We start from the raw sequence: 57,671 nt of genomic DNA, 5'->3' as shown, positions 1-57,671 counted from the left end.
CGTCAGGAGTGGTAAGTGTTTATCCGAATAGACATGGGCATCACGATTCCCGAGATTCAACGTTCTCGGGTTTCTTCCCATTTAGCCTGATTTTTGGTTGTAAGCATCCGGTTACCAACAATTACTAGCCTGTTTTGACATTAAAAATTCACCATAAACTTGGTTCATACATGAAAAGTATGTTTTAATACTTGTATAGTTAATAGAAAATTTATGAGTAAAGGAGCATACCACTTTGAAAATATCCTCTTTTCTATTACCCAAAGATGAGGTCGCTTTTCTCACTTCCTCACTTCCATGCAGGAAGCGTTAGAACAATTGGAACATCACTATTACACCGCCCTTCCCATCGTCGATCAGGAAGGAAAATATGTCGGCACCTTGTCGGAAGGCGATTTATTATGGAAGCTGAAAAATACGCCGGACATCGATTTTAATCACTTGGAACATCTGCCGATTAGTGAAATCAAAAAGCATATTCGGAATGAGTCCGTTTGCATACATGCTCAGATGGAAGATATGCTTGCATTAGCAGCTGACCAAAATTTTGTACCCGTGGTTGATGAAAATGGTATTTTCATAGGGATCATTCGTCGGAAAGATATCATCGAATACTACATGAGAAACATTACCGATTAAGTAAATATTTGATTATCCAACGTGCAGTCTGCCCAAACGGGACATGACTGCACGTTTCTTTATCCACCCGATCCGACAGCCAGATCGTTAATTTTTTGCTTTCCAACTTGTTTTGTCCAATCATCTTATTGAATATTAAAATACAATAAACTATCCGATTACGGAGGGGAGGGATTGCATATGGGATATGAAGTAGGTGCCGCTGGATATGGCGGTACAAATACAGCAGCTGTTTTAGTTTTGTTTGTACTTTTGGTAATCGTCTCTCTTACATTTACTTGGTAATTTGATAGTCAGAAGTTTAGAATTAACAAAGAAAAAAACGACTTTTTTACAACTTTTAATTGTAGAAAAGTCGTCTTTTGTATTTATCTAGCCCATCGTTGAGGTTTAGCTGTAAGGGTTTCGCCCGATAAAATAGCCTGTTCGATCATGAGTCCAAGATAGTGGTCTTGAGAAGCTTCTTCAAGACTATAGAAACTAGGACCACCCATCGTGTAGTCAGCCATTTTTTGCAAACAGTTAGCAATCGCAATTTCATCATCGTACAGCCTTGCGGGAGCAAACGGATTTTCGTAAATCCACCGTTCGCCGCACATAATTCCCTTCAGAAAGTATCCTTCTGCATTTTCCAATTCTCCTTTATTGATTCTCTTAAGCTCCAATTGCAGCTGTTGACAATCCTCCTGTTGAATAAGGACGCGATTATCGAATATTTCACCGCGTTCTCCTCTAACGGACAGATGATTCGAGCGAATCCAAGAACGATGCTGATCCTTTGTAAAATCATAAATACCTAGTCGATCTCCAAAATCCAACCAAGCGATATCTCGGTTGGTAGGTATCAGCTTATCTTCTGTCGGAGGACCGCCGCGCGTTGGCCCATTCAACAACTGAGTCTCAAATCGCATCGCTCTTATCTTGACTTCTTCGAAAGTCACGCCAAGCATTTTTCGCATTAGACTAATTGCGTGGTAAAACTGAGAAATAGAAACTGTTGCCTCTGTAATTTTACCTAATCTCCCAGACTGAATAAGTGCTAGACGCGCTTCTTGCGCGGGATAAAGATGATATTGCTCTGCGATTTGAATACGTGCTCCGTTCATTGTCAGCTTCTCATGAAGAAGCTCAAGCCCATGTAGATCAGATGCAGGCGGAGTTTCACCCAATGCCGGAATGCCACGTTCAGCTAATTTCAACAAATATTCAAGACTATGTGCAACGTTGACGGATACGACAACAAAATCAGGCTCCTCATTTTCCAGAAGCTGTTCAAGCGTTCGATACGTAGCAACGCCCCATTTATTCTCCATCTCTTTACCTTTGTTCTCGTCCCTTACAACCATTCCGCTAACTTGAAAACGATCAGGTAATGCCTGGGCGATACGCAGGTAATATTGCGCCCGGAAACCTGCTCCACCGATAATGCTGAATTTGACTGCCATCATAGTTCCTCCTATAGACACTATTCGTTCGGGTAAACCATTACTTTTAACTGCCGCTTTTATTGTCAATAGCCCTAGCCTCCATGTTTCATTTCATGCGTTCGGTGGGATTACGATTTCAGTTCAGGCACAATATTTAAGGGTACTTGCCCCGTAACACCGGCTACGACATTACGTGCAGCCATCATGGCCATGTCAAACCGCGTTTTCGCGGTTGCTGAGCCGATGTGGGGAAGGGTAATTACGTTTTTCATGGTAAGCAACGGGTTGTTTGTATCTACCGGTTCCTGTTCGTATACATCCAGCGCTGCTGCATAAATGAGCCGTTCTTCAAGGGCCTCAATTAAAGCCTTCTCGTCCACCAATTGACCACGTGATGCATTAATGAAAATAGCTGTTTTTTTCATCAACGTGAAATGTTCTTTGCGAATCATATGATGCGTTTCGGCAGTCAACGGCGCCATGACTAGGACAAAATCAGATTCTCGAAGCAATTGCTCCTGAGTTCGAAATTGTGCCTCAAATTTCTCTTCGACTTCCGGCTTCCGATTTCGGTTCGTATAAAGTATATTCATATCGAACCCGAATCTCGCGCGTTTCGCAATCGCCTCACCGATTCGTCCCATCCCGATAACCCCAAGTGTGGCATGATGGACATCGATGCCAAACAACGATTCGTCCGACTTTTCCCATCCACCCTGTTTAACCAAGTTGTCCAGCTCGACGGTTCGGCGCGCAGCGGCCAGCATCAAGGCTAGAACGAGATCAGCCACTGTATCGTCAAGCACATCAGGCGTATGGGTGCCGATAACGCCATATTTTTTCATTGCAGTTGTATCTAAATTATTATAACCTACGGAGATATTGCTAACGATCTTCAAATGAGATGCATGCTTCAACAGCTCTTCATCAATACGTACACCGGATTGCAGCAGCCCCTCTGCATCGGCTATTAAAAGCTTTAACTGCTCAGGGCTATGTGTTTCAGCGTCAGAGTGATCCATGATTTCGCAATGCTCCGAAATGTAACATTCTACTTCTTTAGGCAGTTTTTTTAAAATGAGAACTTTAGGCTTTTTCATCTAAGATGCCCACCTTTCTGATCATGTCGGCTTTACAATAGCATTCTCATTATATCGCCGCCCCTTATTTAATAACATATACCGCCTTGACGGCCAACATTGCCTATGTTAATCTTGGTTCCGCCAATATCTAGCCCCAAAGGCATAATCAGAACTCTGTCTATGACGATTAAATAGATAAACACAAAAAATGAACATGTAAGAAAGATGGACAACCATCCTTCTCAAAGGAGACACTATGCTAGGATTTGCCATTTTATTAGGCTTTAATTTATTGGGTATCTGGCTTCAATTTAGTCTCCATGTTCCTCTACCTGGTAATGTGATCGGCCTTATTCTTTTTACGCTTGCCTTATTTGCCAAGATCATAAAGCTTGAATGGGTAGAAACGACGGCCAACTGGCTGACTGGGCATATGATGCTTTTCTTTATCCCTTTTGTCGTAGGTACGATGGCCTTTTTCCCTTTGATTGCGGCCAATTGGTTATCGATTGGTTTCGGGGTTGTCGGAAGTTCGATTGCCGTCCTTCTTGTAACAGGTTTCGTTACAAGTAAGCTTCAGCAGAAAACGCCTAAGGAGGGTTTAGAATGAATGAGCCCGCTTGGTTAACTCACCCACTATTTGGCATTACGCTAAGTATTATTGCTTATACCTGTGCTCAGCTTATTCATCAACGCTGGCGCTGGCTTCATCCACTATTTATATGCTCAGGGTTCATTATCATCATTTTGTTTAGCTTTCATATTCCTTATGAGGCTTACAAAATTGGTGGAGATGTCCTTACTATTTTATTGGGTCCAGCAACCGTAGCACTCGGTGTTCCGTTGTATAAAAATGCCCCACTTATTAAAAAACACTTTGTGGGGATTCTGATCGCGATTATCATCGGTTCTGTTACTGGTATCGTAAGTGCTGCGGTTCTTGTCGGTCTATTGGGAGGCAGTCGCGAAATCCTATTGAGTATGCTGCCGAAATCCGTCAGTTCGCCCATCGCGATCGACATATCTCGTCATTTAGGAGGCCTGCCCGAGCTTACTGCCGTCTTGACCGTACTAACAGGACTTTTTGGCAGCATGTTTGGCAAAAAATTATTATCATGGGTCGGCCTCAAAGACAGCATTTCGTTAGGTATTGCCATCGGCACAGCCGCTCATGGTATCGGTACAGCCAAGCTCCTGAAAGATTCTGATATTCAAGGGAGTATGAGCGGCTTCGCCATGGGGCTAGCAGGTATTGTTACCTCTTTGTTATTCATTCCGGTTTATATTTGGTTTAATTAAAAAATGGCCACTAGCCTTTTAATCGCTGTCTTAAAAGCAAAACGGCAAGGGGTTCTGAACCCCTTGCCTCGCCTTGACTAATCTGTGCGCTTCCTCTGGCACCGCTTAACGGTGGATTACTTAATACGGATTTTATAAGGTTGCTTTATATAAGCGGGATAGTCTATCAGAGTAAGAGTGAGCGGCTGTTTATAGGCTTCATTGTCGATATAATACATCCCATGCTGTTCTCCTGATTTCGAATTGTCGATATAACTGCTGATGATTTGATGGAGATCTGCCGTCTTATAACGCTTGCCTGCAGCATCTATAAACTCCTCATCAAACAAGTTGTACATCATTGTATCCGTTTGTTCCAAGCCATTAAGCGTAAAGTCTAGTTTGGTGTACTTTTCGCTTTGCGTTCCATTGTAGAGTTTTAGCTTTCCATCCGGTGCTTGAAGCACCCGCATACCCAATGTGTCAATCTGCACGGTTAGCTGATTTTTATCGAGTGCTCGGAACCAGCTACCTTCAATGGTTAATGATTTGGGCATATTGAAAAAAGGACTCTCAAAATGATAGACAGGATGGTCTTTCATCAGACTGGCTGAAGTATTTCTCCAAACATTGCCTTTGTCATCTACCAGCTTGATATCTCCTGCTCCAAAAATTTGTTTGCTATTGTCCTTTCCATAGTCCATATAGAGCGATATGCGTAAAGGCGAAACGATAGCCTTAGCAAAGGCAACGCTCTGTCCTTCTATATGGATCGTTTGATCCATGATGTATTCGTGCTGAAGTCCGGCAAACCTTGCGCGATCAATTGGAATCGTAAGGTTAAATTCTGTCCCTTTAACGTTTACGGCCCCCGACTGAGACTTTTCCCCAACATCCCGAATCATCTCGTTAATGGTTCTCGAATCACCAGCTAACTCAGGACTGTAGAGCTGCATGCGAAATACCACTTCATCCGGCCATGAAGTTCCCTGTGACAGTTGGAAATCTGCGGTTCCGCGCTGAATTCCCGTTTCCCCAATGTTAGACTTCTCTTCCTCTTGGTTACTAAAACTCACCGAGGCTGGCAATACATGGCCTGATCTGTCTATAAGCCTCGGTCCATCAAGTCGGATAGGCTTATCACTCTTGTTCCGTGAGCGTATATCATAAAATACGACCATTCGGGAATCATCCGCAATGATTCCTTGTACAGTGAAATTAATCCCCTCATGCTCGTCAGATACGTCTACTGCTTGAACGAATTCATTATCCAGAGCCAGTTTGATTCCTTTATCCGCCGTGTGTTGAATGAGATCGACGAACTTTTCTAAACCTGGGATATCTCTGACAATTGCAGCAAATACCGGAGATACTTTGATTGTTAACAGGGAAGCAAACAAAAGCATACATGCTGCAATCACGCCTCCTAATCTTCTTCGGACTTGTTTCCGCCGGAATTCAAGCTTCGCTGATCCAATTCGAATTCCCCCCCTTATTGCCACGTCCAACTTTTCGGCTAGTTCTGCTTCCATATGCTCATCATCTGGGTTAAACATACTCACCCTCCTTGCGGAATAAGTCCCTAAGTTGATTCAATGCTTTGTGCAGCCATGTTTTCACAGTACCCTCAGGCTTTTCCAGCAGGTTGGCAATTTCGCTGAGAGTCATATCCTCATAATATTTAAGGATAATAACGTGCCGAAGCTTGGGAGCAAGCTGATCTATCGCCATATCCAAATGAATTTTATCTACCAATTCAAGTTCAACGGCAAGCTGTTCTGTTAGTTGAAATAATGGCCGTGTAACCTTTTTTCTTTTCTGTTCATCGATGCATAGACGGATGAGAATTCGTATGAACCACGTTTGAAAATACCGAGGTTCCCGCAGCTTCGACAGCTTGATGTAGGCGCGGCATGTTGCTTCCTGAATAGCCTCTAGCGCATCCGATTCATTTTTTAAATACGCAAAGGCAATGGAGTAAAGCCTCTTCTTCTGGGCGCTGACCAATATGTAAAACGCTTCATGGTCGCCGCTCTGCGCGGCAAGTACCTGCTGCTCTGTCGTCAATTCACCACCTCGTTCCTTCTTCCATTAGACTGCCGAACCCGTTAAACGGTTTTAGGCATTTTCATATTTTTTGGAAAATCGATGTCAAAAAGGATTGTAACAAAAAAAAAGCATATTGGATCTATGAAGGAATTCACAGTCAAACATGCTTTGTCTGCTATTCACTCACGAGAAGAAATCTTATATTTCCTGGGAAATGCAGCTGAAAATAAGAAATTTCTTCTTCGAATTGTTCCTTAGTCAACTTGCCAGTCAGCCAATCACGCAAAATTCCTCACGCAGTGTTGAAGAATTATAAGCTAAATTATAATTCATCTATTGCATTTGCTTTTGTTTCAAACGGACCTTTTGCAGCATATCTAGGACTTTATCTACAACATGTCTAAGCTCCTGCTTTTGCACAGGTTTAAGCAAATAATCGCATTCATCGAGTCTTACCGCTTGCTGTGCATAGGCAAATTCATCATGACCTGATATCACGATGACCATACAATTCAGATTTTGAATACGCAATCGCTCAATTAATTCAAGCCCATTCATATAAAAAAAACAACCCCTCCTTACGAGGGATCGTTGCTTACATTCATTCCATTAACTTCACAAATACTTATTGCGATAATCAGTCGGAGTTAGTCCGAATTGCTTCTTAAAGCTTTCTCGGAAATGATCCTGGTCTGTATAGCCAATCTGATCGCATATCTCATAGATTTTGATAGCAGGATCTTTCAGCAGCCGAGCAGCCTCCTCCATGCGAAGACGAATGATGGCATGATTGATCGTCGTGCCCGTCACTTCTTTGAAAAGCAAGTTCAAATATTTATCGCTGAGGCCAACCGAATCGGCCACATCTGATAGCGATAACTCCCTGTGCGTATAGACTTCTTTTATATATTGAAGCGCCTGCTCAACCAGCCTTTTCTTCTTCAAGCTGCCGGACCATTCTGCGGGAGAAAGGGACTCCAGTAAATTAGGAAGCTTTTCCTTGACGCTTTGTACAGCGAAAGCAACCCCCTGACGTTCTTCCCGTTCTTTGCGCAGCTCTTCCGTAGCCCGTGAAAGCACGGCTTCAATCTCTACCGGATCAATCGGCTTCAGCACGTAATCCAGTACTTGTAGTTTAACCGCTTGCCTCGCATGCTCAAACTCATTCAGTCCGGATAATATAAGGCAACGAATTTCCGGATTACGCGCTTTAACCGCAGCGATCAATTCCAATCCATTCATCTTCGGCATCCCAATATCGGTCAACAGCAGATCCGGTTCCTCGCGATCCATCCAAGTTAGCGCTTCTTCCCCATTCTCCACAGCGCCCAGCAGCACAATGCCTAATCTTTCCCACGGAATGGAATGAACCAATGTATCGCGGACTGTTTTCACGTCTTCTGCAATGAGCAGTTTAAACATGCGAGATCACCTCCGTCTTGAGCAAACCCTTGTGGATAAGCGGCAGTACGACTTCAACGCACGTTCCCACATCGACTTCAACATACCGCAAACCAAACATCTCCCCGCCTTGCAGTTGAATTCTTCGATGAACATTCATCGTTCCATAGCCGCCTCCACTTTGGCTCAGCTTGCCAGGAGCATCGTACACTGGAGACTGATGTAGCATAAGATTCATGCTGGTTGCATCGCTGCCTATCCCGTTATCTTCAACCCGCAGCACAAGTGTTTCCCCCACAGTTCTTGCTGATATCATGATCCGGCAATCGGACGTTCGGTTGGCAAAACCATGGATAATCGCATTCTCAGCCAGCGGCTGCAGCGTGAGATGGACGATAGTTGCGGATAAGAGATTATCCGGCACCTGTATATCCACATGCAAATCATTCATCATCATTCTTTGAATTTGAAGATACGCTTCTACCTGTTTAAGCTCACCCTCTAAGGTGATCCAGGCCTGCCCCTGATTAAGTCCATACCGGAATACATTGGCGAGAGAACGGACAATCTGGCTTGTTTCCCGATCTCCGGCCATAATGGCCCGACAGTTAATTAAATCTAACGTATTGTATAAAAAATGAGGATTGATCTGGGCATGCAACAGCTCAAGTTGAAGACGCTGCCGTTCAATTTCCTCGATGAATGACTTCTCGATTAGGCTATGCAGCGCGACAAGAATAGAAGCGAACTGTTGATTCAGCTCATCAACTTCATATATTCCTGTGTGCTGATAGGGAAGCGGTTCTTTGAATTCCACAACTTCCGGACGCTGGATAGCATTGACCAGTTTGGTGATGGGAACCGTGACCCGTACAACAATTCTTCTCAGCCAGTAACCTGCAACCAAAAGAGCAATGGCCGCTGTGGCCGCACCGATGGCCGATATTGCGAATGTATATCGGCTGAAATGGCTCTCAGGGACTACCGCCAGCAGCTTCCAGCCATTACCCAGTGTATCAAACATGACACGATGACTTTCTCCGTCTATTTTCGTTACGACCGAGCCTTTGGAGCCGGTCAAAGCACGCACATAGGGAAGCTCGCCCACTGCGTCCAGAAAAGGATGCTTCTCACTGTAAATGACCCGATTGCTTTGATCCAGCAATAGATAATATCCCTTATCGAGCGGAGCATTGTCGAATACACCCTTCATGCTGCCGATATCCGCACCGACGAGAACCGTACCTATACTTCTGCCGTCCTTGATGCTGGTCTTTTTTCTTGCTGAATAAATCATCCCATCGTTCGAGGTCTCGGTCATTTGGCCCCACCACTCCGTTTGTCGTTCTCCGCGGAGCAGATTTTGATACCAGTTTTGAAGGTAGAGATCGTCATTCTTATAAATGCCCGTCATCGTATAAAAATGATCAGCGGCCATTGCATAGAGTCCGCTCTGCGGCTCCAATGCGACCGACACCACATAGGATCTTTGACCAACTGTACCGGAGCTGAAATCGTTCAAGAGGGAAACGAGAGATAAATTTTGCAGGTTCGTCTGGAGCGTAAAGTAATCACCGACAGCTTCGTAGGTTTCTTTATACGTGCTTTCCAGCAAGTTTTCTATCGATTGATTGCTTAATATAAAAGCGGCCACATTATTCATGGTATCGAGCTGATACCCGACATTACGGTAGACGAATTTCATCGACGTTTCCGACATTTTGACCGTATGATCGTTCTGCACCCGTATCAGGATGTAACTGGCCGCCGTTGCAAAAATGGCAATAACGATAACAATCAGAGCAAAAATCGGAAAACTTAATCTGGCTAGTAGTCTTGAGCTGTCGCTCCGCTTTCGTTGACGTATCGCTATCGCCATTTGCTTTTCCCCTTCTTTCTTGGTTCGATGTTATGTCAAAAATACCGCCATTTGCAATTCCTTCAATAGGATCTCCGCTTGTTCACTAGCATTTCAACGAGTTGCTTCTCGCTGACCACTCGTCTATCCTCTGACGTAACGGGCAACCACTCATTTGACCAAAGGGAGGAAGAGGACGGAGAGGAACCGCCGCAATTCCCGCAGACTGGCTCCGCCAATTTCGTGAGCAGGGTGACGTAAGGTCCGTACTCACTCCAATTTCCGGCTGCATCACGAGCTTGAACGATGAAGGTATAGGACGTATTAGCCTTCAAGCCTGTAATAACTTTGGTTGCAGCTGTGGCGTATACGCTGTTATAGACATTACCGAGAACGGTACTAATATCGTGGCTGTACACATTGCCGCTGACAGTGGCTGACACGCTTTCGCTCCACATTATCCTATATTCCGTCACCGCCTTATTATCCTGGGCTTCCGTCCAATTCAGCGTGACACGATCGCTTCCCAATTCGGATGCCATCACTTTGGCATTTGATGGCCAAATTGGCGGCTCGTTATCAACAGTCGGCATGTAATCAATAAACAGAAACGAGTCATACAAGGCCGTATTCTTCGAATCCGCTGTCCCTTGCGTCCACTGTATAAAATCATCCCGCCCGTTCTGGAGATCTGCGTCGTTAACAGCGACGTTTAACCCAATTTTACCATAAAGCTCTGGTTTCAGGTCTTTAACATAGGAACCTGGAATCAGAAATTCATAAATCGTTCGTCCTGCCGCCTCATCCCTAACCGCTTGAAACGGTGTTTGTCCACTCACATCTCCGTTCGGATTCGGCTGTGCCGAGTAAAAAATATTAACAAGCAGCGTTCCGTCATCAGCAAGAGCGAAGCCCCATTCTGTATCGTCCATCCCATAGGGAGACTCCCGGTTGTTCAGAGGGTCTAAGCTGACTTGAACGGAATCGTTCTTCCACATGTTGGCGGCATTCTCAGACTGCTTATGGATATCATCCTGAACGGAAACTGCAAAATAAATCCCCTCTGACGCCCATTTGGCATACGCTATAGCCTCCAGATTGACAGGATCGCGATAGCCGCTCGAATGCTGGGCTTTGCTGCGAAGATGGAAAGGAAACGCGTCCTGCCAATCGCTCAGGTCACCATCTATCGTCAATCCTTTCGCCTTCTGTACAAGGTTGAATTCGACCGGCAGGACAGGGTCGTTGTAAATAACCTTGTTGCTAGCTGTCTCTTCGACTTGCATATCAACCGTATACTCATTGAAGGGAATCGGATTGTGGTACGTCCATCGGAAGTCCAATTGAACACGGTCGCCTTTCTTTAAATCACTGAAGGCGTCCGAGGTAACCGGCTGCAGCAAGGCTCCGTCCGGACCTTTAACGATCACCTTGCCCGTCTTCGAAAATGACGAGGTTCCCGACAATTGTACGGATAAGATATCGAGTTCTTCAATCGTTTTCTTCACGGGAACGAGTTTAACATCAAGACCGTCTTCCACCGTCAATTGTACCTTCTTCGTGTCAAAAATGGCCCCGTTATACAAAATATCAAAGATGATATCATAACGGTCCTTGCGCGTATTTTCCGGCACCAGCACGGAATAAGGCAGATCAATCGAGCCCTGCGCAGGAATGGTCACAATCGCCGTTGCAGGAGCAGTTTGGGAGGACTCCACCCATTAGGCACCTTCAATTTTACCTGTACCTGTTGAGCAACCTCGGTATTGTTGACAAGCGAAAGGGTGAGCGTATTCGCGTAACCGGCTTCTCCGTTCGCCTGAGTTGGCACGACATTGGCTAATACACCGATGAATGTTGCCGACTCTGACTCAACGATCGCTGACGCCGCGTGCGCAAACTCCCGCCCCAACAAGTTGTAGGTGTAGCTTTCCGCGTAGCTGCCTCTTGCTTTAGAAGCCTCTGCCAGCCTGCCATATCTGTTCGTGCGAAGCACCGCAGCTGTAGAGATCGGCATGACGCTGTAATCTCCCTTTTTGACGTTAAAGGAAGTTGTTAAGGCTTGAACAGCAGATGCATAATCCAGATTATTGGCGCTTAAGCCTCCCAGCGCGTAGGACAGCGCCACGGAAGCACTCTCCGCCATGTTGTACAGCGCCTCCAGCGCCACGTAGCCTGGAGCCCGCTCCAGGGAGCCGTTCTTCAGCTGATTGGCGATTTGCACCATTATCGTGTATATGTCCTTGATTCCCTGCTCCAAGCCTGCAGCCTGATTTACACTTCCCGCAGCTGCTTCCAGCTGCGTTTCGATGCGGTTAAGCTCTGCCAAATCAGCTTCGATTTGCGCAGTGTTTTGTGGTGTCTTCAAAGCGTTAAGTTTGCTGGCTGCTGACTGCTGCTTGCCTTGCAGAAGTTTAGTAGCAGCTTGGAACACAAATTGGGGCGACACTCCCGTGAGATAAACAGGAGATCCAGAAACGACAAGCTGCACGCCACCGTTGGCAGTCGTTACCGGCACTTCTGCACCATTGATGTCCTTGACCCTCACCTCTGCTGCGTCGAATGGCAGCGTAATCGTGCTGACAGGAGGTTTGACAGCTGGATTGTCCTTGTGGTCGACTTTTTTCCAGGCAACGAGGACCGGTTCTCCGCCATTGAGGAATACGTGGACAGCGACATCAGGGTCTGTCGTATCCCATGTTCCGATGTACCTCGCTTTATCCAGTGTTGTCATTAGCTGGTTGACGGCGCCGTATGCCAGCTTTGGCCTCCCGTCATTGTCGGTTATTCCCCAAAAAATATCATAATACCGATCATCGGTACCATCATTTTTGTAATTATAATATTCGTAAGCCTTTACTTGATCGGTCACCAAATAATTCAGGAAAGCACGAACGATATAGTCCCGTTGTATCTCTTCGGATACCGAAGGATAACCCGCTTTGGCTGTCGGCCAGCCTCCCTCGGTCAAGTAATAATCCTTCCATCCACCGTAAGCGTTACAAGCTCTTTGACGCCATCGATCACATTTTGCAGATTGCCATCGGGCATGGAGTTGTAAACGTACGGGTGATAGGAATACGCGTCGGCATAGTCGAACGACCCAGCCTCCAGCTCCTTCGGCAGAACGCTGCGCACGCTGGACGTATGATCGCCAGCAAGCAGCATCGCATTGGGATCGGCCTTTTTCATATTCAGATAGGCGACTTTTTGCAGCTGTACGAATTCGCTAGGCACATAAGGCTTAGAAAAAATCTCAGGTTCGTTAGGCATTTCCCACTGTCGAATTTGACCCTTATAACGATTGACCGTAGCAGCCACGAAGTCACCCATCGCTTTCAGAGCGGATGTGGTATTGACTGTCCCCTCTTGATAACTCGCATTTTTATCAATACCTAATACAGTAATTTGATTAAATCCGTAAGTAAATAATTTATTCAATTGCGGTTCCACCCTGCTGTAATCATAAACCGTTTTCCCAGATGCATCCTGCACATGTTTATCAACATCGTCCCATGAAATGCCTGATCGGTGGTGACGCGCTCCCAACTTGCGGGCTCCGTCAATCACATCATCATTCCAATTGAGCGCATAGTGCGTATTGAGACCAAACTTGCTTTCATTATCCAGATCGGGCTCTTTGACTGGGGCTGCCTGTTGAACGACGGCTAGTCGTATCTTTTTCGAATTGGCAGGCTGTGCCACACCGTCAACCGTAAATGCTGCCGATACCTCATAGGTGCCAATTGCACTGAGCCTTGGTGTAAAAGAGACGATTTCGGTATCCTTTGCATATTTTTCTAAATTGTACGTCTTCGTACCGGAGTCGACGACACTTTGGTCTCCATCCGCTCGGCGTACCGTGTAATCGAGCTGAAACGCATGCGCCTCCGCTCCTGCTTCAAGAGCCAGCTTGATGCCCGGCGACTCTTGCTGCGTATAAATCCCAGCATAGTTGCCAGCAGGTTGAATATCCATGACATAGGGCATCGGTAACGGCTCGATGACGAAGTCGTCAATCATGAGGTTGATGCCGCCGACTACATTCCAATGAAAATACCCTTTCTTCAGCGCCAGCGCATCCGAATCGTCTCCACTGGCGGTTTCCACTCCGTCAATGAACAGCTTGTGGGTAATACCGCTTACGCGAAGTTCATAATCATGCCACTCATCAAGCAGCGACTTGACATAATTGGCTAAATAATAATTGCCGCCGAGCGTTGTTTTCCGCATTAGAAAATATTTGGAGTTATGCGTCGCCCATTCCATCGCATTATTGTTCGCATCGTCGACAGCACGATAGCGAAAGCGCCAGGTGTTCTGTACGGCCGTGCCCATCCGTTCATATTTCGCTTTGAATTTGACGTTAAAATTGTCCGCGTTTTGGTACATAGGGAGATTCAGCTTGGCGCTGCCCGAACCATTTATGTTAAATACCTTGTTTCCGTCCGGAAGTTGAATGACCTTGGTATTTCCACCTATTTTCCAGCCTACCGGTGCTGCACCTAGAGTCTCGCTTTCAAAATTGTTCCTATAAGGGACGATTTCTCTGATGGGAACGGTAATCTCTCCCGATTCGGGGTAACGTATTATCCTGCCTTCATTGTCTTGCGCCGTCAAGAAGTATCGGATTTTGTCAAAATGGTTCGTTCCGGCAATCGTGCCCGAATATGGCCCGCTTCCCACCGCCTGAATGATCTGATCGAGCGCAACATCATCCCCGTAGGCATAATGAATCTGTGCGTTCGCAGCTGAATTCGTACCTGCAAGCGTAAAGGACAACGGTAAATCCGCATTGTAAGGAACCTCTGCCACCGGCGTGTGAATGATCGCGCTCTGAGGGATCATGGGTGAAACCATTACCTGCTTAACACTTACATTGACAGCCGGACCGATGCTTTTTAGCGAAAAACCGATCCCGCCTGCTGACAGAGTAGTGTCGGTGAAAGTCGTAACTAAAGTTTCATCAATGTAGAGCTTAAATTCACTCCCTTTGATTTTCAGTTGATAGCGATGTGTATCCGTCAAATTGAATCCGGTAATAGCAGCTCCAATATCGACAGGTGTCCCCACCTGAACATTGGTTGAAGCATTCGGATATTTCCATAGCTCAACAAACTTCGCATTTTTAAACTCCAGAAAATAGTAGCTCAAACTGGAAGAATAGCGAAATAGGAGCCTAAAGCGATCTCCCACTGCCGTAAACCCGACGTCGTAATCTGTTGAACTGTAAGAGAGTTTAGATGATTTGACTACCGCACGCTGCGGAGTCGTCGACGAAGTTGTGCCTTTGAGCTGGGCCTGTGTCCCGCTCCCTTCAATTGTAAATGCTGTGCTGCCAAACAAATCCCAATTACCCAGTCCTCCGGTAAAGCTGTCGGCAAACAGCGGAGACGGCTCCGACGCCCAGGCATAAACTGGAAACCACGGCAGCAGAAGTATGGTAAGCAGCAGCATGCTAAAGCTTCTGATCAGTTGTTTCATAAATCAATCACCTCCTGTAATGGTAAAAAGAACCCCCGCCTACTCAGGCGAACCATAATTGGCAAGGGGTTCAATTCCATGCATGTTTCTAATTGCCTGACTTCTTCTTGAAGGAGGCTTCGAGTTCAGTTAGAATTTGGGTCCCTCCTTGTGATTTCCATTTTTCTGCAAAGTCGTCGAACTTCTTAATGTCTGCTCCCATAATGATTTGCGTAAATACAGAGTCGCGCAGCGTATTCAGCTCTACGAGCTTAGCGATTTTGGTCGGAGAATCCAGGTAGTTGGAAGCATCCGTTATTTGGAACTTATTATTGATCGCAATATCCAGTGCTTTGGATTGGCGAAGCGGAAGCGACTCTAGGTAACGAGGCCAGCCTTTCAAACCAGGCGCAAACAGATAGCTTTGAATTCCTCGAAAGTTCCCGTTCTTGTCCTGCTGCGTCTTAGGGTCAAGCAGATCGGTTACCACCTTCATCTTGCCGTTCTCTATCTTGTAGTCTTCTCCCTCAATACCCCAAACGCTGAGCATTTGATTCTCAAGCGACAACGATTTTTCGATGATGGCCAGCACTTTCTTCGGATCTTTTGTCTTTGCGCTGATCGCGTTCATTTGGCCGAATGGCGCACCCGCAGGGGCCACCGCTTTGCCGTCCGCACCTACAATTGAATCCGTTAACGATAAATATTTGTACGCTTCATAGGACTGATCCGGGAGTTTCGCATCTGCGGCCAGCTTGCCGCTTTTCTTAAGCTCGTTCGTTTCAACTTGCGTATCATAATCGTTCGGCGTAGACCACCAGCCCATCCAGGAAAAGAGCTTGCCGCTATAAAGCTTCGCCCGCAGCTGCTCTTCCTTGATCGTGGCGAATTCCTTATCAATTAATCCGTCCGCGTACATTTTTTGCAAATACTGTAAGGCTTCTCTCATTTTCGGATCAATGTCGTAGTTACTAAACTTACCATCTTTTAATGTAAAATAGCCGGGAGTCACACCAAAAGCACCAAAAATATGATCAAAGGAATTGTTGGCGTATTTCTGCTGACCGATCTGAGCTGTATAGCCTCCTAAAGGAATAACATCCGGTTTCTCTGCTTTGACTTTCTTCAACAGATTGTAGTAGTCATCGAGCGTCTTGGGAACCAGAGCGCCCATGCCTTCCACATAATCCTTCCGAAGCACGAGATTCCAGCGATACCCGGCACCCGGTCCTCCTTGATAAGGAATACCGTAAATTTTACCGTTCACTTTCGCCTGCTCGAAAACTTCCTTCGGCACTTCCTTGAGAATATTCGGCGTATCCTTTTCGTTGATTAGGCTCGTAAGATCGACAAAAGCGCCTTGCTGCGCATATTTCTGGAAATCATCGGCGAAATCAATTCGGACGACATCGGGAATGTCCCCACTCGACATTTTCAGATTCAACTTCGTTTTATACTGCTGAACGTCTACCATCTCAGGAACGATTTTGATGTTAAACTTTTTTTCAACTGCTTGTTTAACGACATCTTTCGAAGGATCGTAAGGCTTGGATATATCCTGAGCTTTTAACCATTTCAGTTCATAAGGCTCTTCCGTTTTGGGCGTTGCTGAAACTGCGGTTCCCGACGGCGAAGCCGAAGGAGTAGCTGCAGGACTAGATTTGCTGCACCCCGAAACGGTTACCGTGCCAACCAGTAACGCGGCAAGCACGCTGTACGACCAATTTTTTGCTTGATTTGACATGTTGAACAGACCTCCTTGAGTTATCTTCTATATGCGCCCCAAAGGGATTGAAGCCTACAACTAAAACTTAGCCTTTTACCGAGCCAATCAGCATACCCTGTTCAAAATGCTTTTGAATGAACGGGTAAATCACGAGCATCGGTATGGCCACGATGACGATAGCCGCCATCTGGATGCCTACGGTAGGCGGCGGCGTCGAGCCTGCCGCTTCCAACAGCTCCGGCGGAAGGCTGGAACTAGCAATAATGGTGCGCAGCACAAGCTGCACAGGTGCTTTGTGCCAATCGGTCACATAAAGCATGGCATTGAAGAAATCGTTCCAATACACGACCAGATAAAGCAGACTGATGGTCGCTATGACTGGCTTGGATAGAGGCAGAACGATCTGCCACAATATCCTAAATTCCGAAGCTCCATCGATCGAGGCCGATTCCCGCAAACTCTCAGGGATACCTTCAAAAAACGATTTCATAATAATCATGTTAAATGCGCTATAGGCCATAACCAGAATAAGCACGTAACTTGTGTTGAGCAGTCCTAGTTGTTTAATCGTGATGTAGGTTGGGATCATCCCCCCCTTGAACAACATCGTGAAAACGAAGATGAGCATGATCATTCTTCTGCCCGGCAATTTTTTCTCTGCAAGCGCGTAAGCCGATGTTGTGGTGAGGAACAGCGCCAATAGGACACCGCCAACCGTATTGCGGATCGTATTGCCATAAGCGCCATAAATCAGCGATCCTTCTTGGAGTAAATACTTGTAGTATTCCAAACTGAATGAGGTTGGAAATAAGATGACACCATTTTTCTCGCTAAAAATATGGTAAGGCGTCACCGATACGGAAATAACGTACCAGAACGGAATGATAATGACTATCGTTAAAATCGTCAGAACGACATAGTTGGTGGTGACAAAAGCCGTCTCGCCTTTCGTTAGCTTCATCGCTTCTCTTTCCCTTCGTCTAAAAAATGCCGGAATCATTGATCCGCTTAGCGATCTGATTCGCAACCAGCATCATCACAAGCCCGATTGCGCCCTTGATGACGTCAGCCGCAGCAGCAAGACTTAGGCTGAACTGCTCGATCCCTACGCGATAAATGTACGTATCCAGAATGTCACCCACCTCAAAAACCATCGGATTGTACAAGTTGATAACTTGATCCAGTCCGGCGCTCATGATATATCCAACTCTCAGGATGAAGATGACGATGATGGTTCCCGTAATACCCGGCAACGTAACGTGAAGGATTCGCTGAAACCTCGTGGCCCCATCCACGATAGCCGCTTCATACACCTCCGGATTTAGCCCGGCGATGGCGGCAATATAGATGATGGCCGCCCAGCCCATCTCCTTCATGGCATCCGTAACCACAAGGATGATTCGGAAATAAGATGGTTCAACGAGTAGGTAAGCTGGCTTACCGCCGAAGAACTCGATGATTTTGTTAATAATGCCAGTTTCGGGCGAAAGCAGCAGCGTGATAATTCCGCCGTATACGACCCACGATACGAACCTCGGCAGGTAAACGGCGGTTTGAAGCGATTTCTTGAACCAAGCCGTGCGGATTTCATTCAGTGCAAGCGCTAACAGGATCGGACAAACAAAACCGCTTATCATTTTGTACAAGCTAATGAGCAGCGTATTTTTGAAAGAATTTAGGAACATCTCCGATTCAAACAGCATTCGGAAATATTTGAACCCGACCCACTGACTTCCTGAGAAGCCCTGAATAGCATTGTAATCCATAAACGCAATGCTGATCCCGTAGAGGGGGAGGTAATCAAAAAGGAATACCCAAACCAATGCGGGAAACAACAGGATATATAAAAGTTTATATTTCCATATCCTCCTCATTTGTCTCATCAGTGGTGTTTCTCTCGTTTCGGTGATCTTGGCGGTCACCATCTCCATCTCTTTCTCCTCCTATCCTATCTCTAGCCACACCCACGAAGTAAGTGCTTACATTAGATAGCTTATCGGAAATCCGGGAGTAGGAAAACCGGAGCGAAGGACAATAATACAGGGGAAAAGTCTTATTCACAGTTCGTCTTTTTTCGAAAAGCCAGAGCCAGTCCAAGAGCAATCATGGCTAAAGCAACCAACAACCCCTTCTGTGGAAGTTTGGCCCAGCAAAGTGGTTCGTCTAGAATGCAATGCTGTTTTTGGTGTTCCTACTCTTCAAAGGCAGCTCAAAGGCATGAATGGGGCGAATGACGGCATGATAGTACGCCAAATAAGCTGGCCTCTATTAGTTAATAGAATCCAGCTTGTTTTTTTTGTCATTGGTAGCATGAGATTTATTTGGGGGTTTGGCTGTCGAATCCCTCACATAAAGCTCCGGAGGGAGAATCTTTCTGGGATTAGAAATTGTTTTTGTTTTTAACTGCTCGATTAATAGATCAACAGCCATCTTTCCCATCAATTCGGTTGGCTGCGAAACGGTGGTAAGTGGCGGATCAGTAACCGATGCCAGAATGGTGTTGTCAAAACCGACAATGGAAAGCTGCTTGGGTACCTTCAATCCCAGCTCTTTGGCAGCCTGAAGAGCACCGATAGCAAGCAAATCATTGCAGCAAAAAAGAGCGGTAGGTCTTTTCGTATTTTGCAAAATCTCTATCGCTTTACATTTGCCGTCTTTGACCAAGTCTTCTCTGCATGTTTGGATCCATGATTCTTGTAGTTCGATTCCTGCTTGAACCAACGTCTCACTGAACCCGCGGATTCTTTCCCGGCTGCTGCTTACCTTAGGATTCTCCGCCAAAACCGCCAAAGCTTTATGGCCTAGTTCTATAAGATGGCGGGCTGCAATAGCGCCACCTGAATAATCATCCACAAGCACAGTCTGTAAATCAAGACTCGGCATATCCCTTGCAATAAGTATGGTCGGAATCGACTTTTCAAATAATGGATTCAGTAGTTCCCTATTCTTTACCCCCGTACCGATAATGATTCCATCTACGCTTTTTTGTTGAAGCAGAGACAAATACCGTTCTACTTTCTCATCTTTATTATCGGTGCTGCAAATAACAAGACTATATCCGCGCTGATGCCCTTGATCCTCTACCGAACGCGCGATTTCCGCGAAAAATGGATTGGAGATATCAGGTACAAGCAGCCCTAACGTATATGTTTTTTTGCCCGTTAAAGCAGAAGCGATAACGCTTGGTTGATAATTTAGACGTTCCATAATCTGAATAATATCATTACGCCGCTCTTTACTGATTTTTCCTTTTCCATTAATAACCTGGGAAACGGCCGCAATCGAAACCCCTGCTTCACGAGCCACATCATAAATAGTTGTTTTCATCATAATTCCCCGCTTAATGTTCCTGCATATATAAGGAATGTACTCTTCTTTTCTATTATGATGTTACAAACACAATGATGCAAGGCAAGAAATACTATTCATGGGGCTTCTCCATGATCCAGGCATGCTCAGGATCGTTATGGAACTTCCATGTACGGTTGACCCCGCCATAACATTCAGATAGTAAACCTGCTCTATAGTCGTATAATTGTTCCTTGTTTTACAGATTCATAAGCAGATAGAGCAACGACTGTTGCTTTCTTTCCATCTTCACCCGTAACAGGAACCGGTTTATTTTCTTGAATAGCTGTAATAAATGCTTTTATCATACTTCCGTCCATGTCGTCACCCCAATAATGCCATTGTGCTTTCATGGTTTCATCGCTGTACACTTCATTTTTTTGAGCAAAACTATCCAGAGAAATCACGCCTTCGGTACCCACAATCTCCATGGTTACATCTCCCCAAGTAGGAAATGATCGAGTGCGAGACCAGCTTGGATCCAGCACGGCAACAACGCCATTATCATATTTCATATGCACCATACCGGCATCATCTATATCAATTTCATAGAATAGCGTATCAGCGTACGCATAAACCTCGGTAACCTTAGCATCGTTCATAAACCAATTCATTAAATCTGTCACATGCACCGTATGATCGAACACAGCGCCTCCACCAGACAACTTTTATCGATAAACCAATCTCCGGGCATTGTGCCTCTATTCGTACCCTTTATTGCGACAATCGTACCAATTTCTCCTCGATCAACCGCTTTTTTGGCTTCGATTACGGATGGAAGAAAGCGGCAAGGGAAAGCAGTCATCAACTGAACACCGTTAGACGCAGCTGTCTCGATCATAAGATCCATTTCTTCGAGGGAGAGTCCCAGCGGCTTTTCGCAGAGTACGTGTCTCCCGCTTTGTGCAGCTTCAATCGTTAGCTTGGCGTGGTGGGCATTCTCGGAGCAAATGATAACAGCATCCACATCGGAATTTAGCAATTCTTTATAATCGACATAGTAGGTCAGTCCGTATTTACTTACCACTTCCGCCACACGCTGCGTGTTTTCGTCGGCAATGCTGACTGAACTTACTTCTGGCAACTTTACTAGCTCTCTTAAATAAGCAAATGCATGGCTATGGGCAAAACTAATCATTCCTATTTTAATTGGTTTCATGCTATTTCCTCCTCACAAATGTACAGGCTGACCGATAATGGCTGATTGTATGGCGGCACGTGCAATTTCAACATTCTTACAAGCATCGTAAGGAGTCACTAATAACGGCTTATTCGTCTGTATGCATTCGATAAAATGCTTCAATTCCGCATAATAAGGATCGTGGTTAGATGGACTTAACGGAACGGCCACCTTGCCACCAGAAGATGTGGTCGTGCTTATGCGTTTATTCACATTCAATGAGTTAGCATCCTTACTGTCAAAACGGATTAACCCTTTATTTGCGGCAAATTCAACTGAGTATCGAAAGCTTCCCGGATATCCCCAGAATGCCTCTAGATTGGCAATCGATTTATTTTCAAATCGCAGCGTCACTAGTGCGTAATCCATCTCTTGATTTCGATAGTTTAAGGTGTAGACCGTCTTAACCTCTCCCATGGTCCATCTGAAAAAGTCGATATCATGAATCATAAGGTCCATGATGACACCGCCACTTGTTTCTAAATCATTATACCAATCACTTGCTTTGCCTGGGTGAGGTCCTACACGTTTGGAGTGAGCAACGCCAATTTTGCCGATTTCACCAGCATCGATTCGATTCTTGATGTCAGCGTAATTAGGAAAAAAACGAACTACATGGCCGATAAATAATTTTACTCCTTTGGATTCGCAAAAGGCTGTCATCTCTTCCGCATCGGATACTGTTAAAGCAATCGGCTTCTCGCAAAACACATGCTTTCCATATTCCGCTGCCTTGATTACGTATTCTTTGTGATACGGAGTTTGCAAAAGAACACACACTAAATCAGGATCAGCTTCCTCCATCATTTTTTCAAAAGAAGTGTAGGATGTCGTTCCATATAATGAAGCAATACGATCCGCAGCTTCAATCCTTACATCAAAAGCGCCTACGAAATCAACATCAGGAAGCTGCCCAATATTATTTGCATGTATCGCTCCCATATTTCCACAACCCACAATGGCAACTTTCATCTTCATATCCTCCTGAAATACTAATTATTTGGTACCGGTAAAAGAAATCCCTTCAACAAAATACTTTTGTGAAGCAATAAATAAAGCGATCATCGGCCACAGAGCTAATAGAGAACCCGCCATAAGAACAGGGAAATTGGTCCCAAACTGGCCTTGAAGTGAAGATAATCCGACCGATAATGTCATTTTCTCAGGACTACTATTCACAATCATCGGCCACATCAAGTCATTCCACGTTGCCAAGCATGTAAAGATGGCCACGGAAATAAGTCCCGATGACGTTAGGGGAAGCATAATGCGCCGGTAGATCTGGAAATGATTACAGCCATCGAGCTTAGCAGCCTCTTCCAGCTCATTAGGAAGCGTCATGAAAAATTGCCGTAGCAAAAACATACCAAATGCGCTAAATAAACCAGGTACGATTAACGCCTTTAAGGAATTCAACCAACCAAAATCTCGCATAATTAAAAACTGCGGCAACATGTACACTTGGCTCGGCACCATTAATACGGATAGACACAAAATGAAGATGATATTTTTAAAGGGAAACTCGATACGTGCAAAGGCATATGCCGATACGGAGCAAAATATGAGCTGTCCCACTGTTTTAACTATTGTAACGATGACCGTATTTGAGTAAAATTTCAGGAAAGGCAGCATGGTAGTTACATCTGAATAATTTTGCCAATTAGGCACCTTAGGAAATATAACAATCGGTATTTGCGTAGACTCTCCAAGCGTCTTGAGAGAAGTAAATATCATCCACAAAAAAGGGATCACCATAAATAAGGCACCTACGATAAGTAAAAGATGAACCATCCACAACGAATATCGTGACTTTGCTTTCATATAAAGGGCTACCTCCTATTCGTAATGAACCCATTTTTTTTGCAGTCTCATCTGAACGACAGTTACAACCAAAATAATAACAAACAACAATACAGCAATTCCCGCTGCGTAGCCTTTATCGCTCAAAATGAATGCTTGCTTATAGAATAGATAAACCAGCGACTGTGTGGCTGAAATGGATGCATTTTTCTCGCCGATCATCATCCAAATTAAATCGAAGACTTGGAATGCATTAATCAACGATATGATTGTCGCGAAAAAAATGGTCGGCGATAGAACCGGTAGGGTGATTCTAAAAAATTGCACGAAGGGATTGGCTCCGTCAATATCGGCAGCTTCATAGTATGATTTGGATATCCCCTGCAGTCCCGCCAGAAAAATGATCATGTTATAGCCAATGCTGCTCCAAATACCAACCATAATAAGGGAAAAAGGAGCAACATGCGGGTCGATGATCCAACCCGGGCCTTTAATAGAAAATATCGAAAGAAATTGGTTGATTAATCCATAGTCGGAATTATACATCCACCGCCAAACCATGGCGATTGCTGCCGGCATCGTCACCACCGGCAAGAAATATAGCGTACGGTAAAGAGATAGATAGCGGATTTTTTGATTAAGAAGAACGGCAATAAAAATAGAAAGCGCAATTCCAATCGGCACTGATATAAATGTATACTGGCTTGTATTCTTAAGAGCACTCCATATGTTTGGATCCTGTAACATCCTCTGATAATTGATCAACCCTGCCCACTTATAGGTCCCAAAGTCGCCCCATTTCGTGAAGCTGAAATAGATGGTTTGGATAATCGGCCACATAAAGAAAAAGGCAAGCCCCAACACATTCGGAGCAATCATCAAGAAGGCCCAAGAGACATCACTTTTTTTGTATCTGCCCCATTTATTTTTGACTTTCATTTTGATGTCCTCCTTGAAGATAGTGAAAAATACAACATGCAGTGTCCTTTCAAAAATGAGCTATTTGTGTGCTATAGCTTTAGTAAAGAATGCTACTGTCTTAGTATAAATTGGCTCTATCAGCCGATAGAGCCAATTTCATCTATCCTGCTATTCCTTAGAAAGAATGCTGTTCATTTTTGCCGCAGCTTGCTTGCCCGCTTCTTCAACTGTCATTTTCCCATACCATGCTTGTGTGAAAAATTCATTCTCAACATCAAGCCATTTGGCAGTGCTTTTCGAAACAGGGTAAGCCTTGGACTTTGGAATCATATCAATAAATGCACGCAAGTTGAAATTAGGCACTTTTTTAACCCAATCGTCTTGTGTACCGTTAAAGGCTGGAATAACCGCTCCGGATTGCGCAAAAAGCAGGGCAGCATCCTTGGAGCTAAGGAAGTTCAAAAATTCCCAAGCTTCATTCGGGTGTTTCGTTTCTGCATTGATAACATTGGCCACACCATGGATAACACTAGTATCGGACTTGCCTTTTGGAAGAACAGTGACATCCGCTTTATCCTTGGTGTAATCAATTTTTGCAAACTCGCCAACAATCCAGGAACCATCATAGATCATAGCAACTTTGCCAGACTCAAATAATTTCTCAGGTTGAGTTTCCGTCATTTGTGCCGCAGTCGGTGAAACGCCTTCTTTAATCATATCCGTCCAGAATTTCAAACCTTCAATAGCTTCCGGTTTGTCATAACCAGATGTTTTTTTATCATCGGAAATTACAAATCCGTTATTTTGCAGGATGGTATTATAGAATCCTTGTTGATTAGCCATAGGAGCTGCAATTCCCCATACCCCTTTTGCCGGATCAGTCAGTTTTTTGGCAGCATCGCGAAGCTTGTTCCAGTCCCAAGATGCATCAGGAAAAGGAATATTCGCCGCTTTGAACAAATCTTTATTATACCATAATCCTACGGTTGAGAGTTCAAACGGAATACCATAAGATTTACCGCCGATTGTATACAGATCGGTTAAACCTTTAGGGAAATTACTAAGATCAACCTTGCTTTTGACAATCTGATCATCAAGTGGTTTGAGCAATTTATTTGAAGCGTATTTATTCACGTTTGGTCCGTTCATCCAAAATACATCCGTTAAACTATTGCCGACAGCAGCCGTTTCTAGTTTAGGCCAATATTGTTCCCACGGTGTCAGTTCAATCTTTACTTCGATATTAGGATGTGTTTCATTAAATTTCTTAATAATACTTTCCACGGCCGGCTGATAATTCTTATCCCATATACCATAAGAAATCGTTACTTTTTGAGCAGCGGCTGATGTGCTGGCGCTAGTTGCACCCGGAGCAGACGAGCTGCTGTTTGTACCGTTAGAACATGCTGCCAGAACCATCATCGATGCCAAAGTTATACCTACCAATTTCGTTTTCATCGTAAAGCCCCCTCTAGTAATTGATAAATTATTGTTGCCTATTTATAAATAGGAATCATGCCCATTGAACATCTATCCTCCTTTAATGGACATGAATATATAACGAAATTGACAGGAAATGTAACCGCTTTCTCAATGCGATTAAAAAAAGTTCTATCTAAAACTAATAACTCAACTTTCGCAAACCGCACTTCAACAACTGATGACATTATTTTTAGAGTTGACCGGTGCAAAAAACTTATGTCAACTCAAGAGTGGATGGCCGATTTGCCCCGAACATCAAGGGGTTATTCGGTAATTTATGCTGCGAAGTTGAGTTAATAAAAAGGAAAACATTTAAAGTCATTGAACAACTAGGTATAGCGCTTAACCCTATATAATTAATTGCTATACTTTTTTTGAGGTATAGCGCTTAATCTGATTCTAATTTTTTATTAATTGTTTGTCAAGAATTGTTTTTCCGTGCCGGCAATAAACGTATCGACCACCTTGCTTTGATCTGCTTTTCTCCATCCCGGCAAGCTTAACCCTTGCACCCCAATCCCTTCCGTACTGAACCAACGAATAAATTTGTAAGCAGATGGGACAAGGCTTGCCTGACCCATCCTAAATGCTCTCCTCCTACTTTTGGAGGGAGATTTTTTATTTGAACCACATTGTATCCAAGACTCCAGCCCTCTTCCCGGCACGACGCTGTGAGTGTAGCCGTCAGCTCCATTGAATTCACGTAACGTTTCACCTTGAGCACAATTGATAAAATTCTACTTGATGCCGCTCACGATGTCGAAGCCATTTATAAGTCGCTTGAGCACCAACATATGGAACCCTTCATCGATCTTAATAACCGTTTCTAAGAAGAACACGAGCACCGATTCGGACATGCAGATCTCACCAAGCGGTGTACCCATTTGTCCCATCGGCAAAGAGATGAAGCCCCATGGGTACGATAACACCCAGAACCGACACAAATGGCGCTTACAGGAATAGGATCAGTTAGTGGCTGCATCATGGTTTTCCTTAGGTAATCCGCCTATTATCAGGGTGGCGATACCGGCAGGCGGTATCGGGAGAAGATGAATACCTGGGCTCAATTGTAGTTCCAGCCGCTGTATGACTTGACCCATGCAGTCTTTGATCTCCACTTCACGGCTGCCACCGTCTCTATCCAATTCAATCAAGAACCCGGCGACCCGCGTTCCGTTGACAAGGATGACCTTGCCGGCAATCCCGTTCCAGTGTCACGACTGTGCGTTGATAGACGGCGGCAATCAGCTTCTGCGCATCGCTTGCCACAATGAGCGGATACAGCAATTCGGGATGATGCGGTTCGAGATAGCCATCTAGAAGTACATCCCGATGCTCGCTCCAGAACGCAAGCCAAAAGGTAACCATCCCCAGATGCTGGGTCGGCAGCCTGTCAAGCAAAACGGAAATTTGCGGCACCGCAAACAGAACGTTGATGATTTGCAGCGCTGCACTTTCCGGCGGTTCTTCCGGGTGCCACATCAGCATATCGGCATGGGCTGCCGTATCACCGCATAGCAGTCGGATATCGATGGTCCGCACCCGATTCTCAATGGCATCGTTCGGGCAATCCGCTGCCCGGAACATATTGCCGTATTTGCGCATGCGTGGGCCCACGTAGCTTTGACGGAATTCAATCATCACATCCGGCTTGAGTTTGCGAAGCCGATGCACAATATCGGTCATCAACCTGTCCACCGCTTCGGGAACAGACACATAGTCTCGACCACTATTGCCTTCGCCTTCCTGCTGCTGATCTCCGTCTAGGTAGAAACTATCGACGAAGTCCAACTTGAAACCGTCCAAGTTCCAGTCACGAATAGCCGTTTCATATAGGCTGATTAAGTACTCCCTCACTTCGGGAAAACGCGGGTCAACTACTCCCCAACCACGCGATTCTATCGTGTATAACATCTTATCACTGAAACGATGCCACGCTTTGCTCATTTTTCCTACGTAAGGGACAGAATACCAGAGTATATAGGTCATCCCCAGAGCATGTACCCGCTCCACATGAGCCCTCATATCCGTTATTTTATCCTTGCATACTTCCCAGTCGCCACAATACGCGTACCCTCGGGCATTATTTGCCGTTTGCCAGCCATCGTCAACGATAATGGTCTCACAGCCGACCGCCTTCGCCAATCGGCACTGTTCTTCAATAGCCTCTGGTACTAGCTGCTGATGAAAGCTGTACCAAGTCGAGTACATCGGCTCTCGCGCAGACGCAGGAACCGGCGAAGGTACTGTCTCTGGCAGATGGCTCCACCATTGCTGTACTTGGTTCAGGCTTTCATAATACGCCAGATCGCGCAGATCGACCCGCAGCGTCGCTTCATAGCTAGAGAGCGGAGACATAGGTTCCTCAAATAAGGTAACCGAGCAGTGAAATACCGCTGTTTCTTCATGTACGCCAGCTTTGCAAACAACGGCATTCAGCGTATCCGAGAACGCAAATGTCGTCCTGTTCCGGCCAGCGCTGTTAAACAGGCAGACGACCGGCGCTGAGTTGGTTAGCTTGCTCGTATAGCCTGCCGCCCAGTCCGGCGATAGCCCGCGGTTGCGGTATCCGTTCGGGTGCCAGACGCCGTGAATATCGATAATCGGCTGCTCCCATAACAGCCGGACGACTGGCGCCTTACAGGCTGTTCCGCGTTCAGGCGAATATGGACGAGTTCGATTCCGTCTTCAGGCGTTTCTACGACAATCTCCGCTTGAAGCTTGTCTCCTCCGCCCGTCAATTGATAGCGATGACTTCTTTGATGTATGGTTTGCATGTCGTATACCCCCAATGTGTCCGCTTACATCCCTCTCCAAAAAGGGTCCGTCTCGTAACCTTACCTCATTGCACCCAAGGTGGGAACAGGGATGAAAGACTATCTTACAGGGGAAAAGTCTCAATCTGAACCTCTCCCCTTTTATGAAAGGACTCCATTTTTTTACTACTCAGCACCCATAAAGCTAAATTCAACCACTTTAGACGATTCCAGCGACTGGAAGACAGGATATTTCTGCGAAAATGCAGGCTTTTTCAATCAAATCGTCTGAAAAGAGGAATTAACTGCGATTACGCAGGTTTTTGAAGCGTTTCTCTCCTAAAACGAGCAATGAGACCCAAATTCATGCTCTTTTGCAGGAATATCCGATTCATGAGTATTCTTCGAAAAAAAGATGCCTATTTGCAGGTTTCCTACAATCGCAGTCCACTTTTCACTTGGAAACTGTGAACAACAGTAAAGAGCGACCCGACTACAGCGTTTCACCTAACTTACCTTCAATGTGCATCTCACGAGGAACTGTTCTTTTACTTTAGGATATTCCCGCAAAAGACAATCACCAAACAGTCTTAAGGAAGTAGATTAACAATCGGTTTAACGGCCACATTCTTGACATTCATGGAAACCGGTGTGCCCACACTTTTCAGGGAGAACCCGATCCCGCCTGCTGTTAATGAGGTATCGGTAAATGTCGCAACCAACGTCCCATCGATGGTTAGCTTATATACTGATCCATTGACTTCAATCTGGTATTGATGCCAATCCGTCAAATTGAACCCCGGTAGGACGGCACCGATATCGACCATTGTCCCAACCTGCTCATTAACAGATGAATTTGGATATTTCCATAATTCTAGAAACTTGGCATTTTTAAATTCCAGGAAATAATATCCGGTGCTGGAGGCATACCGGAACATCGTGCGGAAACGGTCTCCTTTTGCGGTGAAAGTCAAATTGTAGTTCGAAGTGCTATATGGAAGCATAGTTGGCTTTACGACCGCACGTTGAGGAAATGTTGCTGTTGTCGTACCCGCCAGCTGTGCTGCGGTCCCGCTGCCTTGAATTTGCCATCCGTGCTGCCGAACAAATCCCAGTTCCCCAGTCCTCCGACAAAGCTGTCCTCAAATAATGGTTCCAGCGTTACCGTTACCACACAAGCAGCTGACTTGAAGCCGTCTTCCGTTAATACGCTAATAACCGCTGTTCCGGGTGTTGCTGCAGTCACTTTGCCATGGGTGTCGACTGTCGCCACAGACGGGTTATTCGAACTCCACGTCACCGTTCTGTTCGTTGCTTCTGCCGGTAGAACCGTTGCGATCAAATCCGCGGTCGTTCCTGCCGCCAAAGAAAGCGTTCCTTTATTTATTGTAACGCCAGTTACAGGACGAACACCTTGTGCTGCAACCAACTCGACATCATCAAACCAAGCCGTTCCTGTTCCTTTAAGCCTCAAATCAAGCCTTATTTTCGCCGCATCGGCCGGTGCCGTCGCCGTTGCTTCGATTGGGGTCCAATTGTTTGTTCCTTTCAAATTACCAGACAAATATGTACTGCCGGTAACCGTAGTTCCGTCGCTCTTATAGTAAGTTATTCCTAAGTGGGCTCCGTCGACTGCGTTGACATTTTCGCTCTTAACCCATGCTTTGAGCGTATAAGCAGTTCCAGGATTGACACCAATCAGGCTGCTGTCTGCCAAACTCCATCCGCCATAATCGCCAGAGGCTGCGTTTGCGATTTTTACAGAATGACCGTACGTCCTTGACGTAACGGTGTCCCATGTTCGTATAGGGGTTCCTCCCCAAACGCTGTCCGCCCAGTTATCAGGGCTTGTTGCTCCATTCTCAAAGCTGTTGTTTGGCACAATCATGGAATTATTTTGTTTGGTGATCGTCCAATTGGCGAAGTTGTAGGTCAATACTTCACCGCCCTGAGTGGCAGTAAATAAATTAGCGTTCTGATCTTGCTGAAGCCAAGGCGTATCAAAAAGTTTGAAAGCCGAATAGTTGATGGAATTGCCATTTATTTTGTGCGTATTGTTATAGGCGTCTGCCGCTTCATCATAGGTAATGTCCATCGAATCTCCGCTTAAGCTTTTATAGATCAGGCGCGGATTCGCGTCATCGATATGAGAGCTGTCTATCGTCGTATTCGTCAAAATCGCGTTCTTGAAGCTGGCAAAGTCCGCATACTCCAAGGCATCCGCGGTTTCAAGCACCCACCCGTTCTTGTCAGCCTGACTGCGCAAAATATTGTAACTATACGAAAGCTGATTTGTCGGATGCAGCTTCGTTGTAGTCTTCACTTTATTCGACGGATCTGTAGGCGTCTGGTAATACCAGGTGTAAGGCTTTATCATCTTAAAGGCAAAATACATCGGACCGGCATTGTTAAAGACCCATCCAGACTGTTCCTCTCGAGTGATAATCGAGCCCGTGTCCGGGAACATAGCATTCAGATAATTCGAGCTGGGGCTATTTAACAATTTATATACACCAACGGCTGCCAATTATCGACCCGATTGTAGGTCACTTCCGTGGCAAGGCCCCAAGTCGGCTTAACAAACGCCTGGCGGTACGTTTTCAAATTGCGTCCGCTCGAATTTTGCAGATTCGTCTTGCGCGAGGTGTAGCTTTTGTCACCGGATTGCCCGATTCGGATGGCCATTTCTGGCGGTGTATAATTCATTCCACGATAGAGAACCATGCCCAAATACTCCAGATAAGGGCGGTACGCGGAAGGAACCAGAGCATCCGTTTCGCCGATCCCTTCTTGCGCGCGATTGCCGCCGAAATACATCCAGGATAGCGCCGTATGATCGGCTCCTCTCCATGTCAGATCGCTCGCCGAGACCGAATCGCCTTTGGCCCTGTTCGAGGTGGAGATGAAGGTGCCATCTATCCAGTCATTGGCCCATTCAAACCACATGACATCCATCGCCATTTTTAATTTCTGCTTAAAATCGGGTTCATCGGTATACTGATATAACGCATTCAGACAGAAGTAAGTCATAAACGTATATTCCGGGCTTTCATACTCCGCCCATCCATAACGAACCCCAGCACTGAGCATCTCTTCAATATTCGCTCTGTTCTCGCTTTTGAGTACCGCTCCGGATTTGCCATTCAAATCCTGAAGATCAGGGAAAGACTGGCCTACCAAATAGCCTGCCGTATAATTGCTCATCCGGAGGTTTTCCGTTTGCGGCAGCTTTGCATACGCATATTGCGAGAAATACGCTTTGACATGGTCGATCATCGTACTGTTGAATTGATTGCCAACCATCAGGTAGGCGTACATTTTGGAAACCGTCTTATACTGCTCGGCATCATAAGCTTGAAACATCTTATCAATTTTCTGCAGATTTCCGGCTACGTTCTGCCCATCAACAATTTGGGCAACATACTGGACGATATTCAGCTGCAGACCCATCTCCGACATCGTTTTTGTTTTGTCCCACAGCCACTGTTTTCTACTTTCAATCGTACCCGGAAAAGGCGAGTTTGTGCTTTCAGCTGGTGGGACTTCGCCGATGCTCACTTGGTCGAATTCCGCTGAGGCGAGCTTGCCGGTATTGTGACTCGTCACCGCGAGGCCGAAGTACACCGTCTCTGGCAGAGTCACCACCTCTTTCTTAATCAGCGTCCAGTTGATACCGTCACTGGAATCATACGCACTGATCACGTTGTCCTTCCGGACCAGCTTCACCCAATACGGCGGCCCTGCTTGCGTTCCGGCCGTCGAGGTGGAGGCCCCGCCCGCTTGAAGCCGATCCTGGAAATAGGCCCCGCCAGCAGGCGTCAGCGCCATCATCACATTAGGCGACTGCTCCGACATGCTCGCGCGGATCATAACCCCCGCTTTCGTCCAGGTTACGCCGTTCTCCATACCATAGACGCGCGCCACAACCTGCCCGTTCCCCGTCCAAGGCTGATAGACATAATGGAACGCATCCTCTGTGCCAAAAATGTCGCTTCCGGAACCCTGCACTTTGATTCGACCTGTAACGGGGTTGTAGCTTGCGCTGCCCGCAGGCTTCACATTCCCGATATCGCGATCTCCAAGCGGTTCAGGCAAACCGCCGACAGACGGATCTGTCGTAACTGCTACTTCATTACTAGCTGCAGATAAGTTGCCCGCTGCATCTCTCGCCTTCACCGAATAGTGATATGTCGTGTTTGGCGACAAACCGACTACAGTGTATGTCGTATTGACACCGCTTACATTATCAACTATAAGACCATCCCGATAAATGTCATATCTCGTAACGCCCACATTATCCGTCGATGCCGTCCAAGACAGATTGACACTCGTATCCGTCTTCCCAGCGAGCGTTAAATTGGAAGGCACTGTAGGCGCCTCGGTATCCAGCGTTTGCTGGCTCTTCACTTCGGAAATCTCCAAATCGTCGATGACGTAGGCTTCGTCCGTGCCGCCGGTATCGACGCGCACCGAGAAAGTCAGCTTGATGCTCGTAATATTGCGCTGACCCCCATTCGGGGACACCTTGAATCGATAGCTGGCAATATCGCTGTCATTCACTGTCTTCAACACATCCGGCACGCTATTCAGGTAGGCCGCCGTTCCCGTAATGCTCGGCATATCCGCCGGGAAGCGAGGAACCAGGATATTGGTGTATGGAGCGAATTGGATCTGGGCATAAATGTCCTTGGCTACAGGCTTATCGCTTGCAGCGCTGCGCATGAGCTTGTAGGCAAAGACAAATTCAACGGGAGGACTCCCTACCGGCATATTATAAATTTCATTAATACGGTCCTTGAGTCTGCCGCTGTTCAATTGATAATAAAAAGCGCTGGATAAATTCGTTCCGAGCGAAGCGTCGCGAAACTCAACCGCGTTGTTGCCATTCATCTTCACAATCCTTTGCGATCCCCCGGTCGAGATATTATCTAACGTAAACGGGCTTGTTCCCCCGTCAAAGTGCGTATCCATATCCGCCGCCAATAAGTTATCCAATGTGTATGGCTCGCTTTCCGCTGCGATAAAGACAGGCAGATTACACAACGCAAGCACCCATATCAGTAACAAACAGATGAATCTCTTGCTTTTCCCCATCATCATAAAACCTCCTTCATTCTCAATTCAGTAAATTCGGATGATTAGTCGTTATTTTGCTCCCTGTACTGATTAGGCGTTAAGCCCGTGTACTTTTTGAATGAAGTGAAAAATGTCGTTTTTGACTGGAAGCCCGATCGTTCCGCGATATTAAGTACCGGCAAATCCGTCGAGACCAGCAGCTTTTTGGCTTGCTCGAGCCGCTCCTGATGAATGAAATCAGACAGCGTAACGAGATACGTTTCTTTGAAAACCAGGCGAACATAACTGACGGAAAGCACTAAATAATCCGCAATGCCTTCCAAGGTCAGCATAGGGTCATGAAGGTGCTGTTTGACATAGTCAAATATTTCCGAAGCCAGCTCTTCCTTCCGGTTGGAAGCAGAATGCTTGAGCGCAACGCTGTCGATAATGGTGACAAACTGTCTGTAAATCCACTCCTTTACATCCAGTAAGGTATCAAATTTCTGAAGAAGCAAATCTACCCCGCCTGGTTCCTGGTCGGCCATAACTTTATTAAACGCTTTAAAAATGTAGAACAGCAGCAGCTTCAATTGGAACTGACACTCCAAATAAGTCAGGTTCTGCAGCTTGGCGAATAGCGCGTCTAACTGCTCGCGCACTTTTTCCTTCTGCGCTTTACGCACAGATTGAATCAGCTCTTGTACCAGCTTTTCATCAAAGTCGGGCTGCTGTTCTGACCAATAATCACCTAAATCATCTTCTACATACACTTTATCCTGCTCATTGAAAAATCGCAGCAAGGTCAGGTCGTACGTTCGGTCATAGACGCTGCGCATGTTGCTATGCACGGAAGTTCGTCCGCTTAGCGCTACGGTAACATGGAATTGCAGCCAATTTCCGACCTCTTCCCTTGCTTCGTATAAAGCCTGCACAGGATTTATTTCCTGTGTACCGCCGCCGATCATCACTACCAGATGGTCACTGCCCAGATCAACCGCTTCGGACACGAAGCCATGTTTCTCCAGAACCTCTCCCGCTATATTTCCCATGGCGTAGATGAGCAGTTTTCTGGAGGCGTACGAATACCGGTCCGAGAACGCCTGAAAGCGATTGATGCGCATGACAGCCAGATAGATGTCCGACACCAGCAGCGTCTGCAACCGAGTGCTCCCGCTTTCCGCAAAAGCCTCATTGTATGTGCCCTGGAGCAGCCACTGCCGCATAAATTCGTTTTTGATCACCTCCTGATGATTGCGAATCACATTGTTCATCACTTCCATCGATTTAACCATATGATCCAAGCCCGATTTGATAATAGTGAACTCACTATGCCATTTATTCTCTACAGCAGGCAAAGCAGAGGCGACAGTTTTCTTCATATGGGTAGCCAACTGGCTGAACGGCTTGAAATGCCGGCGTGAGTTCCAATAAGTCAGCGCAGACAGCAGGATGAGCAGAAATAAACACATCCCTAGAATCTCCAGCTCTATCCGGTCAATATTTTTACTGATATCCTTCAATTTGACCGTTGAGTAGAGCGTCCAATCTTCCACGTTAAACGCGTGGGCATGAATCAGATACACATTATGGTTCAGATATAATTGATGGTTTTTTATATCCGGCTGGAGCAAATGCTTGGCATCGAATGCGTCGGAGCCGCCAAGAATGACGTGCTGATCCCCGTCCAAATCATAATACTGGCCGTAGCATCATTCAGATTTTGCAGCAAATACTTTTCCAGCAAGCTTTTGTTAAGCAAGATAACGACATATCCCTGGCTGGCGACTTTCGAACGATTCGATGGAACCGTTAACGCCAAGTAGGATTCGTTTGCCAATTTATGATCGAAAAACCTGAGCATCGACGGAGGACTGTCGCTAACGCGGTTCAGCATAGCCTGATCCTCAAAATCTGCGAATGTATGAATCCCATCCTTCGAATTGATAACCTGCCTCGTCTTCATGTTCACCAAGTAAGTCGAGGCAATAAATGACTGCAAGCTCATATATTTGGAAACGGACTTAAAAGCCGCTGCCGTAGATAAGGGCTCGCTTTGATCAGACATTAACCAATTTGTGATCTCCGGGTCCTGGTAAATATTCAAAGCATAGGAACGAAGGTGATCAAGCTGATACTCAAAGCCCTGGCTCAAGCTGCTCGTCTTCGTTGCCATCAATTGATTGATATCCTCATAAGCCTGTTTGGAATATTGCTGCCTTAATAAATAGGAGAACAACAAGATGATAACCGTAAATAATAGGCCCATATTCAAAAAATTTCGAAGGTATGTTTTTTCTGGCAGTAATCGCAGCATCTGAACTCCCCTTCATCGTTTCTTGTCCCTATTTATTAAAGCACAAATATCCGCATCTGTGAGGTTCGATTATTGTTTATGAGGTTTGGATTTTACTTCTTGGCAAGAAAAGCATCAATTTGCTTCTGTTCTTCGAGTTGAATTTTCTTGGCTAAAGGTGACGCTTCTGCCTTAAATTTGGCCCAATAAGACTCAGGATCGACGACACCGTTAAATAAAGCGGAATAGTATTTAGCCTCGATGCTGGTATACTGGGAAATCTCATTGCTAACCGGCGCATTGTTGAAAGTAAAACCTGACAGCTTATCGATCGTGAAATTGCTTGCATCCGCTGTCCACTTATTCAGCTTCTTGGTCTCCTCATCCTGGCTGGCATCCTGTCGGTCTGTTGTCGGATTCCAAATCCATACGTAAGGAAACCATTTGTAACCGTCACCCTTGAACGTATACTGGTCGTCCCCAACTGCTTCCCAGTTCTTATCCTTGATCCCGTACACTAATAAATCATAATTGTCCTTCTGGTTTGCCCAATCCAGGAATTGAATGGCCCGATCCTTGTGCTTGCTCACGACAGGAACCGATATGAAATTATATTGCAGCGAGTTCGTCAGCACAGCGCCTTTATTCAAATTCATGAAGGTAACCGCTTCAAATTCCGCTTTGGGATTTCCGCTTTTCAATTCTTTCTGAATATCGTCCTTCACGCCAAAATCATTACTGGCAATGATCGCAGCTTTGCCCTGCTTGGCTGGCTCCATGATATCTTTGATAGCAAGCACATCCGGACTGATGATCTTATCTTGGTACAGCTTGCGGGCATTTTGAATCCATGACCAAACCATCGGGTCCATTTCATCAAATAGATTATACACTTTACCATCGTTATTTTTTATGTACAACGTAAGGGACTCGGAGAGGGCAGGGCTTGGTTGAATATTCGCTTTATTATCCGCCCAATAATGACGAAATGCCCCCTCTGACAAGCCTTTATTCACATCTTGACCTGCCGGAACCAATGGAGTGATGTTCGGCACCTTCTCTTTTACAGCATAGGCAAATTTAATCAAGTCCTCATAGGTTTTGATAGGTGCAATGCCCAACTGTTCGCGAAGATCTTTCCTCAAATAGTAAACACGTCCCTGAACAAAGGAGTTGCCGTTAGGAATTCCCATGATTTTACCATCGAATTTGTTAGCATCCCACATTTGCTGCGGACGGTTCTTGAGAATGTTCGGCCCATACTGCTTGAGGAGATCATCGAGCGGTTCATAGCTGCCTGCCGCGATCTGCTGCGTCAGATGCAGCCACGGCGCATCAAAGATCAAATCGATGTTCTCACCAGAAGATAGCGTAACTTGTGTTTTCTGAGCCAGATCGGCCCATGGCACGAAGACAACGTCCAATTTCACGTTTAGGGAGTTGGCCATTCTTTTTTCCGCCTCTTGGATCACGGCGTCGAAATCTTTGGGTCTGTCTCCGGGAACCATAATTTTGAGGGTGACGGGGTCAAGCTTCTTCGCTCCCACGGCATTTGTCGTACTGCCAGGCGCATTCGTACTAGCTGGCTCTGCATTTTTACTCGTACAGGCCACAAGCGCACTTGTCAGCATCACCATCGTTAAAGCGGTACCTGTCCATTTTCTCATTTTCATTGTTGCGACCTCCTATGTGAATATGTTAAACCGAGAGTCTCGGGTGAAACCGTCTTGTGATCAACCTTTTACAGCGCCGATCGTAATGCCTTTCACGAAGTATTTTTGTAAAAAAGGATATAGAAACACAATGGGACCGATTGTCAGACAAACCGTCGCCAGTTGAATGGCGCTTGTGGGGGCCGATACTTGATAGCTGGCGCCACCGCCGACATATGCGGAAACATTAAGATTAGAAATTAATTGACGAATCATGAGCTGCAAGGGATGTAATTTATAATTGTCGATGAACAGCAAGGATAAATACCAATCATTCCAATACTGTATGGCATAAAAGAGCGAAACCGTCGCGATGACCGGCGTGGAAATCGGGACGATAATTTTATAGAAAAGACGAATATCCCCCGCTCCGTCAATGGTTGCGGCCTCGTTAATTTCATAAGGAAGCGATTTGTAGAAAGCAACGAGAATGAACGCATAGAAGGGATTCAGCAAATACGGCAGAATGAGCGCCCACAAGGAATCCTTTAGATGAAGCCAATTGGTTACCATGATGTAGAAGCCAACTAAGCCTCCGCCGAGAACCATCGCTAGGTAGGTCAGAAAGGATAGGACATAACGGTATTTCACCTTCGGATGCGCCAACACATAGGCGAACATAGAGGTCATTATGACGGCTAAAACAGTTCCCACAATCGTTACAATAAGCGAATTTTTGTAGCTGGTTAGGAACTGACCTCCTTGCAGCAAATACTTGTATGCGTCCAGACTCCACTCGCTTGGGAGTATTTGATACCCGTACTTGAGGAAGCTCGCCTCGGAAGCGAAGGAATCCGCCAAGACGATCCAAAAGGGAATAACGCAAACGAGACTAAAAACTAGAATGAACAGATAGATGATGCCCAGAAACACTTTTTCACCCCAGGACGTATCCGTTTGAATTCGCTTTCGGGCCGTTGTATCGGGTGCTGCTATAGCTGTGACTTCCATAAGTTCCTCCTAAAAAAGACTGGAATCGGAATCTATTTTCTTCGCGATTCGATTGAAAATAAGGATCGTAATGAGACCCATCATCGATTGATAAAATACCACGGCCGATGACATGCCAAAGTTGCCCAACTGACGCAGCGCCCGGAACGAATACGTATCGATAACGTCGGTTATCGGATACAAGATCGAATTGTCCCCGATGATGCCGTAAATCATGCCGAAGTCCCCGAAGAAAATGCGTCCGACACCCAGCAGCATCAACACTACGATCACCGATCGGATTGATGGAATCGTAATGTGCAGGATTTGCTGGAACCGAGTAGCTCCATCGATCTTTGCCGATTCATAATATTCGTTGGAAATTCCGACGATGGCTGCCAAAAAGATAATGGAATAGTAGCCGGAAAACTTCCAAATGTAAACCAGTGTTAACAGAAAGGGCCATAGATGCACGCTTTGATACCAATTAACCCCATCCATCCCGAAGCTCTTCAGCAAGTTGTTCACTAAGCCTTCCGTGCTCATAAAAGCGAGCATCATCAGACTGACTACCAACCATGAAATAAAATAGGGAAGGAAAATGAACGACTGGCTCAATTTCTTAATGAGGGTAGATCTGACTTCATTCACAATTATGGCTAGAACGATAGCCATCCCAATACCGAAGATGAGAAAGAGCAAGTTCAGGTATAAGGTATTGAACGTAACTCGCACCCAATCATGCCCTCCGAAAAAAAACTTGAAATTATCGAAGCCCACCCATTGGCTCCCCCATAGTCCCTTCACAGGTTGAAAGCGTTGAAACGCGATCAAATGCCCCAGCATGGGAATGTAAGAGAAGATAGCCAAAAAGATAATGCCCGGAACCGCCAATACATACAGCTGACGGTTTCTTGTAATTTCCCTAATGAAGTCCATAAGTCTGGTACTCCTTTCTGACTGTCGAAGTAGCTGCTGCTCACACCTTTACCTTAATGAATTTGGCATGTGCTGCATAGTTCGAAAACTGTTTATTCCCGCCGAAAAGTCAGTTATCAAACTGATGCACAGAAACGGTACTCGCCTAAAACAGGGCAAATCCTCGATAACCACCATTCAGTTCGTTAGCCCTACACATAGTCCTAGCGCAAAAAAAGAACCTCTCTTTGGCAAATGGGGATACCACCCAACCAAAAGGAGAGATTTCTTTGTTTCTTACCTATAATTAACAGCCTATCAGCACATCCACTAAAGCTTCCTGTAAAGCAGCGCTAAGCTTCTCATCGGGTGGGCTATCCGTAATAATACGCTGAACACCATTCAATGGAGCAAATGAAAACAAATCTTGCTTGCCGAACTTCGTACAGTCTGCCACAACGTTCACTTCCGCAGCTTTTGCAATCGCAAGCTGCTTGATTTCCGCCTCATGCATGTTAGAGTTGCTGAATCCGTGCTTAACGGTTACGCCTGTGGTACCGATGAACACACGGTTGAACGCCATCTTAGCGAGTGTCGCAGCAGCAACGGGTCCGACTAACGTCGCCGTGTCGTCGAGCATCATACCTCCGATGACAATCGTCGGAATCCGCTTGCCCTGCAGCTCGACGGCGATATTGAGCGCGTTGGTGACTACGGTGATGTTCCGATCCGATAGCAAATATTTCGCAATTTGCAGCGTCGTGGAGCCGCCATCCAGAAAGATGGAATCTCCGGGCTCGACAAGCTGAGCCGCCAGCTTGCCGATGCGTATTTTTTCATCAATTAATACACTTGTCCGTTCTTCCAAAGCAATGTCTTTGCCCATTAAAATCGCTCCGCCAAACGTACGACGTAAATAGCCCCACTGTTCCAGCTTCTCCATGTCCCTGCGGAGGGTCATTTCTGTCACTTCAAACATTACTTTCAGCTCAGCAATTTTCACCTCGCCATCTTCCGCCATCCGGTCTAAGATTTGCTGTTGGCGTTGGTTCAGTTGATGATGCGTCATAAGGTCCCCCCTTATTTTCTCTTCAATACCTCTATTATCCCAACAACTCATGCAAGGTTCAACCTTATTTCATATTTAACGGTTTCCCCTGGTTCAAGAAAGAGAAGCGATCCACGCTCGCGCTCTTTTCTTCTGCCTTCAACGTGACAATTCGCAGGTTCAATGCCAAGCACATGCGTACCGGCTCCAGGCATTTTCCATTGAACGAGATTTGGCAGTGTGTCTGCTGACCACTGCAGCGAAACCCGAACTTTGACCCCTCCGAGAACGAGAGGAAAATTCGGGTTCTCAATTTGTACCCATGGTTGACTACCGCTGTCATGATAGTGATAGTACACACGCTCTTGATAGTCCGCGTCAGGGGCATGCCACGCATCATAGCTGTCAGTTGGCGTCTCTTGTTCGCGCGATTGCACTTTCGCTCCTTGAAATTTGACCGTCGTATCTTCGCTTAACAATGGAAATCCGAAGTTGAAATGATAAAGGATCATATGCGGACAACGATGAAAACCCATATTTCGCACTTCATCCTGAATGAACAAAGAATTTTCCCCAAGTCGACTGGAAATCTGTCTCGTTAAACGAAGATGACCTCCAAAAATGGACGTTTCCTCGATCACCCCGGAAATGCGCATTTCCATTTCATCTTCTTCCCAGCTGCATCCAGCAGTTACTTGGCATGCTGTCGTATGATGCGCGCGACCATGCAGACCAAGCCGCTCTCCTTGATCTTCGCAGGCAGATCCGACTTGCATAAGTCCGCAGGTCATCAGCAAACCTCCCGATGCCGTTCGGAGCCAGCCGTTGTCCTTGGGCTCATAATAACGGGGATGGGTATCCCCGTTACAAGATTGCCAACTAATGGGCACCCCGTGATATTCAGCCAAAGAAATGTCCAGTCCTTTCGTAGGGGTTACAAAATAGCTCAACCCCGCTCCGGTCCGAACCTGAATCTGCTCGACGCCCGCTTCATTCCCTTCCGCACTAATGAAACGTCGTATGCCCGCGATCTGTTCGATCCGACCAACACGTGCTTCGAGTTCCCGTCTCGTCCACTCTCTACCGTACAGTTTCATGGTGGACCTACTCGTCTTCCCGAATAATGGGCATCCGCTCGATGCGTGGATCCGTGAAGATATCGTACTCATCGCGGCTCGTACTGGAAAATTCAGAAATAATGGCTCCTTCAGCACCGGCTTGAAACCAATGCTTAACCCCAGGCTGTATCGTATATTGTTCACCCGGAGACAAGGCTACTTCATGAAAGACACTGTAGTAAGCCTCGCTGTTTACCGGAATTTTCGCTTGGATGATCGGCGCCGCCTCCCCTTCCACATACAAAAACACGGTTCCCGTCCGGCAGCGGAAAGTTTCCATCTTGCCCAGCTCGCCGTGTACCTGCGGATGCAAATGCTCGGGGCATGTTTGATGCGGAAACAGCACTAATTCCTTGGCGCAATAGCGATCTGTATTCACATACGTAATAAGCTGCAAACCTTGTACGTCCAGTTGATTTAGACCAAATCCCGCGACTTCAATATGGAGGATTTCATGCTCCGTTAACGCAATACCAGCGACCTTTAACATCGTCGCCGCTTGCTCCTGTGCCTGCTTAGCTTCGCTTCTTTTCATTCAGCATCCCTTCCCGTTACCTGACATTTATGATGCGGTCCGATCCACAACTCCTGCTCGTTGACAAACCAATCCGTTAAACTAAGCTTCATCTCACGCTTGGCCCATCCCCTGCTAATTCGGCCGCGAACGTCCGCCCAAGGGGGAATCCCACTTGTTGCATCTGCCTGTTCGACATTGAACGCGCCAACACCTACAGCTGCATGAAGCGAATCTTCCACTGACGAACCTTTTAACAAGCTAAATAGAAAGCCTGCAATCGTACAATCGCCTGCTCCTGTCGTTCCTTTCACGTCTACCTCGTAGCAGGAGGTTATGAATTCGCAACCAAGCCAATTCTGGCGCATACTTGATGATGGGGCGCAAAGTCCCATCGCACTTAGACGGCCTTCGTCTGAAGTGGTACGAACATATAGTCCGTGCTCACCGAGCTTGAACGCAACAATGGCTGCGCCCATATCTAATAGTTGCTCGGAAAGTTCAAATAACAGTGATCCGCTTGCGTAAGGCAGTAAGTCTTCCGTAGGAGCCTCCTGCGATAAAAGCTGAAAGCGCTCACGATTCAGCATATAGAGAACTTCCTCAAAACTGGGCATGAAGACATCCACGTAAGGGAGCGCATCCTTCAATATTGCGCGCCAATCCGCCTTACCTGCATCCGATTCTGGATCCGGTTTCGCCATATCCAGGGAAACTGTTAAACCCTGGGCCTTCACTTGCTTCAACAGATTCGTCAATTCGCGACCGCCTTGTTCATACATGCTGCGCATAAGAGGCGGATAACCAAAATGAAATAAACGCGCCCCTCGTAGCTGCTCCATATTCAAATCTGCAGCGGAATAGGTGTCATTGGCCCCCGTTGCATGCAGAAAAGCTCGGTCGATATGAGGTGGACTAATGACGATCGAATAAGAGCTGTTTTCACCTGCCACCGCAATCATCCCCTCAACCAAGGATTCGTCGTACTGCCGCAAAAGCGAAAGAATCGTTTCACCGAACGGATCCTTGCCGATCTTCCCCATCAGGTTAACCTGACTGCCTAGCCGATGAAGGGCAATTCCCGTATTGGAAACGGCCCCTCCTGTTGAGAGCACTGCTGGGCCTATGTCCACTAGTTTACCCGGGACGAGCAAAGCATCCATCCCAGACTGTTTCTCATAGATCGTCGGGATAATATCTAGACAAATATGCCCCGCTACGACCACTTCTGCAACATGACGGCTCAAAGCTAATTCCTCCAGTTCATTGATATGGTTTGCCCCGTACGATTTGATCCTAACGCTGCAGTAAAAATCTGATGGCTGTAAGCAGCCTCTTCCGGCGTCACACAGCGGAAAGGCTGCTGTGTGAACTTGCCGTGCGTCAGCTCCTCGCAGAATGCTGCCCACATTTGCAGAATCGAATCTGAGAAGCCGAACTCAAAGATTCCACCGGTAATGGTCCCATAAGCCGATTTATACGGAGCATCGGCAATATGCCACGCTTGGACGTCTCCTGGCGAATAAGGCAGCGAAGCGATTTGTTTTGGATTTTTCGTCGTAAATTCAGCGGAAAATTCGGTTCCCGCAATGCGTATAAACCACGTATTGGCATGGCCTGGAGCAATCCGCTTGGTCGATAAAACCATCGGAAATTGTTGATCTTCGCTGTCTACCTCGCAGGCAAGAATCGCGTTGTCCCACGTTTCGCATGGAACCAAGTTTCCTTGCCCATCGGGTCGTTCAGGCACGATTTTGGATAATAAGGCTCTTACCGATTTGGGTTTCCAGCCAAAGCGCATCGGAAGATGCAAAACATGCATGCCCAGATCGCCCATACATCCATATTCGCCATTCGTTGCGATTCGCCTTTTCCAATTGATCGCTTTCGTCGGATCCAAATCGCTGGAGTGCCAGAAACCAGCTTCGACCTCAATAATTTGACCAAATTTACGCTCCTGCACCCATTGATAAATTTGCTGCGCGCCAGGAAAAACGGAAATTCAGAGGAGCAACGTACGATGACCTGAGGATGCTTCGCTATGGCATTTTGAATAAGTAGATTGGCCGCCTGATCGATGCCGAACGGCTTTTCGCCCAGCAGATGCTTGCCTGACTCAATAATATCGACATATATTTGCGCATGCAGATTGTGCGGAACTGCGCAGTAAACAGCAGCAATGGAAGAATCTGCGAGCAGCTCCTTATAGTCTGTGTATACAGCTTCCACACTAGGTATATTTTCTTTGAACCACTGCGTAGCTACTTCATTAGCATCGCATACTGCCGTGATTTTGGGCTCGAAATCAACCCCTGTCAGATGACACCAGCGAGCTGCCGCGCTGGCAAACTCTTTGCCCATTAATCCACAGCCGATGACCCCAAAACGTATTATTTTTTTAGACATATCAGCACTATTCTCCTTTTATTCTAAATATCCGCTTGGTGCTTGTAGATACGCCAGTGCCTGCTCTTTAGTGGCTCCCTCATGGACAATGGCCATTAATGCTTTGGTCATGCCCGCTGGATTCGCATGCTGAATAACGTTGCGTCCATACACAATGCCTGCTGCACCTTGCTTCATCAACTCAACGGTGCGGCTTACGATCTCCTCGTCACTGGCTCTTCCTCCCCCGCGGACAAGCACCGGCACTCCCGATGCTATCTCAATCACGCGATGATATTGCTCGACATCATCGCAAGGATCCGCTTTAATAACATCCGCGCCCATCTCTACGGCTTGACGAACCAACGGCATAATTTTATTGATATCACCGTCCACCATATACCCGCCTTTCGCCTCATTAGCCAGCATCACCAGCGGCTCAACCATGAGCGGCATGCCGTATTTTCACATTCCGTTTTGAGCTTAGCTACATTCTTGACGCATTGATAGTGAAGCTCGGGCTGATTAGGCAGCAGTAACAGATTCACGCATACCGAAACCGCATCAAGGCGGACAGCTTGCTCAACCGCCTTATCGATAAGCTCGCTAAACAAATAGCTGGGCAGCACATTCCCATAAATGTTGGCTACGTCTGTACGGAGAACGAGTCCGACTTTCTGACTTCCGTTAATCGATGACAAGTGTACGGCTTGCCCGACGCTTAATTGAATGCAATTCGGTCCGGCTTCCACGATAGTGGAAATCGCCTGCTTCATATTCTCGATGCCAGACAGAAAAGAAGCCTCATTAAAAAAACCGTGGTCGATCGCCACATCAAAGCATTTGCCTTGTTCACTGAACATCCGTTTTAATCTAGGTTTTAGCGACAAAAAAATCGTCTCCTTATTAAATGTTATTTTATAACATAATAATATGTTACAAAATAACATTTGTCTACACTTTCATTTGATATTAAGCAATAATTCATTTCATTTGTTCTTTTATAACACAAAAATTTCTTCTGCTTTAGGCCTGAAGGCAGTTAATAGGAAAAACTTAGTTTGGGCTCAGAGTTTCATGAATGATCACTGAAATTAATTTACGAATTGACCTTACCCCAAGTTTATTCATAATGTTAGTCAGATGGACTCTGGCCGTCTTCTCACTAATTTCGTCTCATTGTCAGTCTCATTATCAGAAATTAACACAACCTCAGTATAAAGAATACGATGATGCTGAAGAAGATAAAGATGCTCCTGCTCACAAAAAAAGAACCCAACTAAAGTTATAAAAGAGCAAAAAATTTGAAAAAAAACCACCGACCGAACGTCTTTCGACTGCGGTTGGCGGCTTCAGGTAGGTAAACTATGCATTATTTTTGATTTAAAAGACTGGGACGAAAACGTATTAACACAGTAAGAATAATGCCTACAAGTATACAGATCGGTACCCATATGACGGTGAAAGGATATCGCTGTCCGACAACCGTACCGATTACAGCTCCGAAGCAATAAATGAGGATGGCCGAGATGCGCAAGATGGCATCCAGTGTAAGGTGTTTCAAACGGCCCGCCTTACGGAATAGCGTTGTAATATCCTCTATAACATTGGCCAGGTTGTTTGTAAGGACAGTCGTTGAAATACCGGCAATTCCCAAACATCGTGCCGCGGTAGTTTGCATGCCCATTGCAGCGCTCAAAAGGACAATGAGTAAGTTGGTCGTTGAATTAGTTACACTAGGTCCGGATACAAGATCAAAAGTAATAAGAATCAGACATTCAAGACCCAAAATTAGTGTGACAGTCGATGGCCAAAATGTGTTTTCTTTGTTTCTTCCGAGGATAGAAGCGGCGATTGCAATGCCTACGACAAATCCGATTAATGCTATTCCTGACCGAAGAACAGCTAAACCTTGCGCATGGCCGATTGCTAATCCAAGCATGACTATATTTCCTGTCATGTTGGAAGTAAAAACGTGACCGAGTCCTAAGTAACCAATCACATCCACAATGCCAGACGTCATGCACAGCAGCAGTAAAAATAAATTTCTGTACGCAGTAGGTGACAAGTAAAAGCAATCCTTTCTAAAGAAAGACTGTATGCATGGGATCCATATCCCCATTTAAAGTATCTCATTTTCAGAGGATTAGTAAACCCCATTAAGTAGCCGTCCATTATGTTAACCAGAGGAAATCATACAAAATCATACAGACCAATAACCATGGCGAACTGGAACTTACATTCTTGAGTCCTTGCATGCCTGCTACTGCTTTCTCCAACGGTTTGGTGATCAGCTCATGACATCCTTTGGCGGAGCCGTATAATCAGTCGAAATAATAACGATCGGATAGGAGATATCCATCATACTTTCTACCTTCAAGTTCGTCGCTGCGTAACATCCCCCTGCAATCAACAGCCAGATCATGATCTTCATCGAAAACTCCGTTAGCTTCTTCAATCTTGAGGCTCCTCCCATCATGGACTGCCTAAAAATGATACGACAAAAGAGCCGATTTTACCTATGGGGCAATAATCGGCTTTGTGCGCGTATAAGGGATGCTAACCTTTTTTTACTAAACTTATCGTGTCCTCTTTATCATTCCATTTCATATGAAGTGTAAAACTATCTTCATCTACATAGGGCTTTTCTAGGGTGGACTTACCGCTTATTTTCAAATTTTTCGAGCTAGTTTCGCTATTGCCACTATAATTGAAATTTTCACTATGCATAAATGAATAACTGACATTTTTGACGGTCAGACTGTCTTTTCCAATATACGTTATCACATATGCTTTTACATGATCAGTTGGACTAACCGAACATTCTACACGCCAATCGTCCGTTTTCCCGGTATATTCGATCGGCTTCGAGCACCCTATCATCCCTAATAAACTTATGATCATTAAGCCTACGATCCATCGTCTCATTGCCATGCCCCTTTACACGTCATTTTGACTAAATAAGCTTCAATTTTACAAAAAAGTGAATCTGTCCACCGCTTTGCTCGGCCCAAATGGAGCCTTCGTGCGACTCCACAATACTTTTGGCAATGGCAAGCCCAAGGCCTGACCCACCGGTATTGGAAGAACGTGAAGCTTCGACCCGGTAGAACCGATCAAATAACTGATGCAAAGCGTCGTCGCTAAGCAATTCCGATTGATTGCTTACTTGCAGCGTAACATAACGATAATCATGGCGAAGACTGACTGTAATTGCCCCCGGCTTCAAGCTGTACTTAAGGGCATTTCCCAACAGATTTTCGAATACACGAATCATCTTATCCACGTCAATGCGAACCAGCAGTTCCTCTTTCGGAATGGTGCGGTGGATCGTAAGCTGCTGCTCCTCAGCCGGTGTGACAAACTCCTCCAGTAATTGGTCTAATAGCTCATTGATCGCAACACCTTCTTTGTAAAGAGGCACGTCACGATTGGATAATTTTGTGTACTCGAATAGGTCATCGATGAGCAGCTTCAGCTTCTCAGATTTATTATACGCAATGCTAACATAGCCGGCTGCCTGCTCAGGAGTTTCGTAGCCCTTATCATGCAGCAGCCGCAAGTAACCCATAATAAGCGTCAAAGGAGTGCGTAAATCATGGGAAACATTCGTTATCAGCTCGCGCTTCAAACGTTCGTTCCTTCTTTCCTCTTCAATCCTTTTCTGCAGATCCTCCGCCATGAAGTTCAGATCTCGGGCCAGGGAACCAAGCTCATCTTGACTGCGTTCAATGACGCGGTAATCCAAATTCCCCGTTGCAATGATGCGTAAACCACCAGCCAGTTCCTCAACGTGGCGCATTTTCTTTTGTGTCATAAAGTAGAACAAAAGGATAAAAACAGCAACAGCGCTCAGCAAGGACAGCGGGCTTTCACCCTTCCGATACGTAATGTGCGGTTCCGGGATGCCGGAGACAATCAGATATGATTTTTGCCCCATATAGTTGACTGGGTAAAAACTGGAAAATTCTTTGCGTCCATAATCCTGATCCGTCCGAGCATTCATCGCATTACCTATCACATTGTGAATTTCGACATTTGTTTCCGCCGCGTTTTGACTTCGATATACGACCTTACCATCCAGGTCGGTTACGAGAACCTTGAATTTCTGATCATTCATCCAGGCCACGTGATTGTCAAAGTTAACAGAGGGAGCTCTTTGATTTTGAATGGACGATAATTCATTAACCAAGCTGCGAGCTTCACTATCTATTCGTTCAATTCCGTACTTATAGTCAATAACAGCCTGTCGCCGCATTTCTCCAAACAGATTAGAACAGATGCCATAACTCAGTGATGCCGCCAACAAACAGATACCAAAGGTTAACATCAACTGCATTCGTACGCTTCGCTTCACATGGCTCATACTAATCTTATACAGCGTCCGAACCAAAATAATCAGCTTTCGAAGCAGGTTAAAAGGGAAAAAGGTAAACGGAAATCGGTTCAGCCTAGAGTAAGGATCAAAATCGTATCGATTATTCAACTTTGTAGCCAACCCCCCACACCGTTTTTATAAACCTTGGTTTTCTTGGATTTTGCTCGATTTTTTCACGGATTTTACGGATATGCACCATAACCGTATTATCGGAGTCATAATACGCTTCTTTCCAAATGGTTTCGTACATTTTCTCCGTGCTCCACACCATCCCCCGGTTACGGACCAGTAGCTCAAGAATGGCGAATTCCCTCGGGGTTAGCTTAATTTCTTTACCATCCAGCTTGACTTCATGCGTCTGTGTGTTGATCGTCAGATCATCTACTTCGAGCTCGTGGTCCTTGTTGGCATGAGGTACATTAAGCCTGGTATATCGGCGCAATTGAGATTTAATTCGAGCAATAAGCTCCAAAGGATTAAACGGTTTGCTCATGTAATCGTCGGCGCCTGAACTTAAGCCCCAGATTTTATCCATGTCTTGACTCTTTGCAGAGAGCATGATGATCGGCATGTTTTTTTGTTCGCGGATTTTGAAACAAGCTTCGATCCCATCCATTTTCGGCATCATAATATCGAGAACGATGAGGTCAACCTCTTCCCGTTGAAGCACTTCCAAGGCTTCCGTTCCATCAGCTGCACGGAGCAACTGATAACCCTCATTGTTCAAATAAATGGCCAGCATATCTATGATTTCTTTCTCGTCGTCGACAAGGAGTATCGTAGGTTGTGCCATCATGGGTACCCTCCTTTGCATTTCAGTGTAAGTAAAAACTAGTTTTAACCTAATGTACTGTGTTTTGCGGATATCCATAAACGTATCAAGTTGGTCTGGTAAATACAATCAAAATGTGGATAGCGATCATGATATTTAGTATAGCCGCTGAATCTTAACAGATTGTGGGGACAATTCTTAAGATTATCTTAACGTACCTATATATAAAAAAGAGCCTCACGTCATAACAGACGTGAAGACTCTCCGTTTTCGTTTTGATGTCAAACCATCCAAAATCAGTATATCCTTGGCTGAGTATTATTCCCATAGCGCAATAATACTCAGCGAAATATATTTGATCTGCCCCTCTTTCTGAATCATTTCGTCTTCCGGAACGATCACCGCTAGCGCCCATTGGTTCGAACCCAGCGTATTGAACATGACGATCATCTGTTGGCCGGCAATATTCTTCACATTAAAACTTCCGTTATAACCGATATGGTTCGTCAAAAAATCGATTCCCTCCGGACGAATTTCGTTCCCCGAAGAGGTCGCTTTCGAATAAATAACCGAGCCGCCCGGACTTACCAACGCCATATATCCGTTCGGGCTTACCTTCACATTTTTCATAATATTCAAGAAATAATCGGTTCGTAAATTAAAGAGCATGATGCCCCTTACAGGAGATTCCTTACTCCAATCACCTTGTATACACTCATAACCTCACGCGGTTGACTCGATTCAAACACATGATCTGCATAACTATTCAGCCAAAAATAATTCCGTTCCTTCCCACTGTAACGCTCCATCCATTCCGGCAAATGAATCCCTACTTTGCGGGTAACAATATCCTTATGCAAATCAAATTCCTTGCCATTACTCAAGGTCAGATACATGGAATCGATCATTTGAAAGTGATTCGTATATGCATCTTCGAACGCTTTTTTCAGCTGAATCACATCATCATAATTGGAGTAGGGGCCAGCTGTGCTCTTCGTATCCGAAACAATGTTTTTGTAAGCGTTTGTATTCTCAATCGCAACTATGTCGCTCAAAACTGTAGTGAATTTATCATTTTCAGAAATATATTTGTCTGGTACAGGGTATCGCTTAGCAACGAGTAAGCGTTTTTCTTTAACTGGCTGACAGCAGATAAATAAGAGGCGAGCCCTGTCAGAATGACCGCTAATATAATAATAGGCAGAAAATAGATCAGCACCTTCGTTTTGATCGGCCTGTCCCCGATTCCATTCATTCTCACTATGCTGACCCCTTCCGTCAGGCGTACAGATGAACGCAGTGTTTCCAGGGAAATGCATGCTCTACTTTGTGTTTTTATTGATTTCACCAACCGGAAAGTAAATACCTGTTTGCGACGATGGAACATTTGCCCTCCGTAACGGGGAAAAACAGCTTTACAGCTCATTTTATTGCCCGTTTTCTCTTTTTCCTTTACTGTTAGCACATTTTTCGTGCTTACAGCATCGCTGAAGGACCAATTGTCTTCCGTAACGCGGAAAAACAGCTTTACAGTTCATTATCCCGCATGTAGATTTCCCAAAATGATTACGCAAGCTTTGTTCTGAGCAATATGACATGGCACATTAGCATATCCGTGTGGAAATGCTGCCCAGCCATGTCATTGAGGCACGGTCGGTTCTTAGAACATGCTGATCTTATTCCGGAGGGAGTTGTACGCATATTTAAAATTAGTGACAGCAGATAGAGAAATCACTCTGTATCGGATCAACAGAGGTGAGTGCTATCCACTCATGATGTCCAGCATCCTCGGCGAGAGTGAATATGAAGCTACCGCAAGTACTGAAAAACCGGGGCTGGCGCTGGTCATTCCGGTTCTCGCATTCAGATAATGGATGGACCGTTAAAAAACTTCCGGTAGTTTAATTTCAAAATGTTCGCCAAAAAACTGCTCATCATGTCTAACCTGCTGGATAGTATTCATTTCAAATCAATTCGCGGACGTGTAGCTGTATTTCTTTTACAGATGACGGTAGTGATACTCTGACAATTACCCTGACACGCTGTCCATAGAGCTGGGAACGGCCCTGAAGTCAAGTCATCAGCCGGACGCTGAAATCGCTTAAAAACGAAGGACTGCTGCAATTAACCAGAGGTCGGATCGCCCATATACAGCACCATGAATTAGAAAAATATAGGGAACTTTAGATTGCCGCCAACGTTAAGCGATGATATACAAGAAAAAGATCATTCGGACAGAAGATTTCCATCCAAGCGATCTTTTTTGTTGGTTTTTACTATTATGGGCGTGCGTGCAGTTGTATGCCTCAGGTTAAAATCCAAAGCCACCCATTAATGGCATAATAAATTTAAGCACTCCCATCCCAATCTTCATGAAACCGCCAATTTTGCCAAAAAAGCCTCCACCTTTGCTCGCACCGCTGCTTCCGCTTCCGCCTCCACCGAAGCCGCCCAAAAGGCTGCCTAACCCACCGCCACCAAACATCTTGACCAAACCGCCTAATCCTGAGATGCTCGCTTTTTCTTTATTCAAATTTCTAGGAAGCTTCTTCTTCCCTTTCACGCCTTCTAAAAGCAGTTCTTGACCTTGTACGCCACGAATCATTCCGTAATAATAGCTGCCGTCTGTTAAAGCAATTAATACAGGTACCCTATTCATCACTTGACTAATTTGGGCAGTCGCTTGCGCGATTTCCATGTTCGCGGGCCGCCTTTTTTTGGACTTGTATGTTTTCTTCTTCATGTTTCAAGCACTTCCTCTCATCGCACTCGTCCCTTTCTTCTATTCTATGACAACGCTTCGGGACTTGACTGAGCAGGAATGGAGAAAATACGGAATTCATCAAATTTATTACATCGTAACCGTTGTGTTAGCTTTGTAAAGCTCCTTTGATCTTCTCATCAAACATTTGAAAAGTTTCCTTTATCTTTTCTTTAGAAACATGAGCATATCGATCACCAATATGAACCTCGAAATAACAAGAAGTCTCACTGGCTTCTCTTAGGTTGGACGTCAAACCAACACCTGTTGCCTCATATAGCTCAATCAATATCGGTTCCAGCTTCTCTTTAGGCATATCGATTTGCACATGAAACATATTCGATACAGGCTCCATTGGCCGCGTTGCCGCAGCATAGCACTGATTATAAAATTCGGCCAGCTCTTTCGCTTCATTATAATACTGGTCCATTTGAGAAATCCTGTTTGCAAAATAATAATCAGCACTAATGATATATGGATATAGGCTGATAAGATCGCCGCCGTGTCGTCTTTTCCACACCTTCGATTGCTTGGTAAAGGTCTCGTCGCCGGCAAGAATCGCTCCCGCTATTCCACCGATCCCTTTGTAAAAGGAGACATACACACTATCAAAAAGCTGGCAAATTTCAGCAGCCGACTTTTGATAATAAGGGAGAATTTCAAAAAGTCTTGCCCCATCCAGGTGCAGCCTTATCCCTTTTTCGCGACAATATGCGGAGATTGCTTCAAGATCTTTGTATGACGGTAATTGTCCGCCAATTTCACGTTGCGGTAATTCCAATAATAAACACGAAATATCCTCGTTTAAATTCAACACATCTTCCAATTCAACAGGTCGACTTCTATCCCCTAGCAAGATGGGAATAATATGATGCAATTCTTTGAGCCCATCTTCTTCATGAATCTCTAAGTGACTAAGGGGATGATAGGCAACTTTTCTCAGACCCTTCTTATCACACCAAATTCTTAAGGCGATTTGCTGAGCCATAGTCCCGCTTGGGAAAAATACAGCTGATTCTTTTCCTAAGTATTTAGCAATGCGATCTTGAAAGTCTTCGATCACCTGACCTTTACCATACATATCACTTTCCTGGTTACCATCAACATCCTTCAATGCTTCTTTCAAAATCTGGATATTTCTTTTACCATGTCCAATTAGTGGATAGGCTGTTTGCCAGTACGCTGCTAATAATGGATTATTTTCATTCATGTTGTATGTTGCTCCTTTTGGTTTATGCGTGTCTTCATGTCGAGCATAGACTATTTGACTCCGTTCTACCTTTTTCTCTTCGTCAAATGCTGTACAACCGTATGGATATGAACAATTACTTTGGATTCAATAATGGAGTAGACAAAAGAGAGAATAACGAGTAGAAAAGCTTGAACAATCCATTGTCCTTTAAAATAATCAAGTATCCACATTAATACAAAAAGAAATAGAACAAATAAAATGAATTTTATCATGATATCTTTCAAATCTTATCCTCCAGACCCACTCCTACACAAATATCACACGGAGACGTCGATGAAATCAAGCGATCCCACTTCGTAAATTTTTAAAAACATCTATTGTCTTAAAAAAAGCCTCGTTATAATGGCCATCTTCACCAATTGTCCAACATGTGGCGAGAACGGCATGCGAAAAACCCCACAAAAGCACTTTCTTCTTGTCCAAGTTCAGCTCTTCAACCAATATGTCGATCCGCTTCTCAATCACATGTGCTGCATTTTCATTGGGAAGTTTATTTAATAGAAATTGAATGACATCGTATTCTTTGTCCCCAATCAATCCTTTAGGATCAATTGCCAGCCATGGTTCCCTTTCCCTATCCGCCGATAAAATATTGTAATGATGCAAATCACCATGAAGTAAATAAGGTGTGGCAGGCATCTTGTTCATTTCCTGGAAAATACCTAATGCCTCTTGGAGAATTTCTTTCGTAATAGGCCCAAGACTGTCCTCACACAACTTAACAATATCTTCCAAGTTCTTTTCTCTTTGTAGAGCAGTTGGAATTCCAGATGAAAAAGGGGCAGGAATCCACAGATTTTTCATGACTTGCGCGGCTATAAGTGTTGCCTCTTCATCACTATCTAAGGAAGCTAACGTTTCTCCGGGAAGCAGCCGTTCGAGTATTAGAATCCCTTTTGCCAAATCAACGTCTATGATTTTGACCATCCCTTTTCCATTAAAGAGGGTAAGCGCTTCGACCTCAGCATTAAATTCTTTATTTGGAACGGCAAGCTTTACGACGATTTCTGTTCCATCTTTCAGTCTGGCAGGTGCAACAAAATGATAAGATAAATCAAAGTGCGGCATAATTTCCATATCCCAACGTTTTTCACATTCAACAAGGAACTGATCAAATGTATCCAACCATGATTCTGCTTTTTCCTTATGAATTTCTTTCAGCGTATGAACGAATTGCTTAGGCAAATGAACCATTTTAGGCTCCCTCTCCAAGTAAAGCACGATTGATTTTACCAATATTTTACCATTATCTCTGACAAATAGGTATTCTTATATAAAAAAGTGACCCACAGCTACGGGCTGAGGGTCTAAATTTTATATTTTATTTCTCTTCACTGCTTGATTAATTTTTCACCTTATTATCCAATTACATCTTGAATGAATCTCTCTAAATAAGTAACATCAGTTATGTTTTTATTACACTTATGACTGTCAATACACATGTAGTTGCCTACGCTTTTATAATAATCAGGTGAATTAGCAGGTCTTGACTTCGTCATGGCGGTTACTAAAGCAATCTCTCCATGTCCATTGCATAACGCGCATATCCCTTTTTTGTTGGTTAACGTATATTTCCCTTCAATACCAACCATTTTTCCCGCATAGTTATAAACAATGAAAAACTTATTAGAAGATATATCGATCCAACCAAGGTAGGTTAAATGCTGGTAATCGATCACTTCTAATTCAGGAAGCTTTAATTTCTTAATCTTGGGAAATAATTTTTTTAATTGTGATTCTGTGACTCGCGGAAATTCAATCAAGTGAGATTCAATCTGATCCAGGTAATCCTGAAACTCATCCACTTTTTCTAAGGTAGAAACCTTTTGCAGCATTTGTTTGTTCATGTCTGAAATCTGACTAAACTGTTGAATGACTTTCGTTTCAATACTATATCTGACTGCATCCATAACTTTTTGGTCATTGCTGCTATTTTTTAACAAACCCACTTGTTTATGAATAAAGTTAAACTGATGATTATTGATAAATGGCTGTATCATATTTTTCTCTCCTTAAAATAAAAACGGAGTACCTCAAAAAGGCACTCCGCAGATTTAAATAAATACGATGCGTGGAGTTCCTTGTAATGGGTCAAAAGGGCGCACTTATCCTATGAAAAAATCATAGAATTTTTTGTGATTTCCCTTCCATTACAAGCAAGCTACTGCCATTTGTAGATTCCCCTTCCAACTCCACTCCTATACATAATAAATGCTCACCTTTATTTTGTAAATACATCATCTTTTATATGTGAATTGCAAAATCTATTTTCTTTATCTAACGATTTGATAAAATCGAGCTGCATTTTCTCCGAATAGTGCAGAAACTGCTTTTTCCGGTAAATGAACAGGTAAGGCATTTCGCAAAGCATGATAGACCTCGTCGTAGCTGCAGGTTGTTAAACATACCGGCCAATCGCTGCCGAACATAATACGATCTGTGCCAAACATGTCAATGACTGCATGCACATAGGGAACCAAATCCTCCCAACGCCAAGATGGCTGATTCGCTTCTGTAACCAGTCCTGACAGCTTGCACATGATATGAGGATATGCAGCCAGTTCAGCCAACAGCGTCTTCCATGGTTCGATGACGCGTTCAGCGACAAATGGCTTGGCCGCATGATCGACTACAGCCCGAAGCGTAGGAAAGCTCCGCAGCACCTCCAACACATAAGGGAGATGCCTTGGCCTAAGCTGTAAATCCAGTGGAAAATCATCCTCCACCACCAGCTTTAAATTATTCATGACTTGTGGCCGAAGAATCCAAGAATCCTCCAAGTCCTGCAGCATGGGACGAAATCCCACAAATCCTTTATGTTTGCGAAGGTGAGCATACTGCTCACCAAATAACGGCGAATCCAGATCCGCCCACCCAACGACACCAGCAATACTTTCATACTCCTCATATAAAGCTAGCAGAAACTCAGTTTCTTCTATCGTAGGAGCGGCTTGAACGACAATGGTGCGCTCGAAGCTATGACGTTTCAAGTCATCCCTTAATTGATTCGGCATATAGTCCGCAAAAAGAATCCCCTGCTCAGGGGTCAACCAGCCATAATCGCCACGTTCCGTTAGCCAATAGTGTTGATGGGCATCAATTCTCATCATTCATCCGAACAATATATCTGTAAAATAGTAATGAGGTCCAGGGGTTGTTGTGTTCTTTAGCGATACCGGCAAGACATAGACCTCCAGAGGGCTGCCTTTCCTTAATACCTCTATTTCAGCCTTATAGCTCCCGGCAGCTAAAGTCAGCTCAACCCATTGTTCATCCGGAGCTCGATGATAAGCCGGTATGAACGCCAAACTTTCTTCACATTGGATGAGGATCTGTCCGTTTAACTTCAGTGTGGCCGGACTGTTTGCCGCTGCAATGAGCCGTACTTTCCGTTCGACGGGGTTAAATAGCGTCGTTTGTGCACGGTACAAACCGTCGCTTTCTGAAACAAGCGCCTGTTCCAACTCCAACCGATTGCCTGGGACATACACGTCTTTGCCCTCACCGCCATTCGGACCCCAGACGGTCCATTTGGCAGCATGGACCAGTGAAAATGGCACTCTCTGAGCAGCCCATATCGATTGGTCATGATATCGCGTCCAAACGCATACAAGCTCATAGCTTGGTTTAGCCGTTTCCGATGCTCGAATGTCTGTGTTCCATACGAAGGATTCGTTATGCTGTAGACTAATTTCAAGCGACTTTGGCCCCTCCCAGCCTTCAGGCACCTCTAAAGCGAGCCAGCCTGTTATCGGGGTTAATGAACGATTAGTCAGCGTAATATCCACTGTTTTCTTTTGATTCACGCCAATGGCAGGACCTGCTTGCCCGAAATCAATATCCAGCTCGACATCCGGATTATTTTGGCTTCCTTGAGGCAGCATGTAGTGATTAGCCGTTGTCTTCCTTGTCCATAGCTCACCAATCCTTGATTGCTTATGGTCTGTAACTGCGGGCTTATGCCATGAGGTAGGCAGATCTGGATGTACCAGAATGCCCGTATCCCAAGCAGCAAGTATTTGTTTGCCCATACGGATCGTACGCCGAGTCAACTCATCCAAATCCTTCGGCGCGGGAAAGCCATTGATAGGCGGGCTGACGACAATGCGATCGCCGACCGGG

57 protein-coding genes and 4 pseudogenes (2 of these 61 cut by a window edge) are annotated in these 57,671 nt (G+C 45.3%); 5 read left to right on the top strand and 56 right to left on the bottom strand.

Annotated elements, in window-relative coordinates; all coding sequences use genetic code 11:
* From FU659_RS06095 to FU659_RS36250, 3 genes are all read left to right on the top strand, one after another.
* A protein-coding gene (locus FU659_RS06095; protein WP_147946736.1) for a DEAD/DEAH box helicase crosses the window boundary here: on the top strand, positions 1–15 show its end. The gene continues 2,907 nt to the left of window position 1, outside the view; the window shows 15 of its 2,922 coding nt (coding positions 2,908–2,922); its start codon lies off the left edge, out of view; its stop codon occupies positions 13–15.
* 282 nt (positions 16–297) lie between these two features.
* Positions 298–639, top strand: a complete 342-nt coding sequence (locus FU659_RS06090; RefSeq protein ID WP_315971278.1) for a CBS domain-containing protein — start codon at positions 298–300, stop codon at positions 637–639.
* Positions 640–819: 180 nt separating this feature from the next.
* Positions 820–924: a YjcZ family sporulation protein gene (locus FU659_RS36250; protein ID WP_222708487.1), complete on the top strand. Its 105-nt coding sequence runs from the start codon at positions 820–822 to the stop codon at positions 922–924.
* Between the two features lie 83 nt (positions 925–1,007).
* Here the strand turns inward: FU659_RS36250 and FU659_RS06085 are convergent, their stop codons facing one another.
* Positions 1,008–2,087 carry a Gfo/Idh/MocA family protein gene (locus tag FU659_RS06085; RefSeq protein WP_147946735.1) on the bottom strand — a complete coding sequence of 360 codons (1,080 nt, stop codon included), beginning with the start codon at positions 2,085–2,087 and terminating at the stop codon, positions 1,008–1,010.
* 107 nt (positions 2,088–2,194) lie between these two features.
* On the bottom strand, positions 2,195–3,166 hold the full coding sequence (locus tag FU659_RS06080; RefSeq protein ID WP_147946734.1) for a 2-hydroxyacid dehydrogenase: 972 nt from the start codon (positions 3,164–3,166) through the stop codon (positions 2,195–2,197).
* A 238-nt stretch (positions 3,167–3,404) separates the two neighbouring features.
* Here FU659_RS06080 and FU659_RS06075 point away from each other — a divergent pair, with 238 nt between their 5' ends.
* Positions 3,405–3,758 (top strand): CidA/LrgA family protein, encoded by a 354-nt coding sequence (locus FU659_RS06075; protein WP_147946733.1) that lies wholly within the window; start codon positions 3,405–3,407, stop codon positions 3,756–3,758.
* Positions 3,755–4,447 carry an LrgB family protein gene (locus FU659_RS06070; protein ID WP_147946732.1) on the top strand — a complete coding sequence of 231 codons (693 nt, stop codon included), beginning with the start codon at positions 3,755–3,757 and terminating at the stop codon, positions 4,445–4,447. The genes FU659_RS06075 and FU659_RS06070 overlap by 4 nt, the downstream gene beginning before the upstream one ends.
* Before the next feature lie 116 nt (positions 4,448–4,563).
* Here the strand turns inward: FU659_RS06070 and FU659_RS06065 are convergent, their stop codons facing one another.
* The 54 genes and pseudogenes from FU659_RS06065 to FU659_RS05815 all read right to left on the bottom strand — a co-directional run.
* A complete protein-coding gene (locus tag FU659_RS06065) occupies positions 4,564–5,982 on the bottom strand; it encodes a DUF4179 domain-containing protein (protein WP_147946731.1) in 1,419 nt (472 codons plus the stop codon).
* Positions 5,975–6,493 (bottom strand): sigma-70 family RNA polymerase sigma factor, encoded by a 519-nt coding sequence (locus FU659_RS06060; RefSeq protein WP_147946730.1) that lies wholly within the window; start codon positions 6,491–6,493, stop codon positions 5,975–5,977. The genes FU659_RS06065 and FU659_RS06060 overlap by 8 nt, the downstream gene beginning before the upstream one ends.
* A gap of 315 nt (positions 6,494–6,808) precedes the next feature.
* Positions 6,809–7,033, bottom strand: coding sequence for a response regulator (locus FU659_RS06055; protein WP_147946729.1), 225 nt, complete (start codon positions 7,031–7,033; stop codon positions 6,809–6,811).
* 57 nt (positions 7,034–7,090) lie between these two features.
* Positions 7,091–7,897: a response regulator transcription factor gene (locus tag FU659_RS06050; protein WP_147946728.1), complete on the bottom strand. Its 807-nt coding sequence runs from the start codon at positions 7,895–7,897 to the stop codon at positions 7,091–7,093.
* The gene (locus FU659_RS06045) at positions 7,890–9,755 is read right to left on the bottom strand and encodes a cache domain-containing sensor histidine kinase (protein ID WP_147946727.1); all 1,866 of its coding nucleotides are present in this window, start codon (positions 9,753–9,755) and stop codon (positions 7,890–7,892) included. Before FU659_RS06045 ends, FU659_RS06050 begins: the two co-directional genes overlap by 8 nt.
* A 62-nt stretch (positions 9,756–9,817) precedes the next feature.
* Entirely contained in the window at positions 9,818–11,452 is a 1,635-nt protein-coding gene (locus FU659_RS06040; protein ID WP_147946726.1) for a sugar-binding protein, read from the bottom strand.
* Positions 11,413–12,705 carry a hypothetical protein gene (locus FU659_RS06035; RefSeq protein WP_147946725.1) on the bottom strand — a complete coding sequence of 431 codons (1,293 nt, stop codon included), beginning with the start codon at positions 12,703–12,705 and terminating at the stop codon, positions 11,413–11,415. The genes FU659_RS06040 and FU659_RS06035 overlap by 40 nt, the downstream gene beginning before the upstream one ends.
* Positions 12,702–15,218 carry a glycoside hydrolase 5 family protein gene (locus FU659_RS06030; RefSeq protein ID WP_147946724.1) on the bottom strand — a complete coding sequence of 839 codons (2,517 nt, stop codon included), beginning with the start codon at positions 15,216–15,218 and terminating at the stop codon, positions 12,702–12,704. Before FU659_RS06030 ends, FU659_RS06035 begins: the two co-directional genes overlap by 4 nt.
* An 88-nt stretch (positions 15,219–15,306) precedes the next feature.
* Positions 15,307–16,941, bottom strand: a complete 1,635-nt coding sequence (locus FU659_RS06025; RefSeq protein WP_147946723.1) for an extracellular solute-binding protein — start codon at positions 16,939–16,941, stop codon at positions 15,307–15,309.
* Between the two features lie 67 nt (positions 16,942–17,008).
* Positions 17,009–17,884, bottom strand: a complete 876-nt coding sequence (locus tag FU659_RS06020; protein ID WP_147946722.1) for a carbohydrate ABC transporter permease — start codon at positions 17,882–17,884, stop codon at positions 17,009–17,011.
* A gap of 19 nt (positions 17,885–17,903) precedes the next feature.
* On the bottom strand, positions 17,904–18,854 hold the full coding sequence (locus FU659_RS06015) for an ABC transporter permease (protein ID WP_147946721.1): 951 nt from the start codon (positions 18,852–18,854) through the stop codon (positions 17,904–17,906).
* A 337-nt stretch (positions 18,855–19,191) separates the two neighbouring features.
* A complete protein-coding gene (locus tag FU659_RS06010; RefSeq protein ID WP_147946756.1) occupies positions 19,192–20,250 on the bottom strand; it encodes a LacI family DNA-binding transcriptional regulator in 1,059 nt (352 codons plus the stop codon).
* 94 nt (positions 20,251–20,344) lie between these two features.
* Positions 20,345–20,436 (bottom strand): annotated as a pseudogene (locus FU659_RS06005) (5-deoxy-glucuronate isomerase); the annotation flags it as partial.
* An 8-nt stretch (positions 20,437–20,444) separates the two neighbouring features.
* Positions 20,445–21,430: pseudogene (locus FU659_RS06000) on the bottom strand (Gfo/Idh/MocA family protein).
* Between the two features lie 12 nt (positions 21,431–21,442).
* Positions 21,443–22,423: a Gfo/Idh/MocA family protein gene (locus tag FU659_RS05995; RefSeq protein ID WP_147946720.1), complete on the bottom strand. Its 981-nt coding sequence runs from the start codon at positions 22,421–22,423 to the stop codon at positions 21,443–21,445.
* 24 nt (positions 22,424–22,447) lie between these two features.
* On the bottom strand, positions 22,448–23,272 hold the full coding sequence (locus FU659_RS05990; protein ID WP_147946719.1) for a carbohydrate ABC transporter permease: 825 nt from the start codon (positions 23,270–23,272) through the stop codon (positions 22,448–22,450).
* Between the two features lie 15 nt (positions 23,273–23,287).
* Positions 23,288–24,190, bottom strand: a complete 903-nt coding sequence (locus tag FU659_RS05985) for a carbohydrate ABC transporter permease (protein ID WP_147946718.1) — start codon at positions 24,188–24,190, stop codon at positions 23,288–23,290.
* Positions 24,191–24,340: 150 nt separating this feature from the next.
* Positions 24,341–25,630, bottom strand: a complete 1,290-nt coding sequence (locus tag FU659_RS05980; protein WP_147946717.1) for an ABC transporter substrate-binding protein — start codon at positions 25,628–25,630, stop codon at positions 24,341–24,343.
* Between the two features lie 434 nt (positions 25,631–26,064).
* A complete protein-coding gene (locus FU659_RS35165) occupies positions 26,065–26,235 on the bottom strand; it encodes a hypothetical protein (RefSeq protein ID WP_187273929.1) in 171 nt (56 codons plus the stop codon).
* Positions 26,236–26,391: 156 nt separating this feature from the next.
* Complete coding sequence (locus tag FU659_RS35160) at positions 26,392–26,553, bottom strand: hypothetical protein (RefSeq protein ID WP_222708486.1); 162 nt, start codon at positions 26,551–26,553, stop codon at positions 26,392–26,394.
* Positions 26,554–26,619: 66 nt separating this feature from the next.
* Positions 26,620–26,799: a hypothetical protein gene (locus tag FU659_RS05970; protein WP_147946716.1), complete on the bottom strand. Its 180-nt coding sequence runs from the start codon at positions 26,797–26,799 to the stop codon at positions 26,620–26,622.
* A 1-nt stretch (position 26,800) separates the two neighbouring features.
* Positions 26,801–28,012 carry a glycoside hydrolase family 36 protein gene (locus FU659_RS05965; protein WP_147946715.1) on the bottom strand — a complete coding sequence of 404 codons (1,212 nt, stop codon included), beginning with the start codon at positions 28,010–28,012 and terminating at the stop codon, positions 26,801–26,803.
* 155 nt (positions 28,013–28,167) lie between these two features.
* On the bottom strand, positions 28,168–28,431 hold the full coding sequence (locus tag FU659_RS05960) for a hypothetical protein (RefSeq protein WP_147946714.1): 264 nt from the start codon (positions 28,429–28,431) through the stop codon (positions 28,168–28,170).
* A 569-nt stretch (positions 28,432–29,000) separates the two neighbouring features.
* Positions 29,001–29,414 carry a LamG domain-containing protein gene (locus FU659_RS05955; protein ID WP_187273927.1) on the bottom strand — a complete coding sequence of 138 codons (414 nt, stop codon included), beginning with the start codon at positions 29,412–29,414 and terminating at the stop codon, positions 29,001–29,003.
* Positions 29,415–29,422: 8 nt separating this feature from the next.
* Positions 29,423–30,913, bottom strand: coding sequence for an Ig-like domain-containing protein (locus tag FU659_RS05950; RefSeq protein ID WP_147946712.1), 1,491 nt, complete (start codon positions 30,911–30,913; stop codon positions 29,423–29,425).
* A complete protein-coding gene (locus tag FU659_RS05945) occupies positions 30,907–33,510 on the bottom strand; it encodes a fibronectin type III domain-containing protein (protein ID WP_222708485.1) in 2,604 nt (867 codons plus the stop codon). The genes FU659_RS05950 and FU659_RS05945 overlap by 7 nt, the downstream gene beginning before the upstream one ends.
* A gap of 38 nt (positions 33,511–33,548) precedes the next feature.
* The gene (locus FU659_RS05940; protein WP_147946711.1) at positions 33,549–35,156 is read right to left on the bottom strand and encodes a helix-turn-helix domain-containing protein; all 1,608 of its coding nucleotides are present in this window, start codon (positions 35,154–35,156) and stop codon (positions 33,549–33,551) included.
* Positions 35,081–35,734: a cache domain-containing protein gene (locus FU659_RS05935; protein WP_222708484.1), complete on the bottom strand. Its 654-nt coding sequence runs from the start codon at positions 35,732–35,734 to the stop codon at positions 35,081–35,083. The genes FU659_RS05940 and FU659_RS05935 overlap by 76 nt, the downstream gene beginning before the upstream one ends.
* 140 nt (positions 35,735–35,874) lie before the next feature.
* The gene (locus FU659_RS05930; RefSeq protein ID WP_147946709.1) at positions 35,875–37,434 is read right to left on the bottom strand and encodes a DUF3502 domain-containing protein; all 1,560 of its coding nucleotides are present in this window, start codon (positions 37,432–37,434) and stop codon (positions 35,875–35,877) included.
* A 60-nt stretch (positions 37,435–37,494) separates the two neighbouring features.
* Positions 37,495–38,424, bottom strand: coding sequence for a carbohydrate ABC transporter permease (locus FU659_RS05925; RefSeq protein WP_147946708.1), 930 nt, complete (start codon positions 38,422–38,424; stop codon positions 37,495–37,497).
* 9 nt (positions 38,425–38,433) lie between these two features.
* A complete protein-coding gene (locus FU659_RS05920) occupies positions 38,434–39,342 on the bottom strand; it encodes an ABC transporter permease (RefSeq protein ID WP_147946707.1) in 909 nt (302 codons plus the stop codon).
* A gap of 286 nt (positions 39,343–39,628) precedes the next feature.
* The gene (locus tag FU659_RS05915) at positions 39,629–40,390 is read right to left on the bottom strand and encodes a DeoR/GlpR family DNA-binding transcription regulator (RefSeq protein WP_147946706.1); all 762 of its coding nucleotides are present in this window, start codon (positions 40,388–40,390) and stop codon (positions 39,629–39,631) included.
* 47 nt (positions 40,391–40,437) lie between these two features.
* A complete protein-coding gene (locus FU659_RS05910; RefSeq protein WP_147946705.1) occupies positions 40,438–41,466 on the bottom strand; it encodes an aldose 1-epimerase family protein in 1,029 nt (342 codons plus the stop codon).
* A 7-nt stretch (positions 41,467–41,473) separates the two neighbouring features.
* The gene (locus tag FU659_RS05905; RefSeq protein WP_147946704.1) at positions 41,474–42,022 is read right to left on the bottom strand and encodes a D-lyxose/D-mannose family sugar isomerase; all 549 of its coding nucleotides are present in this window, start codon (positions 42,020–42,022) and stop codon (positions 41,474–41,476) included.
* Positions 42,019–43,248, bottom strand: a complete 1,230-nt coding sequence (locus FU659_RS05900) for a carbohydrate kinase family protein (protein ID WP_147946703.1) — start codon at positions 43,246–43,248, stop codon at positions 42,019–42,021. The genes FU659_RS05905 and FU659_RS05900 overlap by 4 nt, the downstream gene beginning before the upstream one ends.
* 2 nt (positions 43,249–43,250) lie before the next feature.
* Positions 43,251–43,964 (bottom strand): Gfo/Idh/MocA family protein, encoded by a 714-nt coding sequence (locus tag FU659_RS38715; RefSeq protein WP_397355139.1) that lies wholly within the window; start codon positions 43,962–43,964, stop codon positions 43,251–43,253.
* A gap of 158 nt (positions 43,965–44,122) precedes the next feature.
* A pseudogene (locus FU659_RS38710) lies at positions 44,123–44,362 on the bottom strand (Gfo/Idh/MocA family oxidoreductase); the annotation flags it as partial.
* 63 nt (positions 44,363–44,425) lie between these two features.
* Positions 44,426–45,249 (bottom strand): annotated as a pseudogene (locus tag FU659_RS05890) (class I fructose-bisphosphate aldolase).
* A gap of 193 nt (positions 45,250–45,442) precedes the next feature.
* Positions 45,443–45,556: a LuxR C-terminal-related transcriptional regulator gene (locus FU659_RS38705; protein ID WP_147946754.1), complete on the bottom strand. Its 114-nt coding sequence runs from the start codon at positions 45,554–45,556 to the stop codon at positions 45,443–45,445.
* Positions 45,557–45,758: 202 nt separating this feature from the next.
* Positions 45,759–46,454, bottom strand: coding sequence for a YoaK family protein (locus tag FU659_RS05880; RefSeq protein WP_261807644.1), 696 nt, complete (start codon positions 46,452–46,454; stop codon positions 45,759–45,761).
* A 222-nt stretch (positions 46,455–46,676) separates the two neighbouring features.
* Positions 46,677–46,844, bottom strand: a complete 168-nt coding sequence (locus FU659_RS35155; protein WP_187273925.1) for a hypothetical protein — start codon at positions 46,842–46,844, stop codon at positions 46,677–46,679.
* 101 nt (positions 46,845–46,945) lie between these two features.
* Positions 46,946–47,314 (bottom strand): hypothetical protein, encoded by a 369-nt coding sequence (locus tag FU659_RS05875; protein WP_147946701.1) that lies wholly within the window; start codon positions 47,312–47,314, stop codon positions 46,946–46,948.
* Between the two features lie 28 nt (positions 47,315–47,342).
* The gene (locus tag FU659_RS05870) at positions 47,343–48,872 is read right to left on the bottom strand and encodes a sensor histidine kinase (RefSeq protein ID WP_261807643.1); all 1,530 of its coding nucleotides are present in this window, start codon (positions 48,870–48,872) and stop codon (positions 47,343–47,345) included.
* Positions 48,865–49,557 (bottom strand): response regulator transcription factor, encoded by a 693-nt coding sequence (locus FU659_RS05865; protein ID WP_147946752.1) that lies wholly within the window; start codon positions 49,555–49,557, stop codon positions 48,865–48,867. Before FU659_RS05865 ends, FU659_RS05870 begins: the two co-directional genes overlap by 8 nt.
* A gap of 297 nt (positions 49,558–49,854) precedes the next feature.
* On the bottom strand, positions 49,855–50,205 hold the full coding sequence (locus FU659_RS05860) for a PDC sensor domain-containing protein (RefSeq protein WP_147946700.1): 351 nt from the start codon (positions 50,203–50,205) through the stop codon (positions 49,855–49,857).
* An 8-nt stretch (positions 50,206–50,213) separates the two neighbouring features.
* Positions 50,214–50,591 carry a hypothetical protein gene (locus tag FU659_RS05855; protein ID WP_147946699.1) on the bottom strand — a complete coding sequence of 126 codons (378 nt, stop codon included), beginning with the start codon at positions 50,589–50,591 and terminating at the stop codon, positions 50,214–50,216.
* Complete coding sequence (locus FU659_RS36245; RefSeq protein ID WP_222708483.1) at positions 50,588–51,001, bottom strand: hypothetical protein; 414 nt, start codon at positions 50,999–51,001, stop codon at positions 50,588–50,590. Before FU659_RS36245 ends, FU659_RS05855 begins: the two co-directional genes overlap by 4 nt.
* Positions 51,002–51,847: 846 nt before the next feature.
* Positions 51,848–52,279 carry a hypothetical protein gene (locus tag FU659_RS05845; RefSeq protein ID WP_147946697.1) on the bottom strand — a complete coding sequence of 144 codons (432 nt, stop codon included), beginning with the start codon at positions 52,277–52,279 and terminating at the stop codon, positions 51,848–51,850.
* 127 nt (positions 52,280–52,406) lie between these two features.
* Positions 52,407–53,507, bottom strand: coding sequence for a threonine aldolase family protein (locus tag FU659_RS05840; protein WP_147946696.1), 1,101 nt, complete (start codon positions 53,505–53,507; stop codon positions 52,407–52,409).
* A 65-nt stretch (positions 53,508–53,572) separates the two neighbouring features.
* Positions 53,573–53,773 (bottom strand): hypothetical protein, encoded by a 201-nt coding sequence (locus FU659_RS05835; protein ID WP_147946695.1) that lies wholly within the window; start codon positions 53,771–53,773, stop codon positions 53,573–53,575.
* 55 nt (positions 53,774–53,828) lie between these two features.
* Positions 53,829–54,743 carry an aminoglycoside phosphotransferase family protein gene (locus FU659_RS05830; protein WP_147946694.1) on the bottom strand — a complete coding sequence of 305 codons (915 nt, stop codon included), beginning with the start codon at positions 54,741–54,743 and terminating at the stop codon, positions 53,829–53,831.
* Between the two features lie 164 nt (positions 54,744–54,907).
* On the bottom strand, positions 54,908–55,549 hold the full coding sequence (locus FU659_RS05825) for a FusB/FusC family EF-G-binding protein (RefSeq protein WP_147946693.1): 642 nt from the start codon (positions 55,547–55,549) through the stop codon (positions 54,908–54,910).
* Positions 55,550–55,822: 273 nt separating this feature from the next.
* Positions 55,823–56,659 carry an amidohydrolase family protein gene (locus FU659_RS05820; protein WP_261807642.1) on the bottom strand — a complete coding sequence of 279 codons (837 nt, stop codon included), beginning with the start codon at positions 56,657–56,659 and terminating at the stop codon, positions 55,823–55,825.
* On the bottom strand, positions 56,660–57,671 hold the 3' portion of the coding sequence (locus tag FU659_RS05815) for an ADP-ribosylglycohydrolase family protein (protein ID WP_147946692.1). Its footprint extends 863 nt past the window's final position; 1,012 of the gene's 1,875 nt are visible here — the last part of the coding sequence; the start codon falls outside the window, past its right edge; its stop codon occupies positions 56,660–56,662. It abuts the gene before it with no gap.

It is taken from the genome of Paenibacillus sp. N3.4, assembly GCF_008017805.1.
In the GTDB taxonomy this organism is placed as follows: domain Bacteria; phylum Bacillota; class Bacilli; order Paenibacillales; family NBRC-103111; genus Paenibacillus_E.
Note: the sequence above shows the minus strand (reverse complement) of the source record. Positions and strands in the feature narration are given on the sequence as shown.

What these genes read in the sequence shown, in the direction of transcription:
- FU659_RS05820 (WP_261807642.1), bottom strand. Translation starts at nt 56,659, where the DNA reads ATGATGAGAATTGATGCCCATCAACACTATTGGCTAACGGAACGTGGC.
- FU659_RS05935 (WP_222708484.1), bottom strand. Translation starts at nt 35,734, where the DNA reads ATGGGCCTATTATTTACGGTTATCATCTTGTTGTTCTCCTATTTATTA.
- FU659_RS36250 (WP_222708487.1), top strand. Translation starts at nt 820, where the DNA reads ATGGGATATGAAGTAGGTGCCGCTGGATATGGCGGTACAAATACAGCA.
- FU659_RS05825 (WP_147946693.1), bottom strand. Translation starts at nt 55,549, where the DNA reads ATGATACAGCCATTTATCAATAATCATCAGTTTAACTTTATTCATAAA.
- FU659_RS05915 (WP_147946706.1), bottom strand. Translation starts at nt 40,390, where the DNA reads ATGACGCATCATCAACTGAACCAACGCCAACAGCAAATCTTAGACCGG.
- FU659_RS05910 (WP_147946705.1), bottom strand. Translation starts at nt 41,466, where the DNA reads ATGAAACTGTACGGTAGAGAGTGGACGAGACGGGAACTCGAAGCACGT.
- FU659_RS06055 (WP_147946729.1), bottom strand. Translation starts at nt 7,033, where the DNA reads ATGAATGGGCTTGAATTAATTGAGCGATTGCGTATTCAAAATCTGAAT.
- FU659_RS05990 (WP_147946719.1), bottom strand. Translation starts at nt 23,272, where the DNA reads ATGAAAGCAAAGTCACGATATTCGTTGTGGATGGTTCATCTTTTACTT.
- FU659_RS05925 (WP_147946708.1), bottom strand. Translation starts at nt 38,424, where the DNA reads ATGGAAGTCACAGCTATAGCAGCACCCGATACAACGGCCCGAAAGCGA.
- FU659_RS05830 (WP_147946694.1), bottom strand. Translation starts at nt 54,743, where the DNA reads ATGGTTCATTTGCCTAAGCAATTCGTTCATACGCTGAAAGAAATTCAT.
- FU659_RS05960 (WP_147946714.1), bottom strand. Translation starts at nt 28,431, where the DNA reads ATGCAAACCATACATCAAAGAAGTCATCGCTATCAATTGACGGGCGGA.
- FU659_RS05965 (WP_147946715.1), bottom strand. Translation starts at nt 28,012, where the DNA reads ATGTCTCCGCTCTCTAGCTATGAAGCGACGCTGCGGGTCGATCTGCGC.
- FU659_RS05980 (WP_147946717.1), bottom strand. Translation starts at nt 25,630, where the DNA reads ATGAAAACGAAATTGGTAGGTATAACTTTGGCATCGATGATGGTTCTG.
- FU659_RS05930 (WP_147946709.1), bottom strand. Translation starts at nt 37,434, where the DNA reads ATGAAAATGAGAAAATGGACAGGTACCGCTTTAACGATGGTGATGCTG.
- FU659_RS05920 (WP_147946707.1), bottom strand. Translation starts at nt 39,342, where the DNA reads ATGGACTTCATTAGGGAAATTACAAGAAACCGTCAGCTGTATGTATTG.
- FU659_RS06030 (WP_147946724.1), bottom strand. Translation starts at nt 15,218, where the DNA reads ATGAAACAACTGATCAGAAGCTTTAGCATGCTGCTGCTTACCATACTT.
- FU659_RS05945 (WP_222708485.1), bottom strand. Translation starts at nt 33,510, where the DNA reads ATGATGATGGGGAAAAGCAAGAGATTCATCTGTTTGTTACTGATATGG.
- FU659_RS06085 (WP_147946735.1), bottom strand. Translation starts at nt 2,087, where the DNA reads ATGATGGCAGTCAAATTCAGCATTATCGGTGGAGCAGGTTTCCGGGCG.
- FU659_RS06065 (WP_147946731.1), bottom strand. Translation starts at nt 5,982, where the DNA reads ATGTTTAACCCAGATGATGAGCATATGGAAGCAGAACTAGCCGAAAAG.
- FU659_RS05955 (WP_187273927.1), bottom strand. Translation starts at nt 29,414, where the DNA reads ATGCTTCCATATAGCACTTCGAACTACAATTTGACTTTCACCGCAAAA.
- FU659_RS05995 (WP_147946720.1), bottom strand. Translation starts at nt 22,423, where the DNA reads ATGAAAGTTGCCATTGTGGGTTGTGGAAATATGGGAGCGATACATGCA.
- FU659_RS06045 (WP_147946727.1), bottom strand. Translation starts at nt 9,755, where the DNA reads ATGGCGATAGCGATACGTCAACGAAAGCGGAGCGACAGCTCAAGACTA.
- FU659_RS05985 (WP_147946718.1), bottom strand. Translation starts at nt 24,190, where the DNA reads ATGAAAGTCAAAAATAAATGGGGCAGATACAAAAAAAGTGATGTCTCT.
- FU659_RS06070 (WP_147946732.1), top strand. Translation starts at nt 3,755, where the DNA reads ATGAATGAGCCCGCTTGGTTAACTCACCCACTATTTGGCATTACGCTA.
- FU659_RS05840 (WP_147946696.1), bottom strand. Translation starts at nt 53,507, where the DNA reads ATGAATGAAAATAATCCATTATTAGCAGCGTACTGGCAAACAGCCTAT.
- FU659_RS06025 (WP_147946723.1), bottom strand. Translation starts at nt 16,941, where the DNA reads ATGTCAAATCAAGCAAAAAATTGGTCGTACAGCGTGCTTGCCGCGTTA.
- FU659_RS06075 (WP_147946733.1), top strand. Translation starts at nt 3,405, where the DNA reads ATGCTAGGATTTGCCATTTTATTAGGCTTTAATTTATTGGGTATCTGG.
- FU659_RS06020 (WP_147946722.1), bottom strand. Translation starts at nt 17,884, where the DNA reads ATGAAGCTAACGAAAGGCGAGACGGCTTTTGTCACCACCAACTATGTC.
- FU659_RS35165 (WP_187273929.1), bottom strand. Translation starts at nt 26,235, where the DNA reads ATGGGTCAGGCAAGCCTTGTCCCATCTGCTTACAAATTTATTCGTTGG.
- FU659_RS05865 (WP_147946752.1), bottom strand. Translation starts at nt 49,557, where the DNA reads ATGGCACAACCTACGATACTCCTTGTCGACGACGAGAAAGAAATCATA.
- FU659_RS05905 (WP_147946704.1), bottom strand. Translation starts at nt 42,022, where the DNA reads ATGAAAAGAAGCGAAGCTAAGCAGGCACAGGAGCAAGCGGCGACGATG.
- FU659_RS06050 (WP_147946728.1), bottom strand. Translation starts at nt 7,897, where the DNA reads ATGTTTAAACTGCTCATTGCAGAAGACGTGAAAACAGTCCGCGATACA.
- FU659_RS06010 (WP_147946756.1), bottom strand. Translation starts at nt 20,250, where the DNA reads ATGAAAACAACTATTTATGATGTGGCTCGTGAAGCAGGGGTTTCGATT.
- FU659_RS06015 (WP_147946721.1), bottom strand. Translation starts at nt 18,854, where the DNA reads ATGGAGATGGTGACCGCCAAGATCACCGAAACGAGAGAAACACCACTG.
- FU659_RS05860 (WP_147946700.1), bottom strand. Translation starts at nt 50,205, where the DNA reads ATGCTCTTTAATTTACGAACCGATTATTTCTTGAATATTATGAAAAAT.
- FU659_RS05875 (WP_147946701.1), bottom strand. Translation starts at nt 47,314, where the DNA reads ATGAGACGATGGATCGTAGGCTTAATGATCATAAGTTTATTAGGGATG.
- FU659_RS06090 (WP_315971278.1), top strand. Translation starts at nt 298, where the DNA reads ATGCAGGAAGCGTTAGAACAATTGGAACATCACTATTACACCGCCCTT.
- FU659_RS06080 (WP_147946734.1), bottom strand. Translation starts at nt 3,166, where the DNA reads ATGAAAAAGCCTAAAGTTCTCATTTTAAAAAAACTGCCTAAAGAAGTA.
- FU659_RS05845 (WP_147946697.1), bottom strand. Translation starts at nt 52,279, where the DNA reads ATGAAGAAGAAAACATACAAGTCCAAAAAAAGGCGGCCCGCGAACATG.